At 42.6% G+C, this 57,671-nt stretch carries 51 protein-coding genes and 3 pseudogenes (2 of these 54 cut by a window edge); 25 read left to right on the plus strand and 29 right to left on the minus strand.

Annotation, left to right across the window (positions count from 1 at the left end):
- Nucleotides 1-2,574: the 3' portion of an NB-ARC domain-containing protein gene (locus HC246_RS24215; protein ID WP_169365997.1), read on the plus strand. It extends 1,392 nt beyond the left edge of the window; 2,574 of the gene's 3,966 nt are visible here — the last part of the coding sequence; its start codon lies beyond the left edge, outside the window; it ends in the stop codon at nt 2,572-2,574.
- A 479-nt stretch (nt 2,575-3,053) separates the two neighbouring features.
- Here the strand turns inward: HC246_RS24215 and HC246_RS24220 are convergent, their stop codons facing one another.
- The gene (locus HC246_RS24220) at nt 3,054-4,022 is read right to left on the minus strand and encodes a TauD/TfdA dioxygenase family protein (RefSeq protein WP_211167950.1); all 969 of its coding nucleotides are present in this window, start codon (nt 4,020-4,022) and stop codon (nt 3,054-3,056) included.
- 220 nt (nt 4,023-4,242) lie between these two features.
- On the opposite strand from HC246_RS24220, the gene HC246_RS24225 reads away from it, so the two are divergent.
- Both HC246_RS24225 and HC246_RS24230 read left to right on the plus strand, forming a co-directional pair.
- Nucleotides 4,243-4,905, plus strand: a complete 663-nt coding sequence (locus HC246_RS24225) for a carboxylesterase family protein (protein WP_169365998.1) — start codon at nt 4,243-4,245, stop codon at nt 4,903-4,905.
- Nucleotides 4,906-5,105: 200 nt separating this feature from the next.
- A complete protein-coding gene (locus tag HC246_RS24230; RefSeq protein ID WP_169365999.1) occupies nt 5,106-6,434 on the plus strand; it encodes an LLM class flavin-dependent oxidoreductase in 1,329 nt (442 codons plus the stop codon).
- A 307-nt stretch (nt 6,435-6,741) separates the two neighbouring features.
- On the opposite strand, the gene HC246_RS24235 is transcribed toward HC246_RS24230, so the two are convergent.
- Nucleotides 6,742-7,212, minus strand: a complete 471-nt coding sequence (locus tag HC246_RS24235; RefSeq protein WP_169366000.1) for a helix-turn-helix domain-containing protein — start codon at nt 7,210-7,212, stop codon at nt 6,742-6,744.
- 82 nt (nt 7,213-7,294) lie between these two features.
- Here HC246_RS24235 and HC246_RS26600 point away from each other — a divergent pair, with 82 nt between their 5' ends.
- From HC246_RS26600 to HC246_RS24250, 4 genes and pseudogenes are all read left to right on the plus strand, one after another.
- Nucleotides 7,295-7,801 carry a tyrosine-type recombinase/integrase gene (locus HC246_RS26600; RefSeq protein ID WP_263972571.1) on the plus strand — a complete coding sequence of 169 codons (507 nt, stop codon included), beginning with the start codon at nt 7,295-7,297 and terminating at the stop codon, nt 7,799-7,801.
- Nucleotides 7,802-7,816: 15 nt separating this feature from the next.
- Nucleotides 7,817-8,206, plus strand: a pseudogene (locus HC246_RS26605) (tyrosine-type recombinase/integrase); the annotation flags it as partial.
- Between the two features lie 132 nt (nt 8,207-8,338).
- Nucleotides 8,339-11,311, plus strand: coding sequence for a Tn3 family transposase (locus tag HC246_RS24245; protein WP_169366001.1), 2,973 nt, complete (start codon nt 8,339-8,341; stop codon nt 11,309-11,311).
- Nucleotides 11,312-11,436: 125 nt separating this feature from the next.
- A complete protein-coding gene (locus tag HC246_RS24250) occupies nt 11,437-12,588 on the plus strand; it encodes a hypothetical protein (protein ID WP_169366002.1) in 1,152 nt (383 codons plus the stop codon).
- 336 nt (nt 12,589-12,924) lie between these two features.
- On the opposite strand, the gene HC246_RS24255 is transcribed toward HC246_RS24250, so the two are convergent.
- The 3 genes from HC246_RS24255 to HC246_RS24265 are packed head-to-tail and all read right to left on the minus strand — an operon-like array spanning nt 12,925 to nt 14,936.
- Nucleotides 12,925-13,611, minus strand: coding sequence for a DUF6753 family protein (locus HC246_RS24255; RefSeq protein ID WP_169366003.1), 687 nt, complete (start codon nt 13,609-13,611; stop codon nt 12,925-12,927).
- A 1-nt stretch (nt 13,612) separates the two neighbouring features.
- Nucleotides 13,613-14,332 (minus strand): P-loop NTPase family protein, encoded by a 720-nt coding sequence (locus tag HC246_RS24260; protein ID WP_169366004.1) that lies wholly within the window; start codon nt 14,330-14,332, stop codon nt 13,613-13,615.
- 10 nt (nt 14,333-14,342) lie between these two features.
- The gene (locus HC246_RS24265; RefSeq protein WP_169366005.1) at nt 14,343-14,936 is read right to left on the minus strand and encodes a hypothetical protein; all 594 of its coding nucleotides are present in this window, start codon (nt 14,934-14,936) and stop codon (nt 14,343-14,345) included.
- A 791-nt stretch (nt 14,937-15,727) separates the two neighbouring features.
- Between HC246_RS24265 and HC246_RS24270 the strand changes: the two genes are divergently transcribed.
- Together HC246_RS24270 and HC246_RS24275 are read left to right on the plus strand one after the other, a co-directional pair.
- Nucleotides 15,728-16,138, plus strand: a complete 411-nt coding sequence (locus tag HC246_RS24270; RefSeq protein WP_169366006.1) for a plasmid mobilization protein — start codon at nt 15,728-15,730, stop codon at nt 16,136-16,138.
- A complete protein-coding gene (locus tag HC246_RS24275; RefSeq protein ID WP_169366007.1) occupies nt 16,128-17,651 on the plus strand; it encodes a relaxase/mobilization nuclease domain-containing protein in 1,524 nt (507 codons plus the stop codon). The genes HC246_RS24270 and HC246_RS24275 overlap by 11 nt, the downstream gene beginning before the upstream one ends.
- A 49-nt stretch (nt 17,652-17,700) precedes the next feature.
- Here the strand turns inward: HC246_RS24275 and HC246_RS24280 are convergent, their stop codons facing one another.
- The gene (locus HC246_RS24280) at nt 17,701-18,912 is read right to left on the minus strand and encodes an IS256 family transposase (RefSeq protein ID WP_169365611.1); all 1,212 of its coding nucleotides are present in this window, start codon (nt 18,910-18,912) and stop codon (nt 17,701-17,703) included.
- A gap of 160 nt (nt 18,913-19,072) precedes the next feature.
- Between HC246_RS24280 and HC246_RS26610 the strand changes: the two genes are divergently transcribed.
- Genes HC246_RS26610 through HC246_RS24295 form a run of 4 tightly spaced genes read left to right on the plus strand, consistent with a single transcriptional unit; the run spans nt 19,073 to nt 21,533 of the window.
- The gene (locus HC246_RS26610; protein WP_263972572.1) at nt 19,073-19,225 is read left to right on the plus strand and encodes a hypothetical protein; all 153 of its coding nucleotides are present in this window, start codon (nt 19,073-19,075) and stop codon (nt 19,223-19,225) included.
- Nucleotides 19,191-19,700 carry a flavin reductase family protein gene (locus HC246_RS24285; protein WP_263972573.1) on the plus strand — a complete coding sequence of 170 codons (510 nt, stop codon included), beginning with the start codon at nt 19,191-19,193 and terminating at the stop codon, nt 19,698-19,700. Before HC246_RS26610 ends, HC246_RS24285 begins: the two co-directional genes overlap by 35 nt.
- A 30-nt stretch (nt 19,701-19,730) precedes the next feature.
- Nucleotides 19,731-20,717, plus strand: coding sequence for an aldo/keto reductase (locus HC246_RS24290; protein ID WP_169366008.1), 987 nt, complete (start codon nt 19,731-19,733; stop codon nt 20,715-20,717).
- A 39-nt stretch (nt 20,718-20,756) separates the two neighbouring features.
- Nucleotides 20,757-21,533 (plus strand): DODA-type extradiol aromatic ring-opening family dioxygenase, encoded by a 777-nt coding sequence (locus tag HC246_RS24295; protein ID WP_169366009.1) that lies wholly within the window; start codon nt 20,757-20,759, stop codon nt 21,531-21,533.
- Between the two features lie 159 nt (nt 21,534-21,692).
- On the opposite strand, the gene HC246_RS24300 is transcribed toward HC246_RS24295, so the two are convergent.
- From HC246_RS24300 to HC246_RS26140, 10 genes and pseudogenes are all read right to left on the minus strand, one after another.
- Nucleotides 21,693-22,985, minus strand: a complete 1,293-nt coding sequence (locus HC246_RS24300) for an NF041680 family putative transposase (RefSeq protein ID WP_169364407.1) — start codon at nt 22,983-22,985, stop codon at nt 21,693-21,695.
- A 96-nt stretch (nt 22,986-23,081) separates the two neighbouring features.
- Nucleotides 23,082-25,280, minus strand: coding sequence for an SF1B family DNA helicase RecD2 (gene recD2 / locus HC246_RS24305; RefSeq protein ID WP_169366010.1), 2,199 nt, complete (start codon nt 25,278-25,280; stop codon nt 23,082-23,084).
- Nucleotides 25,281-25,300: 20 nt separating this feature from the next.
- A complete protein-coding gene (locus HC246_RS24310) occupies nt 25,301-25,720 on the minus strand; it encodes a type II toxin-antitoxin system VapC family toxin (protein WP_169366011.1) in 420 nt (139 codons plus the stop codon).
- 6 nt (nt 25,721-25,726) lie between these two features.
- The gene (locus tag HC246_RS24315; RefSeq protein WP_009628510.1) at nt 25,727-25,939 is read right to left on the minus strand and encodes a hypothetical protein; all 213 of its coding nucleotides are present in this window, start codon (nt 25,937-25,939) and stop codon (nt 25,727-25,729) included.
- An 89-nt stretch (nt 25,940-26,028) separates the two neighbouring features.
- The gene (locus tag HC246_RS24320; RefSeq protein WP_169366012.1) at nt 26,029-27,198 is read right to left on the minus strand and encodes an McrC family protein; all 1,170 of its coding nucleotides are present in this window, start codon (nt 27,196-27,198) and stop codon (nt 26,029-26,031) included.
- A 22-nt stretch (nt 27,199-27,220) separates the two neighbouring features.
- Nucleotides 27,221-28,615 (minus strand): McrB family protein, encoded by a 1,395-nt coding sequence (locus HC246_RS24325; protein ID WP_169366013.1) that lies wholly within the window; start codon nt 28,613-28,615, stop codon nt 27,221-27,223.
- 235 nt (nt 28,616-28,850) lie between these two features.
- Nucleotides 28,851-28,985, minus strand: a complete 135-nt coding sequence (locus HC246_RS26135; protein WP_263972574.1) for a hypothetical protein — start codon at nt 28,983-28,985, stop codon at nt 28,851-28,853.
- Between the two features lie 71 nt (nt 28,986-29,056).
- Nucleotides 29,057-29,464, minus strand: coding sequence for a type II toxin-antitoxin system VapC family toxin (locus HC246_RS24335; RefSeq protein WP_169366014.1), 408 nt, complete (start codon nt 29,462-29,464; stop codon nt 29,057-29,059).
- Between the two features lie 9 nt (nt 29,465-29,473).
- Nucleotides 29,474-29,728 (minus strand): hypothetical protein, encoded by a 255-nt coding sequence (locus HC246_RS24340; protein WP_169366056.1) that lies wholly within the window; start codon nt 29,726-29,728, stop codon nt 29,474-29,476.
- 126 nt (nt 29,729-29,854) lie between these two features.
- Nucleotides 29,855-29,990, minus strand: a pseudogene (locus HC246_RS26140) (helix-turn-helix domain-containing protein); the annotation flags it as partial.
- Nucleotides 29,991-30,004: 14 nt separating this feature from the next.
- Between HC246_RS26140 and HC246_RS24350 the strand changes: the two are divergent.
- From HC246_RS24350 to HC246_RS24370, 5 genes are all read left to right on the plus strand, one after another.
- Nucleotides 30,005-30,346, plus strand: coding sequence for a hypothetical protein (locus HC246_RS24350; RefSeq protein WP_169366015.1), 342 nt, complete (start codon nt 30,005-30,007; stop codon nt 30,344-30,346).
- Nucleotides 30,333-30,683, plus strand: coding sequence for a type II toxin-antitoxin system PemK/MazF family toxin (locus HC246_RS24355; protein WP_169366016.1), 351 nt, complete (start codon nt 30,333-30,335; stop codon nt 30,681-30,683). The genes HC246_RS24350 and HC246_RS24355 overlap by 14 nt, the downstream gene beginning before the upstream one ends.
- A gap of 40 nt (nt 30,684-30,723) precedes the next feature.
- Nucleotides 30,724-31,071: a XisI protein gene (locus HC246_RS24360; RefSeq protein ID WP_169366017.1), complete on the plus strand. Its 348-nt coding sequence runs from the start codon at nt 30,724-30,726 to the stop codon at nt 31,069-31,071.
- An 87-nt stretch (nt 31,072-31,158) separates the two neighbouring features.
- The gene (locus HC246_RS24365) at nt 31,159-31,512 is read left to right on the plus strand and encodes a hypothetical protein (protein WP_169366018.1); all 354 of its coding nucleotides are present in this window, start codon (nt 31,159-31,161) and stop codon (nt 31,510-31,512) included.
- Nucleotides 31,509-31,961 carry a type II toxin-antitoxin system VapC family toxin gene (locus HC246_RS24370; protein ID WP_169366019.1) on the plus strand — a complete coding sequence of 151 codons (453 nt, stop codon included), beginning with the start codon at nt 31,509-31,511 and terminating at the stop codon, nt 31,959-31,961. The genes HC246_RS24365 and HC246_RS24370 overlap by 4 nt, the downstream gene beginning before the upstream one ends.
- A gap of 21 nt (nt 31,962-31,982) precedes the next feature.
- Here HC246_RS24370 and mfd read toward each other — a convergent pair whose 3' ends face one another.
- Both mfd and HC246_RS24380 read right to left on the minus strand, forming a co-directional pair.
- The gene (gene mfd, locus HC246_RS24375; RefSeq protein ID WP_169366020.1) at nt 31,983-35,321 is read right to left on the minus strand and encodes a transcription-repair coupling factor; all 3,339 of its coding nucleotides are present in this window, start codon (nt 35,319-35,321) and stop codon (nt 31,983-31,985) included.
- 94 nt (nt 35,322-35,415) lie between these two features.
- Nucleotides 35,416-35,763 (minus strand): hypothetical protein, encoded by a 348-nt coding sequence (locus HC246_RS24380; protein WP_169366021.1) that lies wholly within the window; start codon nt 35,761-35,763, stop codon nt 35,416-35,418.
- A 355-nt stretch (nt 35,764-36,118) separates the two neighbouring features.
- Between HC246_RS24380 and HC246_RS24385 the strand changes: the two genes are divergently transcribed.
- On the plus strand, nt 36,119-39,784 hold the full coding sequence (locus HC246_RS24385; RefSeq protein ID WP_169366022.1) for a UvrD-helicase domain-containing protein: 3,666 nt from the start codon (nt 36,119-36,121) through the stop codon (nt 39,782-39,784).
- A gap of 31 nt (nt 39,785-39,815) precedes the next feature.
- On the opposite strand, the gene HC246_RS24390 is transcribed toward HC246_RS24385, so the two are convergent.
- The 6 genes from HC246_RS24390 to HC246_RS24415 all read right to left on the minus strand — a co-directional run bounded on the left by HC246_RS24390 (nt 39,816) and on the right by HC246_RS24415 (nt 45,502).
- Complete coding sequence (locus HC246_RS24390) at nt 39,816-40,139, minus strand: type II toxin-antitoxin system RelE/ParE family toxin (protein WP_169366023.1); 324 nt, start codon at nt 40,137-40,139, stop codon at nt 39,816-39,818.
- On the minus strand, nt 40,139-40,390 hold the full coding sequence (locus HC246_RS24395) for a type II toxin-antitoxin system ParD family antitoxin (RefSeq protein WP_169366024.1): 252 nt from the start codon (nt 40,388-40,390) through the stop codon (nt 40,139-40,141). Before HC246_RS24395 ends, HC246_RS24390 begins: the two co-directional genes overlap by 1 nt.
- Before the next feature lie 71 nt (nt 40,391-40,461).
- Nucleotides 40,462-42,729 (minus strand): type I DNA topoisomerase, encoded by a 2,268-nt coding sequence (topA, locus tag HC246_RS24400; protein WP_169366025.1) that lies wholly within the window; start codon nt 42,727-42,729, stop codon nt 40,462-40,464.
- Nucleotides 42,730-42,766: 37 nt separating this feature from the next.
- The gene (locus HC246_RS24405; protein WP_169366026.1) at nt 42,767-43,468 is read right to left on the minus strand and encodes a hypothetical protein; all 702 of its coding nucleotides are present in this window, start codon (nt 43,466-43,468) and stop codon (nt 42,767-42,769) included.
- Nucleotides 43,469-43,477: 9 nt separating this feature from the next.
- Nucleotides 43,478-44,716, minus strand: a complete 1,239-nt coding sequence (locus tag HC246_RS24410) for a hypothetical protein (RefSeq protein WP_169366027.1) — start codon at nt 44,714-44,716, stop codon at nt 43,478-43,480.
- 9 nt (nt 44,717-44,725) lie between these two features.
- Nucleotides 44,726-45,502 (minus strand): type IV secretory system conjugative DNA transfer family protein, encoded by a 777-nt coding sequence (locus HC246_RS24415; protein ID WP_225903110.1) that lies wholly within the window; start codon nt 45,500-45,502, stop codon nt 44,726-44,728.
- A 166-nt stretch (nt 45,503-45,668) separates the two neighbouring features.
- Between HC246_RS24415 and HC246_RS24420 the strand changes: the two genes are divergently transcribed.
- Nucleotides 45,669-47,297, plus strand: a complete 1,629-nt coding sequence (locus HC246_RS24420; protein ID WP_169366028.1) for a type I restriction-modification system subunit M — start codon at nt 45,669-45,671, stop codon at nt 47,295-47,297.
- Nucleotides 47,294-47,602 carry a hypothetical protein gene (locus tag HC246_RS24425; protein ID WP_169366029.1) on the plus strand — a complete coding sequence of 103 codons (309 nt, stop codon included), beginning with the start codon at nt 47,294-47,296 and terminating at the stop codon, nt 47,600-47,602. The genes HC246_RS24420 and HC246_RS24425 overlap by 4 nt, the downstream gene beginning before the upstream one ends.
- Here HC246_RS24425 and HC246_RS24430 read toward each other — a convergent pair.
- Nucleotides 47,558-48,246, minus strand: a protein-coding gene (locus tag HC246_RS24430) for an IS1 family transposase (RefSeq protein ID WP_169366030.1) whose coding sequence is annotated in 2 segments (ribosomal slippage) — nt 47,558-47,911 and nt 47,914-48,246 — 687 coding nt in all. Because the reading frame shifts where the segments join, the coding sequence is not laid out codon by codon here. The genes HC246_RS24425 and HC246_RS24430 overlap by 45 nt on opposite strands.
- 56 nt (nt 48,247-48,302) lie before the next feature.
- Here HC246_RS24430 and HC246_RS24435 point away from each other — a divergent pair.
- From HC246_RS24435 to HC246_RS24445, 3 genes are read left to right on the plus strand one after another with little or no spacing between them, the layout of a single operon-like run.
- The gene (locus tag HC246_RS24435; RefSeq protein WP_169366031.1) at nt 48,303-49,322 is read left to right on the plus strand and encodes a restriction endonuclease subunit S; all 1,020 of its coding nucleotides are present in this window, start codon (nt 48,303-48,305) and stop codon (nt 49,320-49,322) included.
- A gap of 9 nt (nt 49,323-49,331) precedes the next feature.
- Complete coding sequence (locus HC246_RS24440) at nt 49,332-50,009, plus strand: hypothetical protein (RefSeq protein WP_169366032.1); 678 nt, start codon at nt 49,332-49,334, stop codon at nt 50,007-50,009.
- Between the two features lie 6 nt (nt 50,010-50,015).
- Nucleotides 50,016-52,907, plus strand: a complete 2,892-nt coding sequence (locus tag HC246_RS24445) for a type I restriction endonuclease subunit R (RefSeq protein WP_169366033.1) — start codon at nt 50,016-50,018, stop codon at nt 52,905-52,907.
- Here HC246_RS24445 and HC246_RS24450 read toward each other — a convergent pair.
- The 4 genes from HC246_RS24450 to HC246_RS24465 all read right to left on the minus strand — a co-directional run bounded on the left by HC246_RS24450 (nt 52,904) and on the right by HC246_RS24465 (nt 56,815).
- Nucleotides 52,904-55,525 (minus strand): hypothetical protein, encoded by a 2,622-nt coding sequence (locus tag HC246_RS24450; RefSeq protein ID WP_211167951.1) that lies wholly within the window; start codon nt 55,523-55,525, stop codon nt 52,904-52,906. The two genes, HC246_RS24445 and HC246_RS24450, sit on opposite strands and share 4 nt — an antisense overlap.
- Nucleotides 55,512-55,832, minus strand: coding sequence for a hypothetical protein (locus tag HC246_RS24455; RefSeq protein ID WP_169366034.1), 321 nt, complete (start codon nt 55,830-55,832; stop codon nt 55,512-55,514). Before HC246_RS24455 ends, HC246_RS24450 begins: the two co-directional genes overlap by 14 nt.
- A gap of 4 nt (nt 55,833-55,836) precedes the next feature.
- Nucleotides 55,837-56,418 carry a hypothetical protein gene (locus HC246_RS24460; protein ID WP_169366035.1) on the minus strand — a complete coding sequence of 194 codons (582 nt, stop codon included), beginning with the start codon at nt 56,416-56,418 and terminating at the stop codon, nt 55,837-55,839.
- Nucleotides 56,419-56,566: 148 nt separating this feature from the next.
- On the minus strand, nt 56,567-56,815 hold the full coding sequence (locus tag HC246_RS24465) for a helix-turn-helix domain-containing protein (protein ID WP_169366036.1): 249 nt from the start codon (nt 56,813-56,815) through the stop codon (nt 56,567-56,569).
- 424 nt (nt 56,816-57,239) lie between these two features.
- On the opposite strand from HC246_RS24465, the pseudogene HC246_RS26145 reads away from it, so the two are divergent.
- Nucleotides 57,240-57,671, plus strand: a pseudogene (locus HC246_RS26145) (SDR family NAD(P)-dependent oxidoreductase) (it continues 551 nt past the right edge of the window).

Consider the following 57,671-nt stretch of genomic DNA (forward strand, 5'->3'; position numbering starts at 1 on the left):
CATCAAAGATTGTTAGAAGCTTATGAAGCTCGATGTTATGGCAAGTGGGCAACAGGCCCAAATGACAGCTATTTCTTTGAGCATTTAGCGTATCACTTGAAGCAAGCGGGACGTGAGAGGGAACTCTATCAACTGCTAACCACATGCCCAGAGTGGATGGAAGCAAAGTTTATTGCTTGTAAAGGAGATACAGCATATGCTGCTGATCTTGAGCTTGCATTGGCAAACTTTGCTGATCCTTTGGATATGGATCAAGTTGTAACAGTGGTTCAACTTCATACATCTCGACAAATTGTGCATGAGCGCGTTAGCCGTTGTATTGATGATTATTTAGAAACTTTAGTTTGGTTAGATCGAGAAACTGAGGCTTTAAATCATGCACGTTTGCGAGCTAATGCAAACTCAAAGTTCGAGAGTCTTATGAAAGTATATAGAGTACTCCAAGCAAAGAACAAAGTAACCTCCGACGTTCTAGATGAAATAAAAGTTGTAGCCAGAGCAATTGAATCTGATGAATATCGAGCCAGAGCATTGAGTGAACTTGCAGTTTTGCTGAGTAACTTAGGACAGGAATCTCAAGCACAAGCAACCTTTGTTGAGTCTGAAAAAACTGTAAGAGCAATCAACGATGATTGGCACCGAGATATGACACTACAATATCTTGCCAACGCCTTTATTCAAGCAAAGCGTTTTGACGATGCTGAAAGGATAGTTCGAGAAATTAGAAGAGAAGAATACCAGGCAGAAGTAATGAGTAATTTAGCTTCTGCTTTGGCAAGAAACAAAGATTTTACTGAGGCTGAACGTAAATCTAATAAGATTAAAGAATCGCGATCTCGTGTAGAAGCTCTGAGTAGTTTGGCAGAAGCTTTATATAGAGATGGAGAGGAAAGAAAAGCCGATACCTTCTTCTCAGAAGCTGAACAAATAGGTCAAAAAATTGACTACAGCCCATTCCAAGGATTGGCTTTTCTAGCACTAACCATTTCCTTGGCAAATATTGGACAATTTGAGAAGGCTGAACATATAGCTCGATCTATAAAAGAGGATAGCAGTTGGCGACCTGTGGCTCTATCTCAATTGGCAGGAATCTTAGCCAAAGCTGAGAGATTTGATGAGGCTGAACGAATAGCAAGAGGAATTGAGAACCAAGTTAGTGACTCAAAAGCAGAAGCCTTGACTCAGATAGCAGTTTCACTAGTACAGTCAGGAAAATTTAGTGAAGCTGAACAAATAGTGGTAACAATAGAAGCTGACATAAGAGAACAGATAAAATCTTTGACCCAGTTAGCGACTGCATTAGCTCAAGTGGGTCAAATCGATAGGGCAAGAATAATTTTTGAACAGGCTGAAGGGTTAACTCGAATAATTGAGCCTAGCACGAAGCAGATACAGGCAGTAAGGGCAGTAAGTATTGCTTTGTATTATTTAAAGCACCAAGCTCAAGCTTATACGGTTCTCAATCAAGCTGAGAAACTAACCCGATCTCTTCAACCTAATTGGAAACGCCTAGAGCATCTTATAATTTTAGCTAATATTCTAACTTTATTAAAACAGGAGGAAAGGGCGAAAAAGATATTAGTTGAAGTAGAAGATGAGTCGAGAATAATTGATTCACAAAGCACTCCCAGTAATACGTTAAGCGCTGCACATCACTGGGCTGCTCGGAAAAATGGTTGGGAACCTTTACTTTTGCAATTAGTTGAAGCCTTGACACTTGCAGAAAACTTTGGCGAAGCTGAACGAGTAGCACGAACAATTGAGTTTCCCTTGCATCGTGCAGAAGCTCTAGCTACTCTCATAGAAGCTTTAATTAAGGAAAAGTGTGTAGATAAAGCCAGTGCACTTATTTTGGAAGTAGAAGAAATTGCCCAAATGATTGAAAGTAAATGGGGTTCTTCTTGGGTACGCAGAGCATTAGCTAACAGCTTGACAGAAGCAGGAGATTTTGATAATGCAAGACAGATTGCCGAAAAAATCATAGAAGGTCAGGAACGAGTAAACGCTTTTTGCAAGTTAGCCGTTGCTTTTCATGAAGCAGGACAAGAAATACAATCTAAGACAATTTTTGATGAAACAAAGCAAATGCTGAAATACATAGGTCGAGGTAGAGATGGCATTGAAGCAATTGAACATTTAGCAGTTTCTCTTGCTCAATCAGGGCACTTTTCTGAGTCTGAAAAGTTTGCAAGAATCTCGGAAGGTATCTCAAATGGAGCAAGTGCATTAAACGTGTTGGTCAATGAAATGTCCAAATCTGGAAACCTAACTGAAGCTGAGCGATTGATCCACATGATTGACAATCCCTTTAATAAATCTGAAGCTTTGAGAGAATTGTCAAGTTGCCAGTTACAAGCTCAACGATTTACAGATGCACTCACTAAATTTGGCTTGCGAGGAATAGATGAATTTATATATACCATAGCTAGTCAAGATAAAGCTTTTGAAGGAATCAAACCAGGATTATCAATAAAAGTCCTTTTAGAAGTTATTCGTATTGCAGGCTGGGTACGCTCAGATTGGGAAGAGATGGATAATATTCTCAAGAGATCCCTCAAAGAAAGTAATAATTGAGAATTCAGAACGATGCAAAGGTTGTACTGGAGGCTATTGGTGAGCCTGAAAACATCGAGGAGATTGTTTGTTGTGCAGCAGTCTGTGGTAGCCCAAGATGACTCAAAGCCTCCAAGAAAAGTTGGTGAGGATAATAACGAGAGGGTATCTGTGGGAGACGTAGGGTTGAGTAGATGGGGGCGATCAGCGGCGAAATCCAGCTAACACTGCATGGCAGCGGACGGGCGAAAGCTGTTGGTGAGGTCGCTAAGGTTGCCTGCCGCCGCTGCATTTTGCCGTTATGCCAACCCGCGAAGTCAATTAGAGTTGTCTATTTTCATCTGAGATTAGGCGAGCAAAAATGAATTGCTTCGTTGATGAGTTACGATAAATTACTGGCGATCGCAAAGTCAATAAACTTATATGTCTGATGTTACATGGAACAATTTGGCTAGATATAGGAATCTATAGACTTCCACGTAACATCAGTTAGTTAGATTCTAAGCAAGAACTGGTTCTGCTTTCAACTCTTCAGCTTTTTGCTTCAAAACGCTAGGCAAATTGCTGTTAAATACTTCACCTTCAACGATTTCTGAACGGAAGCCATCGGGACCGACGGGAATATCTCCAGTGATCGTAGTGCGATAGAGAACACGCTCAACATCTAGATGATCGAGATCTTGAGGTGCGAGGTGAGCAGTGGCGCGGTTATCCCAGAAGGCAATATCGCCATTGTTCCAACGGAAGCGAGTGGTGTAGGCGGGCTTCTTGATTTGGTTGAAGAACAACTCCAGCAAGAGCTTACTTTCTTTGCGAGAGAGTCCAATAATATGAGAAGTGAATCCAGGATTGACAAATAGAGCCTTTTCGCCAGTTTCAGGATGCACGCGCACCACAGGATGGATCGAAACAAGAGGATTAGCGGCAATGCGTTGAGCATATTTGCTACTGGGGGGAAGTTGCAAACCTGCATTGAAATGATGTTGCGCCTTCAGCTTATCAGCGAGTTCACGAATAGGTTCAGACAAACCTTCGTAGGCTGCAACCAAGTTTGTCCAAGTGGTATCTCCACCGACACTAGGAACATTCACAGCCCGCAAAATCGAACCTGCGGGAGGATTAACGGCGGCAGTAACATCTGTGTGCCAACGACTTTCATAGCTGGATTTTTGCAGTCCATTACGGCGTTCAAAACGGCTGCGATCAATAGGAAGGATTTCAGGATGATCAGCGATCGGTTCATCTTCGTGGGGATGCGCGTAGGTCACTTCGCCAAAGCGTGAAGTGAAAGCAACCTGACCTGCATGATCAAGATTTTGATTGCGGAAGAATACAACTTTCCATTTTAAAAGCGCATTACGAATATCTTTGATGATTTCATCGGATAGAGGCTGAGACAAATCTACACCTTCAATTTCTGCACCAGTGAAGGTAGAAGTTGGCTTAACGACAATGGACTGATTACTCATGTAAATTCTCCAGAGTTATGTCTCTAAATTTGGTCGATGATTAAAAATACTACTGTAAATCTATCGACAAGCCGTAGTATAGAGTTATCATATTTTTAGAGTCAAGTAATTAGTGATACTAAATATTTGTATTCCATAAAATTAGGTAAACAAAGCAATGGGCTTAAGCCCATTGTTCGCAATATCTGTAATCAACAGCAAACCTATAGGAGTTAAGAATATGACCGTCGAACAACGCTCTTTTGATACTGCCAATGGAACTTTTCCCTACTTGTTTTCACCTGCAACAGCCAGTGAATCTGCACCCTTGGTACTATTCCTGCATGGCGCACGCGATCGCGGTAATGATTTGAATGTTTTGCTGAAGTGGGGCTTACCACTGTTTGTGAATGAATCGCAGTCATTGCCCTACTTTTTTGCTGCTCCTCAACTGCCTGCGGATCAAACTTGGGTCGAACGGGCTGAGGATGTGATTGCATTTCTCGATCATTTGCTAGCGAACAATTCGATCAATCCAGCACAGGTGATCATCGCAGGGTTTAGCCTCGGTACAGCAGGTACATGGCATATCGCGACAACCTATAGTGATCGCTTTGCGGGTGTGGTTGCAGTATCAGGTCGTGTACCTCAAGTGATCGCGGAGAAAGATCTCGCCAAACTCAAGGATATTCCTGTACAGGTATTCCAAGGTGGACAAGACGCGAATATTCCCATTGCCGATGTGGAAAAGTTTGTGGAGACTTTGCGTGGTCTTGGCATATCTGTAAATCTAACGGTGTTTCCTGAAGGTGATCACTTTATTGCCGATCAGGTATATAGCGCTCCAGATTTACAGCAATGGTTTATTTCGCAAACTCGCCGTGAATTAGCGATCTCTGCTTAAGAAAACAAGTCAACTTGACAAAAATAAATTTTGGGAAAGTTCCACTTTGCAGAACTTTCCCAAAATTTACAGCGCGTTGCGCTGAATTAAAAGCCAGAGAAATTTTTGAAAGCGCGGCTTAGCCGCGCTTTCAAAAATTTCTCTGTACTACTTCAAACTTCAACAGGCTGTATCGAATATTAGCCAGCAAAAAAGAAATAATGAGCAAAACAAAACAATTAAAATTAGGCGCATTTATGCGTCCCATCAGCATCCATACAGGAGCATGGCGCTATCCCAATGCTTTGCCCGATGCTAATTTCAACTTTCCTGCAATTAAAAAACTTATTCAAAAATTAGAACAGGGAAAGTTCGATGCGTTTTTTATGGCGGATCACTTGGCTTTATTGAATATGCCAATTTCCGCACTGCAACGCAGTCACACCGTTACCTCCTTTGAACCCTTCACCTTACTCTCAGCCCTTGCTAATGCTACGGAACATATTGGCTTAGTTGCCACAGCTTCGACAACCTATGATGCACCTTTCCATATTGCCCGTCGTTTTGCTTCCCTTGACCATATTAGTGAAGGGCGTGCAGGATGGAATATTGTCACTACTGCTAATCCTGATGCGGCGCTAAACTTTGGATTAGAAGAAGAGTTAGAACATGATGAACGCTATCGCAGGGCGCGAGAATTCTATGATGTGGTGACGGGGCTTTGGGATTCCTTTGCCGATGATGCTTTCATTCGTGATGTGGAATCAGGTATTTATTTCGATCCTGATAAACTCCATGTGCTTAGTCATAAGGGTAAATATCTCTCCGTAAGAGGTCCTTTAAATATTGCTCGACCTGTGCAGGGCTATCCAGTAATCGTTCAGGCAGGCGCATCGGATGCGGGAAGACAGTTGGCGGCGGAAACTGCGGAAGTTGTATTTGCTCCTGCTAGTAATTTGGAAGCTGGTAAGGCGCTTTTTGCGGATATTAAGGGAAGGGCTAAGGCGATCGGACGCGATCCTGATTCAATCAAAATTCTGCCAGGGGTTTTGGTAATTGTCGGTGAAACTACTGAAGACGCGATCGCTAAACGTGCCCATTTAGATAGTCTTGTCCATTACGATAGTGGCATTGCCAGCCTAAATAGCGCCCTTGGTTATGATGTTTCAGGTTTCGATCCCGATGGAGCTTTACCCGAAATTCCCCAGTCTAATGCCAGTCGTAGCGCACGCGATCGCATCGTCTCCCTTGCCCAACGCGAAAATCTCACCATTCGTCAGTTAGCGCAACGGGTTGGAAGTTATGGCGGTTTAGCCTTTGTCGGTACTGCCTCAGCGATCGCCGATCAAATGGAGCAATGGCTATTTGAAGAGGGTTCGGATGGTTTTAATATCATGTTTCCGTTTGTGCCTGAAGGACTCAATGATTTTGTGGAAAAGGTAGTTCCAGAAATGCAACGACGGGGAATTTTTCGGAAGGAGTACGAGGGCAAAACCCTCCGCGAAAATCTAGGACTTTCCCGACCTCCTAACCAATTTTTTCAGGGCTAATAGAAGAGATTTTTTGTGGATTTTCTTGTTCTCCCCTTCCAAAAAGGGAGAGAGGCTAGGGATGATGGGCTTAAATCATTGATTTTGGAGTCGTGGAATACCAATTTTTTGGGTTACTTCATGAGATAGTTTTGCCTATGCACAAAACTACTAAAAACCCATCGAGTTACCGTAGATTAGATTTACTTTTTCTCTTGCTCATCAATTTAGGAGCCATTTAGGAGATATTTATGTGGGGTATAGTCAGGATACGTGTAAAACAGTGCCACGAAGCCCTGAAACCCTGACTGTGATATGCTTTCAGCTATTAAACTTTTAAAGATGAAGAAGATTGATAAGATGTCCCACAAAAAGGGCAGAAACGATGCTTCAGGGAAGTAATCGGCTCCTGACAGCCCACACAGCGATGACGTAACTCCATCCCGCAGAGAAAACAACACTTCGCTCTTAAATCCAACCACATCGACTCAGGAGCCGTTCCTACAGTCCAGCAACTCGGACAAAACTTGAGCGCAGATGGGACATCCACGGCAACACCTCTGCCAACCGATTCGAGATACTCTTTCGGAACATTAAGAGCATAAGCCAACCCACTACAAGTTTTGTGATTGAGTTTAAGCGTTCTCCCTCGTTCGATTTTACCCAAGCTTTGCAAATGAATACCTGCAAGCTCGACCACATCGGCTTGACTCAAACCTCTGTGTAGTCTGAGCCGTCGAAGATATTGACCGAGTGATTCATCAGCTTTAGGCGCAAGTAAAGAATCAAGAAGCTGCATATAAGTCTAGATTAAAGTATCAATAAAGAAATATACTTTTAAAATAATCTTATCCTTAAGTTTAGACTGATGGAGGTAGTATATGTCGCTGACTTTAGCAACAGTTACTACTCAATTTTTAGAGCGTCCTGGACTGAGTATCGCCACCCAAAAGTCTTACGAACTGACACTGATTCCGCTACTACAAAAGTATGGACGATATCCAATTGAGATTCTGGGTCGTGCAGTAATAGAAGAGTATCTCAACGGCTTGAACCATCTAGCCTATACAACTCACCACCGACATCAATCCATCGTTCAAGCCCTCCTAAACTTTGCTGTCGAACAAGGATATATCAGAGTCAATCCAATAGCTCATTTACGACGGCGTAAGCCAGATTTTAGTAAAGGCGAACATGCCTCAGATTGCGTCATCCGCTATCTGAGTACCCCCCAACTCCAGCAAATGTATGAGGCGATTACACCCGATTGTCGCCTGAATGCTGTAGTTCGACTTTTACACCGCAGTGGAGCAAGAATTGCCGAACTCTTAGCTTTAAATCTAGAAGATCTAGATCTGCAAGGGCAGAGGTTTCAGGTCGTTGGGTAAGGCAATAAGACCCGCTGGTGCTTCTACAGTGAGGATGCAGCACTATTGCTAGAGAAATACCTCAAATACTACCGACACCAAGGGCATCCAGATCTGTGGACAGCTCAACACCGACTCAGTAAGAAAGTGGTGCGATTGAGTTATCCAAATATTCATCAGCGATGGCGAGACTTGACAGATCCTTTCCCCTTAATAGCAGGTATTCGCCTTCACGATCTGCGGCATACTTTTGCGACAGAAAGAGTCGGATTAATCGGGATTGAAGAACTAAGAGCATTGATGGGACACCAAAATATTCAGACCACTTTGCGATATCAAAAAGTTACTTCCGAGCGGGCCGAACTTGCTGCTCAAACAGCTTTAAATAAGTTACTAAAATTGGATGATGAATTTCGAGCGTTCTGAGAATTATCAAGCACCTTATCAATCCATAAGTGGTTTGAGCTAGGAGTATAATTAATACTCTCAACTAGGAAAATGAGCCTAACGCTAATTACCGTTGGTGTGACCGAAAATCGGCGGTAATCGCCTAATTTAATGACCGCAATCGAACGCACCGCCTATCCTCGTTTTAAATCTCTCCCGAATCTCAAAGAATTAGCCGAACTCTATACCCCAACTGAATCCGAGCTAGCTTTTGCTCGTGTCCAAACTGCCAGTAAAGAAGGTCGATTTCGCTTGTTGATATCTCTGAAAGCTTTTCAGCGTCTAGGGTACTTTCCAGATGCGGCATCAATTCCAACCGCACTCATTGAGCATTTACGGAAGCTATTGAATTTAAACAGTTCAGTTGATGCCATTGCCCCCCTGCGGTCACTACGTCGCTATGAAAGAGCGATTCGGACTTTTCTAAAAGTTAAAATCTTTGATGCTGGCGCACGTCAACATATCGCTATTGCTATCGCAACGGCGGCGACAACTATGGATCGTAACGCCGATTTAATTAATGTGGCGATTGAGGAATTGGTCAAAGAAAGTTATGAGTTACCAGCGTTTAGTACCTTAGATCGCCTAGCTGGCAATGTACGTTCGATTACCAATCACAGATTATTTCAACAGGTGGCATCAAAGTTAACTCCTGCGGAGCAGACCTTTTTAGACGAGCTACTCTTATCTCAACCCGTCGAAGGTCAGGTCACGCTCAATTTACTCAAATCTCCGCCCAAGAGTGTTAGACTTTCCCACATCATTCAGTTGCAATCTAAATTTGACAAGCTGATGTCTTTTGGCAATGCCCAACGGTTGTTAGCGGGGATTGCTAAGAGTAAGATTCAATCTTTTGCTGCTCAAGCTAAAGCGCTGGACATTTCGGATTTTCGAGATATCAAAACTAATAAACGAAACGCTTTACTGGTGTGTTTGCTCTATCGGGCGCAAGTTAAAACCAGAGATTATTTGGTCGATCTGTTTCTCAAGCGGATGCGGAAAATTCACTACCTTGCCCGCCAACGATTGGTGGAACTCAGAGAACAACATCTCAAGCAAACTGAAGTGATGCTAGGGGTGTTAGCAGAGATTTTAGAGGTATCTGTCGATCATCCTGACGAACAAACTTTCGGAAATCAAGTGCAAGCCCTACTACAGTCTCATGGTGGTTCCGCCGAGCTACTCGAACGCTGTCAGGCAATTACGACTTACAACAGCGATAATTATTTACCATTAATTCGGCATTTCTTCGGTCGTTATCGTCCGTTGCTATTTGAATTGGTCAGATCTTTGGAACTTCAATCGACCTCTCAAGATCAATCGTTACCTGTAGCTTTGGCGTTTGTGTTGAAGCACGAACAGCGGCGCAGTAAATATTTACCCAGCGACGATCTCGATTTGAGTTTCATTAGCGAGCGGTGGCGACGATTGGTGGTGGAACAGCGTGGGGAAGAGCAAGTACTGTCGAGAGTTCATCTCGAAGTATGCATCTTCACCTATTTAGCGGCTGAGTTGAAAACAGGAGATATCTCTGTCGCTGGTTCCGAGCAATACGCCGACTTTCGCGAACAGTTACTTTCATGGGAAGAATGTGAACACGACTTGGCAAGTTATGGAATACAAAGCGGTTTACCAGTAACCGCTGAGTCCTTTGTGGCTGCTTTAAAACAGCAATTAACAGAGGTGGCACAGACAGTTGACCAGATCTGTCAAGATGGTAGTCAAATTACCATTAACGAAGTTGGAGCACCCGTCCTCAAACGTTTGGTAGCAGAAGTGAAACCGTCTGGTGCCGATGAACTCGAAGCTAAGATTTGGGAACGTTTGCCAGAGCGGAGCGTATTGGACATCCTGTGCAATGTGGAATATTGGCTCAACTGGACGCGGCATTTTGGATTAGCTTCAGGCTCTGAGGCTAAAATAGACCAACCCACTGAGCGGTATATTCTGGCTGTGTTTGGTTATGGGTGTAACCTTGGTCCCTATCAAACAGCACGTCATACACGCGGACTGATCAATGGACAGATGTTGTCGCGCATCAATCGGCTACATATTCAAACCAGCCAAATCGAAGCAGCAATCCGGGAGCTGATTAATGCTTACAATTTACTCCCATTGCCCAAGTGTTGGGGAACGGGGAAACGCGCAGCCGCTGATGGAAGCAAGTTTCAGATTCATGAAAACAGTTTGATGTCAGAGTACCATATCCGCTATGGCGGTTATGGTGGGATTGCTTACCATCATGTCTCAGATACTTACATTGCGCTGTTCACCCACTTTATTACCTGTGGAGTATGGGAGGCAGTGTATATCTTGGATGGGTTACTGAAGAACAGTTCGGATATTCAACCAGATACCTTACATGCGGATACTCAAGGTCAATCATTGCCTGTCTTTGCTTTGTCCTATCTATTGGGAATCAAGCTGATGCCTCGGATTCGGAACTGGCAGGATTATACGTTCTTTCGTCCGAGTCCAGAGGCTGTGTATAAATACATCGATCCGTTATTTACGGATGTGGTGGATTGGAAGTTGATTCAAACTCATTGGCAGGATTTAATTCGTGTAACTTTGTCTATTCAGGCGGGTAAGTTGATGCCTTCAACGATCTTGCGAAGATTAGGGAGTAATAGTCGCAAGAATCGCCTGTACCAAACTTTTCAAGCCTTGGGACAGGTTGTTAGAACGTTGTTTTTGCTGCAATATATTTCCGACCGCGCTTTACGTCAGGAGATTACAGCTTGCACCAATATTGTTGAAGGCTATCACAATTTTCTGGACTGGTTATTTTTTGGTAAGCAGGGGGTACTTACAGACCACGATCCTGAAGAGCAAGAGAAGCGGCTCAAGTATCTCGACTTAGTTGCCAGCGCGGTGATTTTTCAGAATACTGTGGATATTTCTGCTGCGGTACGCAGTTTGGTTGAGGATGGTCATAAGATTGACCGCGAGTTACTCTCTACTTTGAGTCCTTATCTGACTAGACATTTAAAGCGGTATGGCGACTATGTTGTCGATCTGACGACTATTCCCGAACCGTTGGATCTGGCAGTTAGCTTGCCAATTGAGATCGTTCAAGAGTAATCTCAGTAAATGTTTCAGCGTTTCGTGGCACTGTTTTACACGTATCCTGATTACATCCCCATATGCCGTAGATATGGTCAAACAACAAAAAACGTACTTGAATCTTGAATATTGAGAGTCAGTTTATGAAAAAGCAAAAAGCAGACAAAAAGAAAAGCTCCAAAGCGAAGACTGGCAAGGTGAAGACACCCAAAGTTATGCCTGATGTGTCGGAATATATCAGGCTATATAAAGAACAAAACTACCCGATTCGAGATATTGCCAAGCACTTTCAGGTAGCAATTTCGACGGTATATAACGCGATGGTGGCGGCAGGGTTTAATGAATTTAGACCCAAACACTCGCGACTAAGCCATACAAGAATGTCCAAAGAAGAACAGGCGATCGCCCTATACCAAACAGGAGTGACAAGGACAGCCGTAGTCCAGAAGCTCAATATCTCAGCTAAGACCCTCAATAAAGTATTAGAAAAGCACGGCATCCCCATCCGCCAAGGAATTGATTTAGTAACTTCCGCCAATCGCGCCGCTCAGTATCACAAAGCCTATAACGATTACCACTTAAGCTTGAGAGAAACCGCAGAACTATTTGGAGTATCCCATCCAATTATCCTGCGGGAACTCAAGCGCAATGGTTACCCAATCAGACAAAGCGTAGACTCCAAAAATCGTCCCACCTTTAAGCTAAAACATAAGCTCGGAGGCATCGCAGGCTTACCCACACCAAAGCTTACGCCAAAGCAAAAAGAACGTCGTCAGATCTTGATGCGAATCAGGCAGAGACGCGAAGATAACCAAAAGCTCAAGCGCCTCAAAAACTACAACCGCGCCAAAGAATATTGGCAACTGGTAAATGAAGGCGGATTAGACTTTGAGGAAGTGGGTAAGTTATTTGACCTGTCAGGCAAAACCATCGAACGGGTAATCGTCCAAGCAGGGATCGACATTTCCGAAATAGCCCGCAGAGCAAAAGCCGCCGCCTTCAAAGAAGAACAAGCGATCGCCCAGAAATACTGGGAGCTATATAGCAAACCAATGAGCCTAGACGAAGTGGGCGCAGTCTTTGGACTGAGCGATTCGACGATCCGAGCCGTATTATTGAGACATGGATATGAAATCAGGAAGCGAGGCAGGATTGAGAACAGCGATCGCAACCAGATGAAACCAAGGCAGCCGAAACCGAAAAAGAATAGGCAGCCAGCCATCATTCCAGCCGAAAATATAGACGCAACGGAAAAGGCATTAGATCTATTAATTTCAAATACAAAGGTTAAGTAATCTGCACTATAACTCAGCTTGATAGTAAATGTTACTTGTTGCCAAAAACAAAATAATCAATTTGTTGGATATAGTGTTTTTTCGATTAGTGATATGCGTAACCAAAATCAACGCTGATCTGTATATACCCTCTGGGTTTTAGCACCATACCCAGAGAGGTCACTAACATTTAGGGTATCTCTATACTATTGACAATGATAACGATAAATCAAGGATCTCAACCTTGCATTATTGAGAATGCAGCTATTTTTCGAGAGGCACTTCCTCTGATAAAAAAACACTATAAACAATTCATTGGCTATAGTGTTTTTTCGATTAATGATCAGCGTAGTACAATCAACGCCGATCTTCATATACTCTCTGGCTTTCAGGTAAAACCCAGAGAGCGCACAAACCTTTAGTAACGTACTTACCCTTGAGAATAATCAAAGCGTCCTTAAGGTTCTGCTGGTCTTGCAGACAGGTGTTCAAAATGTCCCTATTCCAGTCCACAAGATTCATGGCAAGTTTGACCTCATCACTGGCTAACCATTTCAAATCCTTTTCGGTCTGGGGATTGAGATTAGCTTGAGGAGATACAACCTTAGCGATCGCCAAACCCGAAACCAGACCTGCCGCTAAGCCAATCATCAACATCCCCGCACAGAAACCAATGAAGGGCAAGCTAATCGTCCGCCAATAACCTTGAGATTCCTGATGCTGTTTGTTTTTGATGATATTCGCGATCGCCTGACTAATCGCCACCTCCTGCTCCTTAACCGCAGTCTCGCGCAGAGTCGCCAGAAAGTCACGAAACTTTTGGATACCAACATCGAAGCCCTTGGCTAAGGCACTTTGGAGCAGGTTGGGGGCAGTGGCAACCGTGGCGGCAACTTGAGCATTGGACAGAAAAATCGCAATGTAAGGATCGTTCTGGGGAATGCCAGACTTAGCCACAATCTCGTAAATCTTGGCTTTGACCGTGGGATCGTAGTCATGGATGGCAATATCCAGATAGGTTTTGGGTTGAGGATCGCTATTCATACTAGGATTTGGCTTCTTTCTTCTGGACGTTTTGAGGTAAGAGATTCGTGGACTCAAAGGCTTTGTAAGCATCTCTGAGGAAGGTTTTGATTTGATTCCTGCCAATGATGCCAAACTCAGAGTAGTTAGAAGCCTCCTCAAAAGTGAGGCGTTTAGCATTGATTTCAATGCGCCTGCCATCTCCCAACTTCGGAAAATCGATTACGGCTACACCATATTCGGCGATCGCCTTCTGGATTGCTTCGTGCTCTTGGAAATAGCCCCATTCATCACAGCGACCCCAGTTTTTGATAAACACATGGGTGATGTAGCCTTGGTAATGTTCCAGAGACTCAATGAATAGCTCAATTGAATCACTTTCACCATCACTGACAAACCACTTGATGAAAGACACACCATGCTCCTTGCCCAAGTCTAGTAAACCTTTGGTGTGAATCCATTGGGATACAGCACGATGGGCTTGAGCAGGTAAATTGACCACGACTGTTTTTTTGAGTGCATAGTCAAAAATAGAATCAGGGACATCTGCCATTTTTTCATTTTCAGAGAAAAAAGCAGCCTTACTATCCTTATAAATATTGAGGACGGTAGGATTGCTGCGATCCGCCTCAATGCCAGTCAATGGGATGGCATGATCCTTGAGATATTGGAGCATGGCTCGAGCAACCCAACTTTTACCCACACCACCTTTTTCACCATCGATCAGGTTAATAATTGCCATAATTTGCCTCCTAATAACGATTGTAGTGTTTCAAGATTTTCTGTTGTGCTAAGTAGTCATCATCATCGTCATCATCTACAGGGAGAGACTTTGGGACAATGCTTTTGGGCTTGTCAGACTCAACCTGATTAGTCTGTTTTAAGTCCGAATTCATTCTGGTGGTTGTAGGTTGAATGTCTGTGGTTATGCCAACAACATTCTGATTAATAGGCAATGAACTAGGATAATCATCCGAAAACTTTGCGGGTTCTGACGGCAAAATTGACAGAGTAGGAGTACCCGAGGCTTTTGCGGCTTTAGTAGCATCGCGTTTTGCTTTCGCCACGGCTTTTTTATTTTCTACATCGATCTTCTGTAAATACTTTCGTACTGTCTCACCAGAGATAGCAATGTGTAGTTCACTTGTCAGTTTGTAGCTGACTTCTTCATAGGTATATCCCAAAGCAATTAAAGCTCTAATCCCACTTTCCAAGGTTCGGATGATGTCGAGTTTGGTTTTGAGGCTTTTTGTCTTCTGAGGTTCATTGACCCATTGCTCTGATAAAGCTACCAATTTATCCGTATCTAAGTCCGCTAACGATAAACGTGAGGGATCTCTAGTCATTTTTTTAGCTGTTGTTTAGTGGATATAAATTCCTAAACTGTTGTCAAAAAATCCCCCAACATGGAAATCTTTGACCCAGATTAATTCTTATATTGGATTGAGTACCTCCTAATTTATTGCTTTTTTCAATCATACCCATTGCTAAAGAAGATTGGGTTATTTTGCTCGATGAGATTTTTTACAATTTGTTAACAGTCGTATAATTCCTGTCAATATTCACAATCTAAGAACTTCACTTACCAAGAAAGTATTCAGTAAATCCTTGTCTTAGATTATTTTTATATGCGGTCAGTAATTTCTATGTCTTAGGTATTATATTTTGCGTGATAAATTTATACCAATTGAGTGAAAAATACATACAATTTGTGTCCCAAAATCGTACCTAGTATTGTCCCAAAGTTATCCCAAAATCGTATCTAGTATTATCCTAAATTTGTGCGGATCGATGCGGATCTGCAACGATTTTCCGTGCTTTGAGGTATGTCCAAAACTAGTCGCAAGCTATGTTGCTCGTCGGACAAGAAATCGCGCTATCGCTTGATTTTTGTTCGACGGCAACATTACGCTTGCCAAAGGGGAGGAACCCCTTTGGAATCCCCCTCAGCCAAATGACAAAATGCAAAGAAATTTAGAAAAAACAAACTAGATATAGAATTAACACTTTAAAATCTAAGTGTGTGTAGGAGGATAGGAATTGCAAAAATAACTGATAGCTACGGCTTATCAGACTCTTTGTAATTTGCAGATATTTTGACAACAAGTAAGCAGGATAAACTTTAGGAATAACAGCAATGACTTTATCCGTTAGATTTACAGTGCGAATGACCGAAGAGGAGAAAGTAATCCTAGATGAGAAAGCAAGTCAACTGAATGTTAAAGCCAGTGAAATTGTGAGATGTGCAACGTTTAAGTACGATCTGCCGATATCTAAAGTACAAGTTGCAAACGTGGATTGGGATCTTTATCATCTGTTGGGAGAAGTCAAGTATGAATTGAATAAAATCGGTACAAATATCAACCAACTAGCCCATGATGCCAACTTGAGTCTAATGATGGGTAGCCCAATGCAACTACAACTGGAAGAACTCAATGAGATATCGCGTCGTATCGATCAATCAATTGGTTCAATATCTGAACTAAGAACTCTGATTACGGAAAGTACAGGTATAAAGCCCAAATTAGGAGAAGAGGATGATCGGTAAAATTATTAAGGGCAAGAGCTTTCAAGGCTGCTTATCTTATGTCATGAGGAAAACTGGTGCGGCAGTCATAGATATGAATATGGATGGCAAAGATCCATATAGCCTAGCGAATGAATTTTCTTTGTCTTGGCAATTGCGCCCTAAATTAAGTTACAAAGTTTGCCATGTAATTCTCAGCCTTAGTCCTGAAGAGCATCTTAACAATGACGCTTGGCAGATAGCGATCGCCCAATATCTCAAGGAAATGGGATTTACCAATAATCAGTATGTGGCTGTAAAGCATACTGACAAAGAAAATCACGAACACATTCATCTCGTGATCAGTCGGGTGCGGATGGATGGCTCAGTGGTCTCTGATAGTTGGGATTGGACGCGCAGCCAAGATGTAATCCGCAAACTAGAGCAGGATTTTGGACTAGCGGCTGTACCATCAAGTTGGGAGAGCGATCGCCAAGAGCAAACTAAAAGTCAGATTGACAAGGAATTAGAAACGGGTAAAGCCACTGTAAAGCGGCAACTTGCGGACAAAATAGATGCAACTTTGGTAAGTACCATGTCACTACCAGACTTTATTGAGCAGTTAAATCTTGAAGGGATTGAAGTCAGGGTTGACCGAGATCGCAAGGGAAAACCCAAAGGGATTGCTTACAAATTTGATGGAGTGAGCATGGCAGGCTCCAGTGTGGGCAAGGCTTATTCCTTACCGCGTATCTTGAAGCGGATAGAAAGCACCTCTGAGCAGGGGATACATTCTAATATTTCCTCTATTTCCTCTCACATATCACAAGTCATTAGAGAGCAAGTAAAAGTAGGGATAACCATGCCCCAGTTGATTGAGCAATTGAAACATTCAGGAGTAGCGGCTCATGTCAAATACACCCGCACTAAGAAGATTAAAGGTATTTCCTATAGTTTGGGAAGTAACAGCATTCAAGGTAATGAGCTAGGCAAAGAGTATAGCTGGGGAGGACTTCAGAAATATTTACAGGTCAGTTACGATCCAGCACGAGATCGCTCAATTATTTTAGAGATGCAAAGCGCTAACCTAAAGGCGATAAGTCAGCCTATAGAGTCGCTTCATCAAACTGAGCAGGGCTTATCAGATAGTTTTTTAAACGAGCTTGTGGTTGAGTTAGAAAAACAGCGATCGCTAAAAGCACTCAAACCAACACAATCTGAAAATATTACTAATCTAGAAATCTCCATTAATCTAGAGCAGAGCCGAAACGATCTTGCTCAGATGGTTGCAGCAATCTGCCATCAACTCCTCAATGAGCTAGGCGTTGATAGATTTGGAGAAATGGGCAAGAATGCTTACGGTATCCAACGAAGCGGAGATACTCTGACAGTTGAGAGATTACGAGGAGATCGCCAGATCGTTTTGCAGTTCAAGGGACAAGAAGTTAAATTTGAACAATTGAGTGAATTGGATATCCAACAATTTGAACAAGCTTGGCAGCATCGATCTCAAGTACAGCAAAAAAGTATTGACGGACAAGCCAAAATTGGATGAGCTACGATGAGACAGGAGATTGTCAAGCAAAGTGTGTAAAGTCTAGAAACTAGAAGTGGAGACGATCCTCGAAAAGGATAGCAAAGCGATTGAGTGCAGGTTTCCAGTCACGAATGGGCATCGTCCATTTCTTAGAAATATTCCGCATTGCCAAATAAACCAGCTTGAAAGCAGCTTCGTCGGTCGGAAAAATCTGTTGAGACTTAATCACCTTCCGCAAACTGCTATTCATCGACTCAATGGCATTGGTGGTATAAATCGCCCTACGAATCTCAGTGGAGAAAGCAAAGAAGGGGATAATGTTCGCCCAATGACTACGCCAAGACTTGGAGATTGATGGATATTGCTTGTCCCACTTTTCAGCAAACAACTCAAGGTTAAACTCAGCCTCCGACTCCGTTGCAGCGCTATAAATAGCCTTGAGGTCAGCACAAACTTGCTTGCGCTGTTGCCAAGGTACAAAAGCGACTGAATTCCTGACCATGTGGACAATGCATAACTGCACCTGAGTTTTCGGAAATACCGTCTCAATGGCATTAGGGAAACCAGTCAAGCCATCGACACATGCAATCAAAATATCTTTGATGCCACGGTTGTGAATTTCGGTCAGTACTGACAGCCAGAATTTCGCACCTTCATTGGGAGAAATCCACATACCCAGTAATTCCTTGTACCCATCCATATTCACCGCCAAGGCAAAGTACAGGGACTTATTAATTACCCTGCCATTGTCTCGGACTTTAATGACCAGACAGTCCAGAAATACGATTGGATAGACCGCATCAAGGGGACGATTTTGCCATTGCTTTACCTCATCAATCACGGCATCAGTGACATTGGAGATTAATGTCGGTGATACTTCGACTCCATACATTTCCTGCAACTGGGCTTGAATATCCCTGACACTCATGCCTCGTGCGTAGAGAGCAATGATTTTTTCATCTAGTCCTGACAAGCGGCTTTGTCCTTTCTTCACCAGATGTGGTTCAAACTCACCACTGCGATCTCGCGGTACTGCAATTTCTGCTACGCCAAAGTCCCCTTGGACTTTTTTCTGGCTATAACCATTGCGACTGTTGGTTTGTCCTTCTGGTCTGGGTTCATGTTTGCCGTAGCCAAGATGGTTTGATAGCTCTGCTTCCAACGCCCGTTCCACCAACGCGGTCGTCAGTTGCTTCAGGATTCCTCCTTCTCCGAATAGGTCAGGTGGAGTTTTACATTCTTGCAACAATTCGTTTAGCAATTCTTTGCGTATATTCATCTTTTGGGTGTTAGTTATTGTGTGTCTTGATTATCTCTCTGTATACTTCCTAGACTTTACACAGATTACTTTACACTCTCTGAGACAGTTTTATATCTTGCCAAATCACGGTACAAAATAGAGATTACCCATTCCCACATCCGATGACCAAAAATTCACTATGCATATAGATCCCAGCACAACATCCTCGCAAGACAACTACAAACTATTAACCAATCTGGTAGTCCCGCGCCCGATCGCATGGGTAACCACTCAAAATAGCGAAGGAGTGATTAACCTTGCCCCCTTCAGTTTCTTTAAACGCGATCGGTAGCAATCCCCTATATCTCGTCATCAGCATCGGCAACAAAGACGATGGCAGCCCCAAAGATACCGCCGCCAACATTATCGCTAATCGAGAATTTGTCGTGAATCTCGTCACAGAAGATTTGTTAAGCGCGATGAATATCTCCGCCGCCAACTTCCCTGCCGAAGAGAGCGAACTCACCGCCGTTGGACTCCATGGAGCCGAATCGAAACGAGTCAAAGTTCCCCGCATCGCCGAAGCGAAAGCAAGTTTAGAATGTGTACTGCATAGCCAACAACCATTAGGAGCGTATAACCTCATCATTGGTGAAGTCGTGATGTTTCATGTGGATGACAGCATCATTGGCGATCACTACCATATAGAAGGATTTGCACCCATCGGTAGAATGGGATCACCTGCCTACTATTGTCGGACAACCGATAAGTTTGACCTCCCACGCATTTCCTACGATCAATGGCAACAAGAGAATCAAATCGGTTAACGTAGAGCATTAGCAAACAGGAAACCAACCATGAAAACCAGAAAACTAGGCAATCAAGGACTAGAAGTATCCGCACTGGGACTCGGCTGTATGGGAATGTCCGAGTTTTATGGCAGTGGAGATGAACAAGAAGCGATCGCCACAATTCACCATGCTCTAGACCTCGGTGTGAACTTTCTCGATACTGCCGATATGTACGGACCCTTCATCAACGAAAGGCTAGTCGGCAGAGCCATCAAAGATCGCCGAGATCGCGTCATCATTGCCACTAAATTTGGTAATGTTCGCAGTGCTGAAGGTGGGTGGCTCGGTATCAATGGTAAACCAGAATATGTGAGACAGTCTTGTGATGCGTCACTACAGCGCTTAGGAGTAGATGTCATCGACCTCTACTATCAACACCGCGTTGACATAACCGTACCCATTGAAGAAACCGTTGGCGCAATGGCAGAACTAGTCCAACAAGGGAAAGTCAGATATCTCGGCTTATCCGAAGCTGCCCCCGCCACGATCCGTCGCGCTCAATCGATCCATCCCATTTCTGCCCTACAAACAGAATATTCCCTATGGAGTCGAGATCCTGAAGATGTGATCCTACCAACATTGCGAGAATTAGGAATTGGCTTTGTACCCTACAGTCCCTTGGGTAGAGGATTCCTAACAGGTGCGATCGCTAGTCCCGATGATTTTGCCCCCGATGACTTTCGGCGGAGATCGCCACGCTTTCAAGGCGAAAACTTTGCCAAGAATCTAGAATTAGTAGAACAGGTAAAAGCAATTGCCGATGAAAAAGGAATCACCGCAGGACAGTTAGCTCTAGCATGGCTCTTAGCTCAAGGCGATGATATCGTACCAATCCCTGGAACAAAACGCCGTAAATATCTCGAAGAAAATATCGGGGCGGCTACAGTCACTTTGACTGCCGAAGATATCCATCGCATTAATGCAGTAGCACCTCAAGGCATTGCCGCAGGCGATCGCTATCCTGCTCAAAATATGAGTGCGCTCAATCGTTAAGTCTACTTGCTTGAAACATAGCAATATATCACCGACATTATGGACAGCTTACCGACAATTTTTTTATCCCATGGTGCGCCAGATTTAGCAATTCGGGATGGTGCTGTTAGTGATTTTTTGCGATCGCTGCATCAGCAATTTCCGAAGCCCAAAGCGATTTTGGTGATCTCGGCGCATTGGAATTCTGATCCTCCGACGGTGAGCGCTGCGACTAATCCTAGAACTATCTATGACTTTTCAGGATTTCCCAATCAACTGTATGAATTGAGCTATCCTGCATTGGGAGCGCCAGAACTTAGTGATCGCGTAGCTGAATTACTGACACAAGCAGGTATGACCTGTGAAACGCATCCCACAAAAGGCTTGGATCATGGAGCTTGGACTCCCTTGTTGCTTGCCTATCCAGTCGCCGATATTCCAGTGACGCAGCTATCGATTCAGTCCCACCGCGATCCTCTACATCATTGGGAAATAGGAAAAGCCTTAGAACCTTTACGCCATGAGGGTGTATTGATTATCGGCAGTGGTAGTGCCACCCACAATATGTATGCTTTTAATGAATCCTACAATGCTGAAACTCCCGATTGGGTGCGCGTTTTTGATCGATGGCTTGCCCAAAATATTGCTGAAGGAAATCAGGAAGCATTACTGCAATACCGACAACGCGCTCCCTATGCCAAAGAGAATCACCCGACAGATGAGCATCTAATGCCTTTATTTGTGGCTATGGGGGCAGGAGGTGCGAAAGGGAAGCAATTGCATAGTAGCTATACCTATGGTGTTTTCAGTATGGCAGCTTACGCATTTATGAATTGAAGTGGTTTTTCTCGTATTTTTTAGTTAAACCACGTTTGTTTAAAATCACTGGAATTTAGACTAAGTTGATTAAGAGAATCAGAAAAAGAGCAGGAAAAAGTGACCCAGAAAACGGAGAACTGAGTAAAAGCAAGAGAGAGAAAAAGAGAATATTGAAAGTTAGGAATTAAGGTAGTCTTGATTGACCTTTTTCGAGCGAGAAGCTCGTTTTTTGACGACAGGAAAGCGAGAAAAAGGAGAACGCTTGCGTCCAGATTTCCAACCGAGAGACTTACCACGAGGTTGGGGAGAACAAGCAGGAGAGCCAATCCTGACCAAAAGTGCGGCAAAGCCCTGAGCGACTCGACCAAAATTAAGATTGGTTTGAGGTTTCTGCCAAGGCAAAGGAGTATCAATAACCAGTTGACGAGCCAACCACAATTGCCAAGAGAGTAAAGGCATAAGGTCACTCCAACGCAAAGCTTGCTGAGGAGTCAACAAATGGGGAAGAGTCCAATGTAATCTTTGTTTGGCAAAACGATACCAATGGTCGATGGCAAAACGACGTAAGTACAAGCGCCAAAGGGAGTCTAAAGTCGGCATCTGTTCACCCACCCAAGCTAACCACAAACCAGAGCAATGAGAATGTGTAACTCGAATAACTTGAATATGTCGTTGGGCTGCTTGCCGAAAGTGTAAGTTAGACCATTGCTGGATTTGCACCTGTCCAACCGTCTCATCTTCTAAGCTAAAAGTTGCCGATGGCTCTCCCCAACTATCAGCATTGGCAAGTTGGAATTTATCCCCATGCTTACGAGGACGACCATAACCACTGTAGGGCGCAGGGGCTTTGTATAAGCATCGGTTAGGACGTAGACGTATTAGTAAATCGGCAGGGATATCCTCAGTCAAATTCATAAAGACGGCACTGCCATATTCACTGTCGTAAGTAGCGATTGGTCTTACCGTTAAATCTCGACATACTTGACTCAGTTGGAATGCGGCTCTTTGCCCTGCTGTCTCAAAACTACTGATCCGCTCGTGACATAACGGGATTGCCCAACTCCCTGTCATCTCTGGTATCCATGCCAAGGTGCTGTAGTCATGCCCTAACACGATCGGTTTGTTCCCTTCTACCAAATTCGGTTGATGCACAAAACTCCTGTCTTTTAGCGTTTTGGCATGGGGTCTTCCCCATCCTGTATGGTCTCCTGCTAGCAAAGGGCGGATGTCTTTGGGTATTTGTTCCACACATAACCGTCTTATCCTGCCTCGGTTGGGGCGACTGTCTTTTAATGATTCATACAGACTTGACCATTTTCTTCGATACACTGCGGATAACGATAATTCTACAAATGATTTCACTCTCGGACTGGTCAATACTGCATCCATCAAGTCAAATATTGCATCCCGTCCGTTCCCTAAAAATCTATATACCTGTTGACGAAAGTCTTGTAGTTTATCAATAATCATGACTGTAGATGTCTCTTTACTTTTCATCTACTTTAGGCAGTTTGTATCTCTTTTACTCTGCCTTTTTTACCTTTTTTAGTCTAAACTCCAGTAAAATCAGTGAGTTGCCAATTTAGCTAACCGTTCTGCTAGATAAGTATATCTATGGCGATCGCTAATCTGTTTAACCGCCAGCCCGATCGCCTTCGACTCACCGACGATAATGGCAAACTTTCGCGCACGAGTCAGTCCAGTGTAGAAAAGATTCCGAGAAAGCATCAGAAAATGTTGCATGAACAGAGGCATGATTACCACAGGATATTCGCTGCCCTGTGCCTTATGGATTGTCGTCGCTCTAGCAAGCGCAATCTCATTAAGATCGGCATAATCATAGACCACTTGCCGATCGCCAAATATAACCGTGACTTCCCGCTCCTCCAAATCTACACCTGTAATCATGCCAATATCCCCATTAAAAACCTCACGGTTATAGTCATTCACCTGCTGCATAATGCGATCGCCTAAACGAAAGATCGTATTCCCATACTTAATTTCGGGCTTCATGGCATCAGGAGGATTGAGAAGTTGTTGCAAGACAGCATTGAGATTGCGCGTGCCGACATCCCCTCTAGTCATCGGACAGAGAACCTGCATATCTTGCTGAGGGTCAAAACCCAGACTGGGTAACAACTCCGTAATAATGTCGCAAATACCCTGCTGACCCGCTTCAGCATTCGGCATTTCTAACCAGAGGCAATCGGATTGAGGCTGATTAGAGACTTTTTCCATATTCGGAAACTTACCCGTATTGATACGGTGAGCATTCTGGATAATTTGACTTGCCTGAGCTTGACGAAATACCTCAGTGAGCGTGATTACAGGGACTTGCTGAGAATCAATTAAATCTTGGAGAACATTGCCCGCACCGACACTGGGAAGTTGATCGGTATCGCCGACAAGCAGCAATTGAGCACCCAAGGGAATCGCCTTAACTAGAGAAAAGGCAAGAAATAGATCCAGCATCGATGCTTCATCAATACCGATCGCTTGAGCGGTCAGAGGATATTCCTGATTGCGTTTAAAGCCCATTGACTTCGGGTCAAACTCTAGAAAACGGTGAATTGTCTTAGCTTCACAGCCCGTGACTTCCTGTAATCGTTGAGCCGCCCGACCCGTCGGCGAAGCCAGAGCAATTTCCTTACCCATCGCTTTCCAGAGTGCGACAATCGTGCGGGTGGTGGTAGTTTTACCTGTCCCTGGTCCACCTGTGAGAATTAACACCGACGAATTTGCCGCCATCTCTACGGCTTCGCGTTGTTTAGGAGAGAGTTGGATATTTCTTTGGGTGGTGTAGCGATCAATCCAAGCCTTGACTCGTTCAGCATCTGGATGATGTTTGTATTGCAATAGTTGATAAACCCGTTCGGCAAGATTTTGTTCAGTATGGAAATAAGTAGGCTTGTAGCAGATGAACTCTCCTTCTAATCCCTGCATCACTAAGCGATCGTTGATGGAGAGATGGAGAACAATTTTAGAGATAGTTTCAGGATCTGGTTGATAGTCTTCGAGAGCAAGCAGTTTGATGGCTTTCTCTTCTAGTTCAGGGCGCGGTAAATAGCAATGACCATCTTCAGCAGCTTCCCCTAAACAATGGAATATACCCGCAATACTGCGAAACTCTGAGCTAACCTCAATACCAATATTCCGAGCGATCTGATCGGCAGTAAAGAAACCAATGCCATAGATATCTGTCGCCAGTTGATAAGGATTTTCGGAAACGGTCTGAATGGAATCATTACCATAACGCTTAAAAATCTTGACCGCATAGGTGGTGGATACTCCATGTCCTTGTAGAAATACCATGACCTCTTTAATCGCCTTTTGAGTTTCCCAAGCAGTTTTGATCATCTTCACCCGTTTCTTGGCAATGCCAGGAACTTCAATCAGACGGTCAATCTCATTTTCAATGATGTCAAGGGTATCTAAGCCAAAATGAGTGACGATGCGTTTAGCGGTGACTGGTCCCACGCCTTTAATCAGTCCACTGCCCAGATATTTCTCAATTCCTGTAATCGTGGCGGGTTTAGTTTCACGGTATTGAGTGACTTGGAACTGGTCGCCAAACTTGGGATGCGATCGCCATGTGCCTTCTAGGGCAAGTGTCTGTCCTGCTTGGATATTAGCAAAGTTACCGACTACGGTGATTAGGTCTTGAGCCTTGGGTACTTTTAGCCGCGCCACGGTATAGCCTGTCTCTTCGGAGTGAAAGGTGAGGCGTTCGATGATGCCTTGGAGGTAGTCGGTGTTGTCAGGCATAAGCCATAAGGATGGATAAATTATGACCAGTTATCTATGGATAACTCTACAATTTGTCCAAAATCTGATTTGTTACGGGTGACTAAAGTTGCATTGTTTGTTAAGGCGATCGCGGCAATTTTGAGATCCATATTTCCTAGACGGGGATAGGCTTTGCGTAAGCGTTGATGCTCTAGGGCAGATGCACGGCTAAAAGGGATAATGGCGATCGCTTGGTAGTTGATTGCTAGTTGCTGTAATCCTTGATAGGCAAAGATTTGTTCGTCTAATGTTTTTGCTTTAGCTAAAAAAGCGAGTCTTCCTCTAATCTGCTCTTCGTAGGTAATAACGGTAACAGCAACTTCAGGATCTTCTATCTCTGCAAGTTTGGCTAAGATTCGCTTTCCTTCTTGTCCATTGCGCTGAATGAGGCTGAGATGATCGGTATCAAAAATATACATGATGCTCTATTCAGCAGATTTGCGCCATTCTTGACCGAGGCGATTTGCTTCGTCAAAGGTGGGATCGTTTTCAAAGCTACCTGCGACTTTTAACCACCAAGGTGTTTTTTTCTGAACAAATACAGATAGCATCTGTCGCATTTGCGCGAGTTCTGTTTCTAATGCGGCTACTCTAGTTTCTAGATGTTGAGATTTGTCTTCAAGCTGTTGAGAGAGCATAGAAGTTTTTGGTGAGCTAAGGTTATGCGGCTATTATAGCAAGATGCTTGCAATTGTAAATTTACGCGATCGCCTCTAATCCCAGCACATCATAAATCACTGCGAATATTAGCTAAAAACCTCTGTCCACATTGATCTAGATCATTATCTAAAGCAAAGGTTAAACTACGGGTATGGATTGCATCAGGTTTATGATCAAGCGCTTTTGTTAAATCCTGCGGATAGATTAGAATTGCTTCGGGACATTGCATGGCGATCGCGTAGCTCCGCACTTGATGTAAGTCTTGACTGCTAACGGTTTCCTTGATTTTATATTTGGCATCAAGAATAAATTTACATTCTTCTGACTGGATATCTTTGATTACAAGGTCAATGGCACAGGTTAAACCAATTTGAATGGAATATTGTTTATATAGTCGCAAATGCGGTGGTAAATGCCTTTTTAGCCATGCTGCGACAAAATTTTCATAGAGAGATGCCATATCAATCAAAAAGCTAAAGGACGATAGCTGTCCTTGCTTATGGGTTGGGGCTGTACGATCCAGAAAAAATTGACAGAGGAGATGTAGATAGCGATAGTCTTGATTGAGTCGAGAATAATGGCGATCGCGGCAGTCAGCAGCAGTAAATGGATATAAATTTACATAGCCTTGTAATGCGTGAAATGCTTTATGCACTTTGGTTTGGGTGTTTTCTGTGCAAAGCTGCGATCGCAAAATCCGATGCAACGTATAGAAAATTATTTGATTGTCTTCGTTGTCGTGGGTATTTTCTTGATATTGACAGGGAATCTTTATTTGCCAAGGCTTTTGGATGGCTTTAGGAATATCAATGCGTCCGCGCACATATTCCAAATTCGCATTTTGAGAAATATAGCTGCGATAGAGTCCGCGCCGACATTTTTCGAGAACTTGATTAGCCAGTAATGCAGCTAGGCTATTGAGAAAGTCTTGAAGCGTATCACAATTTACAAGTTCTGGAAATTTAAAGCCATTAAATTCGGGTGTATATTCCAACATTGCCAAGACATTTTTAATCGGTGTTTTCGGCTCAATAAAGATTGCTAAATCTGGGGAGACTTGGATATAGCCAACATAGCCCTGTGCGTTAATGCGCCAGCGATCGCCTTTTTTATCAGCAATTAAATTAATCTCAATTTGCTTGCTGTATTCACGATATAGCTTCTCTTTCAAATCATAACTAATTGATTCTCTAGGAATTTCCTGTGATTGATACTCTTTAAGCGTAATGATTAGCATTTATTAAGCTTACTCAATTTGATTAATAAATCAGTTTCTGCACATTGATCCAGCGAAAGGATTCAATAATTTCTTTGCTTTGATTGTCAAAGAAATACTCCTCTAAATATGGCTCTACTTCCATTTGCCAAATATCCTCTATTTCCTCTGACAAGTTATCAGTCATGAAGAAAGAAGTCCCTAGTTCATAGTCATTGCTGCCCATTGCCTCACAAATTTTTTGGTTTAAACCTTCTAAAACTGCAATCAATTTCTCTATGGGAAAACCTGAATCTTGAAGTTTATTCCTTAAACTTTGATAGTTAGGTGTGATTTTGATAAAGGCAAAACGGCGGCGCAGGGCATGATCGATTAGGGCGATTGAGCGATCAGCAGTGTTCATTGTGCCAATAATCAACACGTTGTCAGGTATTGTGAAAGTCTTACCTGAAGATAGGGTGATTTCTGCGTTGCGATATTCCAATAAATACATCAGTTCGCCGAATACCTGTGAAATATTGGCGCGATTGATTTCATCAATGATAAAAACACAGGGAAGATCTTGATATTTCGTTTGTGCCTTTTCGCAAAATTGAATAAATCGACCTTCTGCATAGTTATAGGTCAAACTGCCATCTTTGATTTCTGGCTTCAGTCCTCGCATGAAGTCTTCGTAAGTATAGGATGGATGAAACTGCACTAGATCCACATAACCATTTTGAACCGAAGTTAAGTATTTAGCAAATTTCTGAGCAATAAATGTTTTACCCGTGCCAGGGGATCCAGCAAGAATAATTTGCTTTTTCCGTTTAATTGTCTTTTCGTATCTATCTAGCTCTTCTGGAGTAATTGAAGTGTCTTGTAAAAATTGTTTAGCTATATAAACAGCAAAATTGTCAATGAAAGGTTGGGTTTCAGTCTCTAACTCATCTGAGACTATGTACGAATTATCGCTTGAATCTTCTGTATCATCTACTTCTTCCAAATCATCAGGAGATTTTTGCTTTGAATTTTTAGAGTCATTAAGTCTTTTGTCCTTCTTATCTTGAGCATGTTTAGCTCTCATTTCTTTTGCCTTTTCAGTTTTCTCGTCTTCATCAAGACTGAAAAGTTCATTACGGTTAGACCTAAATTGCGAAGTTAAAGCCCAGTATCCCATACGAGGATTTTCAATTAATCCGTAATGCCGTAAATATGTTCTAGCCCAATCCGCCCTGTATTCAGCTTCACTTCTATCTTCAACATAATATATAGTTCCATCTTTATTTTTTCTCTTGCTAGGATGTTTTATACTTAAATCCCGTTCAGATAAGTTCATCAAAGTTTTTACCTTGCCAAAGATTTCATCGTTTGTGCCAGAGCCTCCCAAATCTTCTAAAGCCTCAAGTATGGGAAATATATAGTCAAAATTCTGGGGTAATTCTTCTGTTTGATTCATACTTTACCGATGATTACCCTGCTCAATGAGAATTCAACACTATTTGATGATTTTACGCCATCATTTGTCTAAACAAGCGAAATTAAGGCTAAATTTTAACTTAAAAACAGGATCATACGGCTTTTTAAGTTTTGATAAGAGTAAACGTCGCTGTCAAACCTAGACTTAGTATTGATTGGAAATAGACGATCGCCCTTAATATACTCAAAAAAACAGCGACTACACGAAACTTGTCTCAAGAAGCGATCGCTGAAAACTTAATCTCAACTTTTTGATTGAGAGCGCCAGCAATTTTCTGTAACATTGACAGCGAATGCCCATCATAATCAGCATCCTCAAGCAAGAGCGATCGCCGATTACTTAGTACCAACGCGATTATTGGGGTTTGTTTCGTTTTGATGAGAGGCGATCACGGTTAGATAGTGAAGATTGAGGCGATCGCTAGAAAAGAATTGCAAATCCTTCTTGATGAAAGTGGCGATCGGCAGTCAGGACTTCAAGAATATTATTTTCCCGCATGACTACCATTGAGATACAATCAGTTAAACTATAACCCTTATCTGGTCGGTTTTCGTAGAGTGCAAATCCTAACTTTCGTAATTCGGGAGTATAACTAACAACTTGGATACTTGGCTCTCGCAACATTTGCGTACACATCGCCAGAGATTTCTGTCTCATCAAACTACCCCGAATAGAAGCATAGTTTAGAACTTCATCAATTACGCCATCCGTTGTTACGATTTTGTCATCCGCGTATATTTGCGAACATATCATCGCTTTCTTATGCCATTGGTCTTTTGAGAAAAGCAAAGCTATCCAATAGCAGGTATCACCAAAGATTATTTTCATAATTTGTGTTTATGATTCGTAAGAACGCTTAGGAGAACCATAAAGATAATGATCGTGCTGTTCTGCTCCATCCGTAGGCATAGTATTCAACACCTCTTGAGGGATGTCCGAAATTAGCTCCTCAATAAACATCCAAAATGGCTTACGGGTTTCTTGTTGGCGATGATGCTTAATTCTAGTTAGTAACAAAAAATCAAAAAGTTCCTCTACAACGAGGTCTGGCGATCGCTCTATTTCTTGGATTAGCTTTTCTTTGGTGGTCATCATAGCTTGACTCCTTTACTTGCTAATATTTTGACATATTTTCTTGCTTTTTCTGTTGGATATGCACAAGAGAATAAGCGATCGCCCTTATTTTGCTGAAAAAACAGCGCTTGCACCAAACTTGACTCAAGACGCGATCGCTGAAAACTTAATCTCAACTTTTTGATTGAGAGCGCCAGCAATTTTCTGTAACATTGACAGCGAATGCCCATCATAATCAGCATCCTCAAGCAAGAGCGATCGCCGATTGTTTAGTACCAACGCGATTATTGGGGTTTGACGAGAGGCGATCGCATTGTAGATTTAGCGATCGGCGGTATAAAATACAACTACGATAAGAGGATGATCAACATGGCGATCGCAACACCAAACGCACTAACAGATAACCGTATCCGCTACGTCACCAACATCGAAGGCAAAACAATCGATGTAATTGTCCCCGTTGAACTTTGGCAACAAATCATTAATTCCATCAACATTGATAGCAACCTATCTCAACAAGAAGATAATCTGGAATCCTTCTCTTTACAGAATTTAGAACAATGCTATGGAGAAGATGAACCTGAGTACCCATTAGAGCTAATCAAGGAACACAACAGCGATTATGCAAGAAAGTAAAATTATTCTTACCCCTATTCCACAATCCAATGGAGCCATCAAAAATCGTCCTGCATTAATTCTCAGGAAAATGCCAAAATATCAAGACCTTTTAGTTTGTGGAATAAGCACCCAGCTAAAGCAATATATTCCCAATTTTGACGAAATCATTTCTCCTAATGATGCTGACTTTGAATTAAGCGGCTTAACTAGTCCTTCCGTTATCCGATTAAGCTTTCTAACCGTCATCCCTAATAAAAACGTAATTGGAGCGATCGGCAATATTTCAATAGAGAGGTATCAGCGCCTTATCGCAAACCTAGCCCACTATTTGACCCAAAATGAACACAACTTATAAGCAACTGTAACGCCCTCATCAAAGAAGGTTAGATAATTCAATGGCAACCACAGATAACACCCTAGACTCATGGCGCAAAACCCTAGAAACTTTGCTCCAGTACTATGCCGATCTTCCCTATCGCTATGGCAACGTGAGTGCTTACGTTGTTGTTAGTCGCGATCGCAACCACTTCATGCTGATGCGCGAAGGATGGGAAAATAGTCGGAGAGTACATGGATGTGTTGTTCATGCCGAAATTCGTAACGACAAAATCTGGATTCACTATGATGGTATTGAAGATGGCATTACTGATGAACTAGTTGCAGCAGGAGTTCCCAAGGATCATATTGTCTTAGCTTTTCATCCGCCTCAAGTGAGAGAGCATACTGGATATGCTTTGGCATAAGCTCTGAGATGATCGCATCGTAAAACAGCGATTTATATAGGGTAATATATAGCTAGTAAACGCTTGAGATCCCTATGGAGGTGCAAAATGAACCAAAAACTAATTACAGATCTGACCATAGAAGATCTCAAAACCGTGATTACTGAAGTCGTAGTTACGCAGCTACGGCAATGGTTTGGCAAACCAAACTCATCAATTACCACAGTCAAACCAGAGCCAACTATCCCTACCAATCAGCCCTACGTTAATGCTGAAGGCGTTTACATATTGCCAACAAGGACACCAGAAGAAATTGCAGCAAGGGCAAAAGCATTGAGTGATCTTTTCAGTGAATGGGATCTCCGAGAAGATGCTGATGAACAACGAGAGACATGGGAATATTTGCAACAGGCTCTAGACGAAGAATTGGTAACTGAACGTCCACTCTCACTCACCGCATGATTGTTTTACTTGACTCAGCCCCCCTCGGCATCCTATCAAACCCCAACTCCACCCCCGCTACCCTAGAATGCCGCTATTGGTCAGAGAGATTAGTTGCCAAGGGTTATAGATTAATTGTTCCTGAAATTACCGACTACGAAGTTAGGCGCGAATTACTAAGAGCCAACAAACTAGCAGGTATCAGGCGTTTAGATCAGCTAAAAAATCGCTTAGAGTATTTACCCCTGACCACAGCAACGATGCAAAAAGCTGCTGAATTTTGGGCAGAAGCGAGACAGACAGGTAAACCAACCGCCAGTCCAGACGCACTAGATGGCGATGTCATACTTGCCGCTCAAGCATCACTAATTGCAGAATCACAGGGTGATCGCATTGTCGTAGTAGCCACAACAAACGTAGGACATTTGGAAAGATTTGTAAACGCCAAATACTGGCAAGCGATCGCCTAAGTTACAGAAACAAACATAGATTCAATTTAAAAAACAGCCCAACCACTCAATCAAGAAATGCACCTGCTTATCCCCAGGAAGGAGAGCCAGACTCGTAATCTTGATTCTCCCCTTCTCGAAAGAGAAACGATAATAGAACTCAATCGGGATCTTTGCGTGAAGCAACTCCCAAAGCGAATCCGTCAGCTTCGAGTCCAGAAACAGATCGCGCCCATCCTCTGACGCATAAATGCGAAACACTCCAACCTTTCGCGCCACCAACTTCAATTCCATAACCCTAAGCAACACCTGAGTTTCTTCAGGCAAAGCCCCATACAGACTCTCCCAAACCGCAGCCAACTTGAGAATCTCCTCCTTCGACTTCACCTTCGCCAAAGTCAAATAAGCATTAATCTTCGTCTCATTGTCCTCTATGTAAGTGTCAGGAATAAAAGCCACCAAACGCGGCAACTGAAGCTCAGTATCCGCAACTTCAGGCAAAATCTTCCCCCGTAACTCATTAATATATTCCTGAAGCAAATCCATGTACAGCGCAAAGCCAATCACATCCGCCTGACCCGACTGCTCCTCACCCAAGAGATCCCCAAACCCACGAATCTCCATATCGCGCATGGCAAGTTGATAACCCGAACCAAGCTGACTAAATTCCTGAATCGCATCCAATTTCCTCTTCGCTGAATCTGTCAATTCAAGATTAGGCGGATATAGCAAATAGGCATGAGCCTGAATCCCCGCCCGACCAACGCGACCTCGCAATTGATAAAGTTGCGCCAAACCCAACCTATGCGCATCCTCAATCACAATCGTATTCACACGCGGAATATCCAAACCCGACTCAATAATCGTGGTACAGAGCAAGATATCCGCCTCATTGTTATTAAAAGCAACCATCGCCGCCTCTAACTCCGACTCCTGCATCTGTCCATGGGCGATCGCTAATCTCACATTTGGCAACATCGCTTGCAAAGAATCAGCGATCGCCTCAATGCCCTCAATGCGCGGCACAACATAAAATACCTGACCACCACGGTCTAACTCATGCCGAATTGCTGTTTTCACCAGTGACGCATCGTAAGTAGACAAATGGGTTTGAATCGATCGCCTTGAGGGAGGAGGAGTGGCAATCACACTCATTTCCCGCACCCCAGAAAGCGCTGCATAGAGAGTACGCGGAATTGGCGTAGCACTCAAAGTCAATAAATCCACATTCCCCTTCATCGCCTTGATTTTCTCCTTCTGCAAAGTCCCAAAGCGTTGTTCCTCATCAATCACCAGCAAGCTCAAATCGTGAAACTCCACATCCTTAGACAACAGTTGATGCGTACCGACAATGACTTGAACCTTACCATCCGCAACCTGTTGCAAAACCTGTTTGCGCTCCTTAGTAGGGCGAAACCGATTCACGATATCCACTGTGAAAGGATAAGCCGCAAACCGAGTTTGGAGCGTATGAAAATGCTGTTGCGCCAGAATCGTCGTCGGAGCTAACAGAGCCACTTGCTTACCCGCACAAACCGCCTTAAAAATTGCTCTTACCGCCACCTCTGTTTTGCCAAAGCCGACATCACCGCAAACCAGCCGATCCATAGGGCGATCGCTTTCCATATCTTGCTTCACATCTTGAACAGCTTTGACTTGATCGGGCGTAAGTTGATAGGGAAAAGAATCCTCCATTTCCTGTTGCCAATCGGTATCAGGTGGAAAAGCATAGCCGACTAAATTGGCGCGGCGGACATAGAGTTGCAGTAAATCACTTGCTAACTTGTAAATCTCCTTTTGGCATTTGCTGAGAGCGTTATCCCACACCTTTGTATTGGCGATGCTGTTTAATTTAGGCGGCTTATTAGAAGCACTGCGATAGCGGGAGAGGATCTTCTCATTCTCCTGCGCGATCGCCACCGCAGTCTTACCATCAGCAAATTCAACGATGTAATGCGGTTGCTTTTCTCCCTTCACTTCGATGGTTTCAAAGCGCGTAAATTTGCCAATCCCATATTTACGATGCACGACATAATCGCCAACATTTAGCTCGTCGGGATTAACCGACTTAGCCGTATTCATCCGTGAGGGATGGACAAAAGTTGGTGAGGCTAATAATTGCTGTCCGAATAATTCGCGATCGGTCAAGAGCGCAAGCTTACAACTAGGCAAAACAAAGCCTTGCATCTCCATCAGTCCCGAATATTTTAAAATCACTGGTTTACCAGCTTTCTGAATTCGTGCAATTGACTGTAAATCATCAGGATCACTGACAAAGTTAGCAATACAGTCATACTCTTTGAGTAAAGTTGCCACGCGCAAAGGTTGCGCTGAAATCAGCGTGACTTGATATTCCGATTTGAGATATTCACGAATGAGAGAAGCAATCTGGTCAAACTGATGGGGAACTATGGGAATAGGAGTACTCGCAAAATCAAAAATATTGGCTTTGGGTTTAAGCGATCGCTCGGTAAGTTGAAGCATTTGAAACTTCTTTGCCTCAGTCACGCACTTATCAAAGTCCCAATGCAGTTTCGGTGTATCGGCTTGCGATTGATTTTGATAAAGTTCATCGGCTGCTTCATACCAGCGATCGCTATAGCTCTGACATTGTTCGGGTTCATCAATGGCGACAATAAAGTTCTTGGGTAAGTAATGCAGCAATGTGGCTTTGTGAGCAGTAACAAACTCATGCAAATCGATAGGGGCGATCGCTATGCTGGATAGGTCAGTGAAGCTTTTGGGATTAGTGGGATCAAACTCTCTGATTTTCTCGACAGTACCGCGATTACAGCTTAGACGAACGGGAAGATTTCGATTAATTGGAAACACTTCAAAACTAAATCCTTTGCGACTCCATTGTTTTGATTCCTTTACTTCTTTGACTTCCACATATCCTAATCTTGCCAGAGCCGAAGCTAGTAATTTAACCGATTGCGAATCGCCGATATTGAGATAGAGGCTATGTTTTTGGAAGACTTGAGTGGATGGTAGATGGGGCTGTAGCGCGTTAATGGTGGTAGCGATCGCTAAGTTATGCTGTGGTTTGGCAAGCAATTCTGCTAATATCTCAATCCTTGTCCAAACTGTTTCTAAATCGATTTGCGCTGATTCGTAGGGAAATGTATCAAGGGGTTGATATAGATAGACGCGCCATGACATTGATTGGAGTTGTAAAGCCCATCGGGTGGCTTCTTCGACGGTGGCGGTGACGATGAGTAATGGTTTGGTTTGTTGTTGACATAGATGGGTGCTAATCAGTCCTTTGCCTAAGCGGGATAGTCCTGACAGGGATATGCTTTTGGCTGTTTTGAGTTTCTCGCCTATTTTTGTGGCGATTTGCGATCGGGCGATATTCTCTAGGACTGCTGTAAAGGTCATGGGTTGGGATTAATCATAGAAAGTGAATCTTCAAAACCCACAAATGGTTGCGCCGTAATTTTATTGCACAACAATCATGCAAGTTAAATGCACATCAGCTTAACCAACGTCCATTAACAAGCTTTTTAAAATTACTGGCTACAGAGTTATCATATTCCCTCGCTATATCCTCTTCAATAATTTTAAAAACATCCGTCTCAGACATGTTAGGGTAAATTTTCATATAAGCATCTTTAAAATTATATATTTCAGTCAAATCACCTATTTCAGTTTCTGATTCAACTTTAAAAAAAGACAGGTAAAAAAACTCTTCTGATAAATCAGTCTCTAGTCCAGCATCTCCTAAAATTGACCTACGGGTTTGAATGGTCTTCTTCAAATTACCATCATCAGTCCAACCAGTAAGAACAGTCCAATTAGTATCAATGCGGTTATTATCCATATCTAGAGTCTCTAAATTTGACTTCCATTGTAAAGCAAGCTATCTCGTAGAAACTTTGAATTTAAAGATTTTCTTGTCTCTAAGGCGATTTTCACTTAGCGACATAAAGATTAAAATAAAATATAGCGCTTCGCCAATTAATATTTGCTAAAACAACAGTCAAACCTAAATATTTGCCGATATCATGTTAGTTATTCAGCTTCAATAGGCTATGTACATTAGCAGATTAATCTTATTTGTCATTATGGAGTTCTTCTAGGGGGGCATTATGTCAAAAGCTATGATAGACAGTCTGATCGATGAAATAAACTCACTACTTAGTCGCCCAATCGGATCAGTAACGGAGAGAGTATCTGTGGATATAGCTCCCCCTAGAGATAAGCTAAAGCGTTTGAGATATCATCTCGAAAAACTTACTGAGGATAACCAATTAAATAATTTAGATCAGCAATATCAGGGTTTGGTAGCACATTTACAAGAAAAAATTTCCATAAATCGCCAGACATCCCATGACATTAGTACAGAATCAAAAAAATTAGAAATATTGCCATCTACGGCGGTTAAATTAGAAGCTAGTAAATTATTTGGCGATAAATCTGACTTGAGAATGGAAGCTGGCACATTTGCCCCATCTGAAGAACATTCCACGTTTTTGAATGATTGCATGATTGCTTCGCGCCAGCAGTTAAAGGATAGAGTTGGAGAAAAACAAATTAGAAACGTTCGAGAATGTATAGATGTTTTTGGTGATGTCAGCGAACTTTGGCAATTGCTCAAAAACAGGGAGGTATCCACTTACCAAGATGATTATAGAAATATAATCTTTATTGATTCAAATAACCAAAGAGTCCGAAAAGCTTATGGCAAAATAGTTGAAATTCACAATGAAAATTATTTGGATGTAAAAATCGAAGTCAATTTCTATCCAAATTATAGATTACTAAATCGCAATACAGGTTCTAGTCGATCCTATAAATTATATGCAAAATCCGACTTTATTTATAAATTTCAAGAAATAAATCCTCCACTATCTCTTCAAGAAGTTAAGACACTTCAAGAAGTTAAAGATAGGAAAGATAAATTGGAAGCTTACAAAAAACAAAGAGAAATTGAATCTCATAAAAAGCAAGAATTAAGAATAAAAACAAATATTCTGTTGGAAGATTTAGAGAATATTTTTGAGCAGGATTTTGATAGTTCTGATTTCTTTTACAATCTCAAATGCTCACAATACATCTCATTTGAAAGTTACAAAACACAAAAATTAGATTTTTTAAAAAGAAAAAAGAAAGAAGAGTTGCTAGGAAATCTAGAAAAACTACTCATAAAGTATCTTTTTATTGAAGCTGATGAATTGTATCAATCACAATGCAAGAATTATATCAATTTGCATGAGTATGAAACAAAAAAACAGCCTTTTTTAAAGGAAAAGAAAAATTTATTGCTTTTAGAACTAGATAGAATTTTTATATCCTCTTTTAGAGAAGCAGATATTTTTTATTCTCACAGATGTGAAAAGTATATCTGTCAAGAAGATTATGATATAAGGAAGCAAAAATTTGTGCAATCTTGGATAGAGAATAATCTAGATAATAAACCTGATTTAGAACAAACTACAGCTATTGGAAAGGTTAGTAGCCATGTTCAAGTAATTGCAAGGGCAGGAAGTGGCAAAACTTCTACATTGGTTAATCGCGCCATATTTTTGCAGAAACACTGTGGTGTCAAGCCATCTGAAATTTTAATACTAGCCTTCAACAAAAAAGCTGCCCAAGAAATTAGGAATAGGCTGCAACAAAAGTTACAGAATGATACTCCATATGCAATGACTTTTCATGCACTGGCTTATGCTTTAGTACGTCCTAGTAGAACATTAATTTATGACGAAACAGGTGGACAGCAACTACAAAGCCATCTTATACAGTCTGTGATTCACGATCACTTGAGAAATCGAGTATATCAGAATCGAATGAGGTCTTTAATGATCAAAAAATTTAAAGCGGCGTGGAAACAAATTGTCAAAGGGGAATACACTCTAACGCCACAAGAAAGACTTACTTACAGACGGACTAATCCTCAAACTGGTGTTGATGGAGTTACCTATAAATCGGGTGGGGAGAAAATCATAGCTGATTTTCTATTTGAGCATGACATTCCATTTATATATGAGCGTAACTTTTGGTGGGGAGTCGGAGAAAATCGTATTAATTATCATCCCGATTTTACTATCATTAAAAAAGTAAGCAATAGAAAAGGAATTGTGATTGAATATTTTGGAATGCAAGGCGATCCTAACTATGACGCACAATCTGAGCGCAAGCGTCAATATTGGCAAGATCAGTCTAATTATTTTTTCCTTGAAATCAATCCATCGATTCTTAAATATGGGCGAAAGGCACTAGAAACTCATTTACAGGAATCTCTTAGAAAAATAGGTCTTCAGTTTACCCGACTTAGTGAAGAACAACTATGGGCAAAAATTGAAAAAAGAGCTAAAAATAGATTTGATCAGGCAATGACTAACTTTATTGGTCGTTGTCGCAAAAAATGCTGGAGTCCAGATCGGCTAAGTGCTGAAATTGCTAAACGAGATTTCAATCCTAATTCGGACATTGATAATATTGAACGTGAATTTTTACATCTTGCTGAAGATTTTTATGTTGCTTACTTAGAATCACTTCGACAAAGAAATGAAGAAGATTTTGACGGATTAATGCAAGAAAGTTCGCAAACAGTAAATGATGGTAAAACTGTATTTGCTAATAAAGATATGCATGGTGATTTACGAGATATAAAATACATAATGATTGATGAGTATCAAGATTTTTCAATGTTGTTTGATAATCTAATGACGGCGATTAGAAATCAAAATCCTGAGGCACTATTTTTCTGTGTGGGTGACGATTGGCAAGCGATTAATAGATTTGCTGGATCTGACTTGTACTACTATTCAAACTTTACAAACATATTTAAAGAATCACACAAACTTTCCGTTACCACTAATTACCGATCAGCTTCTCAAATTGTCGAAATCGGCAATAAATTGATGATAAATAAAGGAGTTACAGCTAAGTCATTTATTGAATTAAAAGGCAAAATACAATTAGTTGATACTGCTAAATTTAAAATGACAACAATTGAAGAGAGAGATCATAAATTCAACTTAAATGCAATTGCCATTAGACTCTTATATAAACTAATTAAACAAGGAAAAGAAATAATCTTACTCAGTCACTATAATGACTTACAAAATGCAGGTTATAGAATTAGAATTAAAGATGGTGTCGAATACTTAGATAAACGCACTGAGATTGAAGAATTTCGTAAATCTATATTAGATAAATTGAAACTTACTGATGAAGAGAAAAAACGAGTAGATATCTCTACAACTCATAAATACAAAGGTAAAGAAAAGCAAGTAGTTATAGTTTTAGATGCTGATAGATATGGAAACATACACCCTGATTTTATCTTTAACCGTATCTTTGGTGACGATGTAGATGACATTTTTGAAGATGAAAGACGCTTATTTTATGTTGCACTTACCAGAGCTAAAGAAGAGTTATTTATAATTACTGATAGTTTTAATCTGTCACCTTTCATTACAGGACTAAACGAAACAATGTGCTTAAAGGAAATAAGCTGGGAAGATTATCCTGTTCCTGAAAGTGAAGATCGTTATGTCATTGTCAAAGTTGAAAATCAGCAAGGAAAGGGAACAAATGGAACATATAACATAAGTGAATCACTCAATGCTTATAGTTATGAGTATAGAAGTGATTCAGTATGCTGGGTTAAGATTGAAACTAGTAAAAGATTTCTAGCTAAAGATTCAAGATTACAGTTTATTCTCCAATCTGATTGGTCTTGTCAAGCAAATGGAATAGAGGTTAATTTTTATAATGAGCAAGAAAAAATTCTAGCTTCATATTTAGCTAACAATGGCAGGTGGACTTGTAACTTTGATCACTTTAACCAATCAAATCCCGATGAGTATGACTATACCGATGTTCCATTTTGATAAATTGTTGCAGTCAAGAGAGGTGACTGCTTTATAAATCTTCTTCTGCTAAAACCTGCAAAACATCCCTTGCAGCATGAATAATCCTAACAATTTCAACGCAATCATTCCGATCTAAATAGAAAATGAGATGCTTATTAAAACCCTTCACTGACCACTTTCGCAAACCAACCAGACGCGGATTTTTAACATCGTAAATACTCCCAATGCTAGGTAATTGCGCCAACTGTGAAAAAGTCTGTCTCGCAGCATCGAAAAAATTCAAAGCAGCATCAAAATTATCCTCAGCGATATAAGCAAACTGCTCATCAAGGTCAACACTAGCCATCGGTCTAATTAAAATCCTTCTAGTCATTACTTTTTGCGAAGTCTCTCTAGAAGTTGAATCCGTTTCTGTTGCCACCAATCATCATTAATCTCGATCGCCTCACCACTATCCAAACCCTCTAACAGCAAAGTTTCCAAACGTGCTTGAGCAACCCTCTCCGCCTCTTGACGCAGCAACTGCCGAATATATTCACTCGTAGTACTGTAGCCACCCTTAGCAACCTGCTCATCTATAAAAGCCTTCATAGAATCAGGAACAGAGATATTTACTGTAGTCATAGCTAGTAGTTATGTATATTTCTGACAATTCAATTATGGCAAATATTGCCAATTTTTGTCAAACATTATAATCAAGATAACTTTTTAGGACTAGGCTTAGCTACTTTACCCGCCTGTTTAGGCTTTCCCTGAGCAGCTTTCTTCTCCTTCCCCGTTGAAACCTTACCCAAATTCGGCTTAGCCGCCTCATCCAAATCACCAAACTTCTTCGACCACCACTTCTCCTGAGAAGACCAGAAAAAGACCACATCCGCATGATCCTTGCGTTGCCGCGCCTGCACATCCGCACACTTCAACATCACCTTATCCACACCATCCTTACTGTAGGGAAACTTAGCCAAAGGCTTACCACAAACAGGACAAGCAAAACTAGTCGCCTCCGCCGTTACTGCATTCTCACCCTTCGGTTGAGGAATCTCCCACTGATTACAGCGATCGCTCCAAAACATCACCAGATTCTCACAGCCATGCTCACACTTGAGAAAATGCCCACCACTCACCTTCTTAGAAGGAATCTTACTGAGCGGATGACTACAATCAGGACAAGCCACATCTGAAAGCTCATTTTTACGATTACTTGGCTGTAAATCCGCACCGAGATTCGTATAAGCTCGCGCCAACATCGGCTGAAAATAGGACTGATGCCAACCAATCAAATAGCTTTGCCACTCCAACTTACCCACCGAGATTTCATCCAAAGTCGTCTCCATGCCTGCGGTAAAATCGGCTCTGAGCAGATCAGGGAAAGTTTTATGCAACACATCATCCGTAGACATTCCCAAAGCCGTAGGTTCGAGAACCTTCCCTTTGAGTAACACATAGGTTCTATCCTTAAGCGTCTTGACGATCGCCGCAAACGTACTCGGTCTACCCACACCCTGACGTTCTAGCACTTGTACTAGCTTCGCCTCGCTATACCTAGCAGGAGGTTGAGTTTGCTTCTGCGTAAACCCCGCATTTGCCAAAGCCAAGGTCTGACCGCTCGTTAACGCAGGAATATGTTTATCTTTACTCAAATCATTCCAATAGCGCGTATAACCTGCAAAGGTGAGAATACTGCCCCTAGTTTGCCAGAGCGTCGAACCTGCCTGAATAATCACCCGACTTTTTTGAATCAAAGCATTCGCACATTGAGAAGCAACGGCTCTGCGCCAGATTAACTCATAGAGTTGATGCTGTGTCGCACTGAGATGGTCTCTCACCGTTTTTGGAGTAATACTCAAATAGGTAGGACGAATCGCTTCATGGGCGGATTGAGCATTAGCTTGTTCACGATAACGAGTAGTTTTTTTAGGCACATTATCAGGATCGTGTTTCGACAGCCATTCCTTCACCTCAGCACAAAACTCAGGCGCAAGACTGGTGCTATCAGTGCGGTGATAGGTAATCAAACCCTTACGACCTTGAGGCAAATCGACACCCTCAAACAACTCTTGAGCCACCTTCATTGTCTCTTCAGGTGATAGCCCTAATCTCACGGAAGCTGCTTGCTGGAGCGAACTGGTAATGAAAGGCGGCAACGGTGATTTCTGAGCAGTGACACCCGTAGCCTCGCGAACGACATGGGGATGATTACGCGCAACTTGAATAATTCTGGCTGCTTCCGCTTCCGACAATACCCGTTTTGATTCAACCGTAGATTCCGTATTCACTTCCGCCGCATCATCGGTAACATCCTGATCGTCAAGCACAGGCTCTATCTCACTACTACCCGCATAGAAAGCCGTGAAGCCTTCAGCATATTCCGTCCATACAGACCAGTAAGTAATCGGCACAAAGGCACTAATCTCCCGTTCACGCTGACAGACAATGTGCAAAGCCACCGACTGCACCCGACCAGCCGAGCTACCGCCACTTGTCCGCCGTACTAAAGGCGAAACCTTAAACCCAATCAACCGATCCAAACATTGTCTAGCGCGTTGCGCCGAAATCAAGTTCAAATCTAACTGATGAGCATTGGCGATCGCGGCTTTAACCGCCGTAGGCGTAATCTGGTTATAGACCGCACGTTTAGGATTACGCAACTTGAGTTGCTGTTGTAAATGCCAAGCAATCCCCTCACCCTCGCGATCGCCATCGGTAGCCAGCACCACTTCTGAAGCATTCTTCACAACTTCACGTAGTTTAGCGACTACCTGTTGACCTTTGCCTTCAGTCAATTGGTAGCGACATTCAATTTTGTTGGTATCTTTGTGCATCGTAAAGCCCAAGCTATCTTCACCATCTTTGGCAAGTTCCGTAAAGTGACCAAAGGAAGCTTCTACTTGCCATTCACTGCCAAGGATGGCTTGAATGGTTTTGCACTTGGATGGAGATTCAACGAGTAACAGCTTTTTCATGTTTTTGTACCTGTGTAAACTTTACCACCAAACAGACTTACTTATGATTTTCAATAGGTTTAGATTGTTGTACGTTTAACATCTCCACAGCCCTAGCAATATTTGCCGCATCAAGATCGGTAACATGGGATTCTACGACCATACCCTGCGACTCAACCAGAATTGGATTAACAGGACGATCCTTTGCGTTTAAAGTCATTGTATCCGAGTCTTTTTCGAGATTGAACTTGTAATTCCCCTTACCATCAGGACGCTCAAAGACAAGATTATTACCATCATCTCTGCCTTTTACTTGCAACAGTTCGCGACAATCACGCGCCAGTTTCAGATCTCGTTCTGCATCAGTAATTTGATTAGGAGAACTGGAAATCGCAGCAGTTTTAACATCTTCAGTTTTACGCTCGGAATTATCCTTACGCAGATTACTCAACCCATCAAACATTGACAGAGCCAGATTCTGAATTTGCGTTGCATAATTGCTCTGGTTCTGTTCTGTAGTAATAGCATTCACCTGCGGAGTATCGGCAGCACCCGAATTAGGATCGCTACCTTTGCTTCGCACCTGAGATGGTTGCCATGCTTCGTCAAATACATCATCTTTATCGATCATTGTTAAATCCGTCAAAGTACTAGAAGTCATTTCTCGTTCAGCGATCGCTAAAATATGGACGCTATGCAGTTCCACAACTTGGTTAAACACAGCCATGAACTTAGTCAGATCTGGGTTCGCAGTAATCATTGACTTTACCTAACGCTCTAAATCTGGACTAACTGGACTAGATTGCTCTAACGCTGGCTGAGGCAAATTCATCCGTTGGAATGCTTGCTGGAAGTTGTTTAAATCAGTCGGGGTCATCGCATTAAGAGAGATTTTCCCTTGAGTAGTCCGCAAAATATCTTCGCCAGTATGGTTATTGACAATGGCGATATCACCATCTTTATTCCTTTGGAAATTGTAATACTCGCCCTTGAAAGACTCCTGACCAGTTTCATTAAGGACATTTTCCACAACCACCACACCCCTAGCACCAGCAGGAGCCAGATCGCCTAGTTTATCTACTGCCGCCAGATAACCCTGATTTGGAGTCAAACTTGCCATATCCACAGTGGTTGTTTTGAAAGCTGTTTTCGTAAAGTCAATTTGCTGATTAACAGTAGTCCTATCCACCGTAAACACAGCCCGATCGCTTTGCAGTTCAAACTTAGCGATCGCCTCACCCTCAAGATTAGAAATCTCATAGAAATTGTCCTGAGACTGAATGCAATAGTTTTCCGCTTCATACTTGCCATCGACACCTAATTTCGCAACTAGGGCAACTGAAACTGCCGCCATCACCTGTTGTCGGAAGTCGTCAAACAATAGAGGATTAGACCGTCCTAACTCATCGCGATCGCTGATACCATCGCCATCAGTATCAATGCTGCGAGGATTGAGTCCCATCCGCAGTTCATCTATATCAGTAATCCCATCCCCATCCAAATCGCGCCGCAGTAACTCTGCTAATTCTATTTTGGGGAAATCTCGCCAATCCAGATTGATATAGTTCTGTTCCACAAGAACTGGCAAGGTTGCCTGCGATGATTGAGGAAGTGACGGCAGATTACTACCAGATAGCGGTGACGGCTGAATGGGCGAGTTGGGTAACATCGCCAAATCTGGATCGTCCTTATCGCGAGGACTATGCAAAGTTACAGCCAAAGCCTGTGAAGTCTCAGAATTAGCTGAGCGATCTGGTGCAGCCTGATATCTGCGCCACCAATCATCCATAATGTCTCGATCCCATTGCTGAGATACCCGATCCCACTCCGTATCACTGAATCCCGAAGACTCAGGCTGTTGCTTGTTTCCATCTTTCTCTTGCAATTGCTCTTCCTGCTTGGCTAACAATTGTCTCAGCAGTTCCGCTAAAGCTTCAATCGTAGTTTGCGCGATCGCCAATTGCTGAACATTAGCCTGAGACGCTTCCGATGCTTGTATAAAAACCATAATTTACCTCTATAAACCTTCAGCCCAAGCAGGGACAGTGGACTTGGGCGCATTAATTGCATCTTTGGCAGGTAAAGGAAAATACACTTGAAAGTAATCCTTACGCAAAGTGATCGCCGCATCCGTAATTGGTACTTGATGTCCTTTTTGCACTAACTTAAGCTTCAGCGCCTCCCATTTAGACTTGCTCTTATCAGCCCTCTCTGCATCAACTTTGGGGATTTTAATATGGCAACGCCGAGGCACATTTGCTTCCTTCTTAGAGCTATAGCCGGGGGAGATGAGAATACAATTACCTTGCGGTAACTTGAGAAAATCCTCTGGAGCAAATAGTTTGCGTGTACGTTCCTGATCCGATGTACTGCTGCTAGTCCTACCACCACCCGAACTACGGGACTTGGATTTGTATTTCAAATGCTCATCCCCTAAATAATCAGAGAAAATCTTCGCTGATTCAGGCTCAAGGGGATTGAAAATCGCCTTGGTTGCACAGCCACCAAAGATTGCTCTTGATACTTCCTTGCCATAGGTTTCTTCTAACTGAACGAGATTTTGGAAACCCAACATACAGGACAAGCCATCCTCACGGTGAACGTTCAGCCATTGGACAAGGCTCGGTAAATACAAAGTTGGCAACTCATCGATCGCTACTAGTAAAGGATCTTCGCGTTTAGTGGACACCACATTACGGGTAACAATCATATGCAAAACTGTTGCCAGCAATGGTGCAACTACATCCTGCTTTTCCCGCTTCATGCCGATAATCAGCAATTGCTTACCTTTCAAAGACCAATAATTATTAAGCGATCGCCTAAAAATCACGACTCACAGGAATAACGATCGCTTTGAGGAAATAGATTGTTGATGCGAGGTTTAGACGCTGGTTAGAGGCTATACTCTAATCTGACAATATTTTTTGGCTGTACTAGCGATCGCCTAGTACGAAGGATCAATGACGAACGGACAAAACAGAACCAACGGACAAAAGAAAAAATTAGATAAACAACTCTGGGATATTGCCGATACGCTGCGGGGCAAGATGAATCCCGATGAGTTTCGGGATTATTGCTTGGGGTTTATTTTTTATAAGTACCTGTCGGAGCGTCAGTATCTTTTTGCTAATGGTATTTTGGCGGAGGATAAGATTGATTTTTTGGGGCTTGATGAGTCGTCAGCAGAGGGTCAGGAATATTTAGAGGCTATTAAAGAGGAGTCGATCGCGGGGTTAGGTTATTTTCTGAAGCCGTCGGAGTTGTTTGGGGCTTTGGCAAAACGATCGCTGGGCAATAAGCAGACTGAGGAGATTGATAAGCTGACGGATGAGGATTTTGAAAAGAGTTCGGTATTCATTCTGGACGATCTAACTCAGGTGCTGAATAACATCGAGCGATCGACGATGGGAAAAGAGAGTGAGGAGGATTTCGATCATTTGTTTGAAGATTTGGATCTGACTTCGACGAAGTTGGGGCGGACTCCAAAGGCGAAGAATGCACTGATTGCCAAGATTTTGGTTCATTTGAATAAGATTGATTTTCGGTTGGAGGATAGCGAGAGTGATGTGCTGGGGGATGCCTATGAGTATTTGATTGGACAGTTTGCCAGTGGAGCAGGGAAGAAGGCGGGAGAGTTTTATACGCCGCAACAAGTTTCTAAGGTGTTGGCGAAAATTGTAACGACGGGAAAACGGCGGCTAAAGTCAGTATATGACCCGACTTGTGGATCGGGTTCGTTGTTGTTGCGGGTGGCGCGAGAGGTGGATGAAGTTGGGGATTATTACGGACAGGAGATGAACCGCACGACTTACAACCTTGCCAGAATGAATATGATTTTGCATGGAGTGCATTATCGGAATTTTGATTTGCGGCAAGAGGATACGCTGGAGCATCCGCAGCATGAGGGTATGCGGTTTGAGGCTGTGGTGGCGAATCCGCCTTTTTCGGCGCATTGGACTGCGAATAAGCTGTTTGAGTCAGACGATCGCTTTAGTCAGTATGGGAGGTTAGCGCCGAGTTCTAAGGCGGATTTTGCGTTTGTGCAGCATATGTTGCATCATTTGGATGAGAATGGAACGATGGCGGTGGTGTTGCCGCATGGGGTTTTGTTTCGGGGTGCGGCGGAGGGGGAGATCCGCAAGTATTTGATCAATGAGCGTAATTGGTTAGATGCGGTGATTGGTTTACCTGCGAATATTTTTTATGGGACGAGTATTCCAACTTGTGTGTTGGTGTTTAAGAAGTGTCGGGAGCATCCGCAGGATATTTTGTTTATTGATGCGAGCGCACATTTTGAGAAGGCGAAGAATCAGAATTTTTTGCGGGATGATGATGTGGAGAAAATTATTTCTACCTATCGGCAACGCTTACAGGAAGAAAAATATAGCTATTGTGCGCCGTTGGCGGAGATTGAAGAGAATGACTTTAATTTGAATATTCCGCGTTATGTGGATACGTTTGAGGAGGAGGAGGAGATTGATTTGGCGGCGATCGCTTTGGAGTTGAGATCGATGGATCGGGAGATGGAGGAAAATGATCGGGTGATTCGCGGGTTTTGTGAGGAGTTGGGGATTGAGGTTCCGTTATGAGTGAGCAAACACATCAAAAATATCCGCCATCGGTTCAGCATGGGATACCTCGTCTATCACCTGCTCAGAATGGATGGAAAAGCGTTGCAATCGGCAAGCTAGTGACGGAGATTGTTAGACCTGTAGAAATGGATGATAATGAAACATATACATTAGTCACGGCGAAACGATCGCGGGGTGGAATTGTTAAACGAGAAGAACTTAAAGGACGAGAAATTGCTGTAAAGAAACAGTTTGGCGTTGCACAAATGAAGGATGAATCAAGAAAAGGTGGGAATCGATTTGTACTTGAGATAATGAATTAACAGACGAATTGAATACCGCAACATTTGTTCAGATTTTGAATAACATAAAGTTTTGCGATGCAATCTGGCAAGATAATGTCTCAGTCTCGTATTTTCACCCTCAACTCTGGTCATGTAGGTTTTGCTAATAATTTGATCTTCCGAGTTGATAAACATTTTGTAGACACAGTAGCCATCGGTAACCCAGAAATAGCATTGCCAAACCTTAATCAATGTCCATAGAGGTTCAAAGGTTTTGCTACTCCTATCCCCTAATACCCAAGCCAAGATACCTTGGCTAAAATGATTCACCGCAGTCCATAGCCAAATCAAGTTTTTTTTGACCCAACAAAAGTCTGGAGTTCATCCAGTTCACCAACATCAGGAATAGTCTCAATCGGTGGATGTTCTGGTAATTGCTTGGCTGCTTCCTTAACCCAGTTGATGACTGAGTTGTGACTAACATCGGTACATCTCTCAATTTGTCTAAATCCCATGCCGTTGCAGTACATTTTTAGGCATATTTTTTTGACATCTTGGGAATATCCCAGCACTGAGTAATGATCAATGAACTGACGACCGCAATCAGCGCAAATATGATTTTGTTTGTCTCCTCGTTTCCCATTTTTACGAATATGTGTTAAACCACACTTTGGACATTTCATTGTTTTTCATTGCTTAAACTCGTTATCTTTAATATTTACTCATTCATCCCTCATTTATGCAACGCCAACAGTTTTATATCCAAGCGGGTGACTTCGTGATATCGAAGCGCCAAATAGTACATGGAGCTTGTGGATTTGTGCCTAAAGAGCTAGAAGGCTCAATAGTTTCTAATGAATATTTGGTTCTTAATTTTACAGATAAGATTATTCCTCAATTCTGGGATTTTCTCACACATACTATATATTTTCAACAAGTTTGCTTTCATTCTAGTATCGGCGTTCATGTTGAAAAAATGCTTTTTAACGTTTCACGGTGGTATCAGTGGAAAGTCAATATTCCTACCTTGAAAGAACAGGAAAAGATAGCGAGTTTTCTGGGGGCAGTAGATACCCGCCTCGCCCAACTGCGCCGCAAGCACGAACTCCTGCAAACCTATAAACGCGGCGTAATGCAGGAAATATTTTCTCAACAAATTCGATTTAAAGGCGACGACGGGAAGCCTTTTCCCAATTGGGAGGAAAAAAAGTTAGGAGAAGTAGCAACTTTTTCTAAGGGTAAAGGTATATCAAAAGAAAACTTGGATAATACAGGTAAATTAAAGTGTATTAGATATGCAGAACTGTATACCATGTATGGCGAAATAATAAATTATGTTTTTTCTAGGACTAATTTAGAGCCTGATGACTTGATTCTGAGCAAGGTAAATGATGTAATTATTCCGTCTTCTGGAGAAACAGCGATTGATATAGCAAAAGCTGCTTGTGTTTGCGTAGAAGGAGTCATACTAGGAGGTGATATAAACATTCTCAGAAGTAAGATGGATGGAAGATTTTTGGCGCATTATTTGAACCATTATAAAAAATATGAAATAGCTAGTGCAGCACAAGGGAATACCGTTGTTCATTTATATAGTTCTCACTTAAAAAATATTGAAATTGAAGTTCCAGACGAGAAAGAGCAGGGAAAAATAGCTGACTTTCTAATAGCAATTGACCAAAAAATTGAAGCCGTTGCCAAGCAAATTAATTTAACCGAACAATTCAAAAAAGGCTTGTTACAAAAAATGTTTGTATAGTGGAGTGTTATGGATAGCTTAGAAGCATTAGTAAAAAGACATATTAAAGAATTTCCTGATTTTCAATACTATGGTGCATTTGGTGAATTCATTAGTGCAATTGAAAGCTATCACCAAGATTTAAATATGGGAGTCAGCTCAGATTGCTGTAACTCCCTTCTTCAAAGCATTTGCAGAACCATTATCACCCAAATTGATTCAGTTGAAATAGACAAGCTAAACTCTATGAGAACTGACGAACTCATAAGGAAGGCTGTGAAGCTACTTCAAAAAAATGATGATGTCTATGAAAGGGACTTTGTGGTTCAGCTTGGAAAAACAGGAATATCCATTAATGGCATACGAAATAGCCGAGGCGAATTATCACATGGGAGGCATATACCAAAAGAACTAATTAACGATCAAGATTTATCTCGACTCTTAAGAGAAATTACCGAAAGCATATCCCGTTATCTAATCTCCTCATTGTTTAGTTTTAAATTAGAACAGATTAAAGAAGAACCTGAGATAGAAAAAGATTTAATTAGATATGAAGACAATCCAGAGTTTAACGAATTTCTAGATGAAGATTATCCCTATGAAGGAAAACTACTATATAGCCAAGCTTTATACACACTATACTATGAAGACTATACGATCAAGCTTCAAACCTTCTTGGATGAACAAGAACTATTAGACGAAGAGTAGGAACCCATGACTGAATCTGAGGCACAACTAGAACAAAACTTGATCGATCGCCTAACGGGACTCGGCTACGAACCCGTCACCATCCGCAATGCCGAAGATTTGCGAAACAACCTCAAAACCCAACTCGAAAAACATAATAAAACCCAACTCAGTCACGAAGAATTTAAGCGAGTCCTCAATCACCTCGACAAAGGCAATGTTTTCGATCGCGCCGAACGCCTCCGCGACAAAATGGAACTCATCCGCGATGATGGCACAGCCACTTATTTAGAATTTTTAAATATTGAACATTGGTGTCAAAACCAATACCAAGTCACCAACCAGATCGCCCAACAAGGCAAATACAAAAACCGCTACGACGTAACTTTATTAATCAACGGGCTTCCCCTAGTCCAAATCGAACTCAAACGCCGAGGACTCGATCTCAAAGAAGCCTTCAACCAAATCAACCGCTACCAACGCCACTCCTACGGCGCAGACTTTGGACTATTTCAATATGTGCAAATATTTGTCATCTCCAACGGTGTAGATACTCGCTACTACGCCAACAACCGCAAACAAGAATACAAACAAACCTTCTACTGGGCAGATGTAAAAAATAACCCAATCACCCAACTCGACGACTTTGCCACCGCCTTTCTGGAGAAATGCCACCTCTCCAAAATGATCTGCAAATACATCGTCCTGCACCAATCCGACAAAGTGCTGATGGTGCTGCGTCCCTACCAATATTACGCCGTCGAAGCGATCATTGAGCGTGTCAAAAACACCGACAAAAACGGCTACATCTGGCACACCACAGGCTCAGGCAAAACCCTCACCAGCTTCAAAGCAGCCCAAATCCTCACCGCACTCCCCAAAGTCCATAAAGTGCTGTTCGTAGTCGATCGCGCCGATCTCGATTACCAAACCAGCAAAGAATTCAACCACTTCAGCCCCGACTGCGTAGACACCACCGATAGCACCAGAGAACTCGTCAATCAGATGACAGGCGATAGCAATCTCATCGTCACCACCATCCAAAAACTGAATAACGCCATCCGTAACCCGCGCCATGAATCCGTCATGTCACTCCTACGAGATCAACGTATCGTCTTCATTTTCGATGAATGTCATCGCTCCCAATTTGGCGAAACCCACAAAAATATTGTCAAATTTTTCCCCAACGCCCAAATGTTCGGCTTCACTGGTACACCCATTTTCGCTGACAACTCCGCCAGCAATGCTTATGGCAAACGCACCACTAAAGATTTATTTGAAGAATGCTTGCATAGGTATGTGATCACCAATGCGATCGCCGATGAAAACGTGCTTAAATTCTCCGTTGAATATTGGGGGAAAATTAAGCGCAAAGACGGCAGCCTCATCACCGAACCCAAACTCGATCGCGAATTTTTTGAAAACCCTGATCGCATTTCCCTAATCGTTGATTGGATCATCGCCAACCATAACCGCAAAACCCACAATAAAAAATTCTCTGCGATCCTTTGCGTCAGTAATATTGATAGCTTACTAACTTATTACGAAACCTTTAAAAACAAACAAAAACAGGGTTTACATGACTTGCGAATCGTGACGATCTTCACCCCCAGCATTAACGAAGAGGACGACGACGCAAACGGCTTAATTGGTGAACCCGACTTTGATTTAAAAACTGATTTAAAAGCCAATTCCCACAGTCGCGACAAACTCACCGAATTTATCACCGATTACAATGCCCTCTATCAAACTCAACATTCTGCCAGAGACAGCAAAGCCTTTTATACCTACTACAAAGACATCTCTAAACGGATGAAAGACCGTGATCGGGAAAATGCTCAAGATAGCGAACGTGCTGATATTTTGTTAGTCGTCAATATGTTTCTCACGGGCTTCGATGTCAAAAAGCTCAACACACTTTATGTCGATAAAAATCTCCAGTATCACGGACTAATTCAAGCCTATTCCCGCACCAATCGCATTTTAGGCGAACTCAAATCCCAAGGCAATATCGTCTGCTTCCGCAACCTCAAAGACAACACCGATCAAGCCGTCGCTCTCTTTTCCGATCCTAACGCCAATGAAGAGATCTTTATCGAACCCTACGAACATTACATCGAAGAGTTTAACAAAGGCGTGCAGGAATTAAGAGCGATCGCCTCTATCCCCAACGATGTTAACAAACTCATCAGCGAAGACGACCAAGTTAAATTTGTCAAAGCCTTTCGTAATCTCATCCGTTTACTAAACGTTAGTAAATCCTTCACCGAGTTTGATTTTACTGCCCTCAACATGAACGAACAGACCTTTGATGATTATAAGAGCAAGTATCTCGACATCCACGACAAAACGCGATCGCGCAAAGAGGAAGAAGATAAATCTCTCATTGAAGAAGTTGATTTTGAACTAGAACTCATACAGCGCGATGAAATCAACGTCTCCTACATTCTCAAACTCCTAGCTGAACTCCGTCAAAACACCAAAACCACTGAAGAAGACTATCAGAAGAGAAAAGAGGCTATTCTCGAACTTGTTGGGCAAGAAGTCCAGTTACGCAGCAAACGCGATCTCATTGAAAAATTCATTGATGAGCGAATGCCCACAATTAAGCCAGAAGATGCGATCGCCACCGTATTTCAGAACTTCTGGAATCAAGAACGTATGGTCGCGATTCAGCAACTCTGCTCTAAGGAAAATTTAAAACCTGAAGCCGTCAACCAAATGATCGCCGACTACAAATTTACTGGCAAAGAACCGTTACGCGATACAGTTCTAAACGCCTGTAACGAAAAGCCCAAACTATTAGAGCGCAAAAAAATCTTTGATCGCGTTGTATCGCAATTCCTCGACATTATCAACAAATTCGATGACGCTCTTGGCGCATTTGAAGAGGAAGATAATAATAGCGATCGCCTTTAGCAGATAGGATTGTTTGCCACTACGCCCAGTTGGATATAGCTAGGGAAAAAGCGCACGAAGGTATAAATACCCGCGTCATCCAGCAGCCATTGCGAATAGATCGCCTCACGTTTCGGGAAGAACCGCTCCTCCGCATTCTGGGCAATCACCTCTCTGGGATATTTGAGGATGCTGACAAAGCTATCCACTGCCGAAGGTTGGATGCGACCGATTAATCTGGTGGATAGATTTTGCAGGATTTTTGGCGCAGAGGGAGATCTAGCGATCGTGTCGGGGTCTTGTGCGGAAATAATTACCTTGATTCCTGCTTTGGCTCCATTGGCACAGAGCCGCGCCACCATTTCTGAGATCGTGGGATATTCAAATAAAATTGGTGCTTCATCAATGAATAGGATGCTGGCAGGTGAGGATAAAGCGCGTCTTAGGGCGGCGGAATATGCTGATAAAGCTAAAATCGCCGCATCCTCTGCTTCCGATAGGTTTCGTAGGGCAAACACCAACAATCTCGCATCACTACGAAAAGTGGATGGACGGGAAATGGCGCGACCGATTCGGGAATTAAGCCAAAATCGCAGTTGAATCACAATTTGATTCGTCGCCTGATCGATCTGTTCGCTATCGGCAACATCGGAGGTAATATTCGCTTTGCCCTCTGTCAGAAAGTAATCGAGAAAATCCGACAGTGTGGGCATATTGCTCCATGCTTCTGTACCGAATCCATCAGCGATCGCTTTGTCATATCGAGCTTTAATTTGCAGATCGTCAAAAAAAGCATTGACCACAGGCACTAACAAAGCCCTGATCAATTGCCGCAGTTGCCTTTCCGATGAGGAGAGGTCATGCTGACTTGCCCCGAACACCATTGTCATCAGCGCCGATTCCACAAAGGATTTGAAATCTCGCAGCCGTTCCTCTGCTTGTTCAGTATCGAAAGCACGTAGATCTGGTAATTCCAGCAAATTCGATGACTCTTTACTAATGTCGAAATAGGCTCCCAATTCGCCAATGAAATGGGTATAGTCCGTAAACGTACTCGTGCCATCAGGTTTTGGGAAATCGAGAGCCACAATTTGCTGTTCTTGGCATAGGGCTTGAGACAAAATCGCCGATACCAATACCGACTTACCTGCACGGGTGGTTGCAAAAATACCAATATTGCGATGCTTTCGCACGTCGATATATAAAGGCATTCCACCTTCTTCGGTAATCAGTTCAAAGCCAGTCTCATCGACCGATCTGGGCATCACACAACCAGTAAAAGCAACTGCCTCATCAGACAAATAAACATGACGACGGGGGAAGGGTTGAGCTAGCAAATTACCCACAGTCACTGGTAGAGTTTGTTTCCACATTAGCCATGCATATTCAGTTTCGCGTTCTACCCATGCAGGACGTTGGAAGCAACTGCAAAAATAGCGACAAGCATCATCAAGAGCAATCAAATTAGGACGACGAATTAAGACAGCTACCGCCACGTTAATGGGCATGGCTCCCTCATAAAGAGCTTCTTGAGCCTTGACTGCTTTTTGCTGTTTTAGCGACGCATTGACGTTGATGTTATTCAAGGAAGCAGACTGCTCTTGCGAGACAATGCTTTGCTTCGTAACCCGTTGCATATTCGCTTTGACAATGGTTTCATTGGCTCTTGTGAACTGACAAAATACTTCCGTATTTGCCACTGAGTCACGGGCGATCGCCTCCCAGAGATAGCGCATCTGTTTACCCTTGGATACCCAACCCCCTGGTTTATCCATGAAGGTGAGTACGCCGATATATTCACCCTTGAGATGCACGAAACCATTGTCGGCAAAGGGAATCGAATCGGGACGCTCTAGCAATAATGTTTTCAGATGCACCTGCGTATTGATGCGCTCTTCCACACCACGCTCAGACATCACCAACAATTGGGGAATCGCAGGTGGGTTGCTGCTGTTAAATTGCCGCCAGAGATGCTCCCAGAGTTCATGCTCAGTCAAGGGACGCAGGTCTAAACCCATGCGATTAACCAGAATTTGTTCCCAGTTCAAGAAGCCATCGGTAAATGCCTTGGCAAAGGCAATCTCATGACGCTCCTGCTCGATTTCCTTTTCTTGACCCATCAATTGCTGCGATAGCCTCTGTATCCAAGCCAGTGCTTTTTCCAGCACATCATTACCTCCAGTCGTGGAACCACGTAGGGTATAAGTGGCATAGAGTCTCAAGAACTTTGGTTTGCGTAGTCCTGACTTTGCTAACTCCTGTACCCTTTGCTTTTCACCCATCACTAGAAACTTGAGCTGCGGCGTATCCGCTTGTTCGTAGAGTTCTTGCAATTGATTTTGGCGATCGCTGTCGGAGCTAACCGAACCAAAATGTACCGTCAGCTTTTCGCCGTCAGGAATATCTTTTAACCCTGACTGAATCGCTTCAAAGAGCGATTCCTCCTGCTCAGTTGATAGCGTTGTGTGAATCCCCTTCGACTCCCAGCCAAATACAAACTGCAATGACTCTAATGACGATTGACCTTGCTTGAGCAAAAAGCAACTGACAGCACGACCGCGTAGCTCGAACTTGAGCAGACATTCTACGGCTAGCTCTTTTTCAAAATGGCGATATCTTTTCTGCTTAACGCTCTGCATATTTCTTTGCCTCCTGCTTACGCATCCCCCTGTACTGATAAACGCCTCGCGTCCATCGCGGCACAGGGATAAACTTTGATAAAAATCGATAGGGTTTTGAACCTGTCAAGATCCACCATGTCGCATCACCCCAAGCCACAATTAGCAATACCCACAACCAAGGCAGATTCAGCACCACATAGCAAATCATGAATATGGTAAAACTGATGATTGCCCAAGGAATAATTAACTCAGTGGGAAAAGGACCAATCTTAGGACTTGCACCCAGAATGGCATTGACCTTACGGAATTTGTACTCTTCTGCCATAGCTTTAGGCTGCACCTGTGATAATGCCTGCCAAAATGTCGCCCATCGTCACCGTCACTACCAAAATCAACGGAGTTCTCGCCATTTGCTGCCAATCATCATCATTTCTGGCTGATTGAATCACCTTCACCAGTCCAATGCCTAGATAGATCACAAACAAGGCTCGCAACACGTTGAAGATTAGGGCAACCAGTCCTGTGTTTATTCCAGGAATTGCACTGGTCATCCATGTCTGGGTTTTATTAAAAAACTGGGCTTGGGCTGGCTCCACTGTAAAAATCAACAGTAAACCAATCAGGAAGCCAATGGCTATGCCCAGTAATAAAACGGGACTGTATTTGTAATGCCGAATCAGTTGCTCGAATTTGCCATAGAGCATCAGCAATACTTTCGGGAAGGCTAACAGTAAGCCAATCAAGGCAAGTAGTGCCGTGAGATACATCCCTTTAGAGCAAGTAAAGGTGATGACAATTCCCACAATCGCAGCCGTTAAAGCGGCTAATTGGGGATTTTGGATTTGGTTGAGGAAGTTGCTGCGGTGGGGACTATGGGTAATTCTCATAGGATGACTTAGATAGGTTTTCATAGTGTTTCGCTACAGGAGCTATAGGTAAGTAACAAGGTAATCTCCTTGCCTTTGGAGCTCTGCTTTTAAGAGCATTCTGATCTCTAATTCTTTTTCCGTCAAGAATCGAATCCTATATCCACAGTCAATTTAGGCTGTATTTGAAACATCATGATCGCCGCCGCCGATCTGCTAAGGCATCGTTTAAGCCACCTTGCAGATATTGCTTCCGCAATCGCCAGAGACGAGTTCTTTTAACCCGCAGCACTCGCATTACTTCGGAGATATCTACACCGTCATGTAAGGCTAGTAATACCTGTGCGCGATTGATCGTTGAGGCATGGCTATGACCTCTCAAGCAAAGAGCTACACAGTGACGATAATCGGCTATGGTGAGGGTGATTTTTAGTCTTTCCATGTTTCAAATAACATTTTGTAAAGTTTGGCTCAAAGTCTACTTGTTTAGCTGATATCAATGAATCTAAGTTAAGTTTTTAGGTATTCTGGAATACTATTCATTGCTTTGTCGGACAATTATTTGTTAATTTCTTTGACTAAAATGTTTTATGTAATTATGTCCTTTGACAATGAATAAATCATTCTCAAGAGTGTTTGAGAACTTTCACCAATCCATTACTTATCATCTTCTCAATTTCGATTTACATAAGGTTTTCAATTAGATGATTGAAGTATTTCATTGGGACTATTCTGATTTTCCCATAGCTACTAATAGAAATGGGGCTAAGAAAAAGTTAAAAAATTCTAAAAGTTAGTGATGCCGATCACCCATTCATTAGTAAGCGATACTTGTAAAGTAGTTCACACAATAGAGATAATATTTCATGGCAGGAGATTTGAAAGGGAAAGTTGCATTAGTAACAGGCGCATCAAGGGGAATTGGTAAAGGTATTGCCATTGCTTTGGGTGAAGCGGGTGCATTGGTTTATATCACGGGACGTAGTGTTCAAGTTGATGATTCTACAGGTTCTATTTTGGGTAGTTTATTAGAGACGCAATCCGCAGTCGAAAAAGCAGGCGGAACCTGTATTGCTGTTTCCGTTGATCATCGTGATGATGAACAAATTAAGACTCTATTTGAGCAAATCGATCGCGAACAAAATGGACAATTAGATCTCTTGGTGAATAATGCTTATGGTGGTGTGCGATCGCTAATTGCTGCCAATGGTAAACCATTTTGGGAAGCAGATCTCAGTCTTTGGGATGCTTGCAATCAAGTCGGTTTGCGAAGTCATTATGTGGCAAGTCATTTTGCT

This window comes from Pseudanabaena yagii GIHE-NHR1 (assembly GCF_012863495.1).
Taxonomy (GTDB): domain Bacteria; phylum Cyanobacteriota; class Cyanobacteriia; order Pseudanabaenales; family Pseudanabaenaceae; genus Pseudanabaena; species Pseudanabaena yagii.

Bases quoted from the DNA above. Each gene is read 5' to 3' on its own strand.
- HC246_RS24220 (WP_211167950.1), bottom strand. From the start codon at position 4,022: ATGAGTAATCAGTCCATTGTCGTTAAGCCAACTTCTACCTTCACTGGT.
- HC246_RS24225 (WP_169365998.1), top strand. From the start codon at position 4,243: ATGACCGTCGAACAACGCTCTTTTGATACTGCCAATGGAACTTTTCCC.
- HC246_RS24230 (WP_169365999.1), top strand. From the start codon at position 5,106: ATGAGCAAAACAAAACAATTAAAATTAGGCGCATTTATGCGTCCCATC.
- HC246_RS24235 (WP_169366000.1), bottom strand. From the start codon at position 7,212: ATGCAGCTTCTTGATTCTTTACTTGCGCCTAAAGCTGATGAATCACTC.
- HC246_RS26600 (WP_263972571.1), top strand. From the start codon at position 7,295: ATGTCGCTGACTTTAGCAACAGTTACTACTCAATTTTTAGAGCGTCCT.
- HC246_RS24245 (WP_169366001.1), top strand. From the start codon at position 8,339: ATGACCGCAATCGAACGCACCGCCTATCCTCGTTTTAAATCTCTCCCG.
- HC246_RS24250 (WP_169366002.1), top strand. From the start codon at position 11,437: ATGAAAAAGCAAAAAGCAGACAAAAAGAAAAGCTCCAAAGCGAAGACT.
- HC246_RS24255 (WP_169366003.1), bottom strand. From the start codon at position 13,611: ATGAATAGCGATCCTCAACCCAAAACCTATCTGGATATTGCCATCCAT.
- HC246_RS24260 (WP_169366004.1), bottom strand. From the start codon at position 14,332: ATGGCAATTATTAACCTGATCGATGGTGAAAAAGGTGGTGTGGGTAAA.
- HC246_RS24265 (WP_169366005.1), bottom strand. From the start codon at position 14,936: ATGACTAGAGATCCCTCACGTTTATCGTTAGCGGACTTAGATACGGAT.
- HC246_RS24270 (WP_169366006.1), top strand. From the start codon at position 15,728: ATGACTTTATCCGTTAGATTTACAGTGCGAATGACCGAAGAGGAGAAA.
- HC246_RS24275 (WP_169366007.1), top strand. From the start codon at position 16,128: ATGATCGGTAAAATTATTAAGGGCAAGAGCTTTCAAGGCTGCTTATCT.
- HC246_RS24280 (WP_169365611.1), bottom strand. From the start codon at position 18,912: ATGAATATACGCAAAGAATTGCTAAACGAATTGTTGCAAGAATGTAAA.
- HC246_RS26610 (WP_263972572.1), top strand. From the start codon at position 19,073: ATGCATATAGATCCCAGCACAACATCCTCGCAAGACAACTACAAACTA.
- HC246_RS24290 (WP_169366008.1), top strand. From the start codon at position 19,731: ATGAAAACCAGAAAACTAGGCAATCAAGGACTAGAAGTATCCGCACTG.
- HC246_RS24295 (WP_169366009.1), top strand. From the start codon at position 20,757: ATGGACAGCTTACCGACAATTTTTTTATCCCATGGTGCGCCAGATTTA.
- HC246_RS24300 (WP_169364407.1), bottom strand. From the start codon at position 22,985: ATGATTATTGATAAACTACAAGACTTTCGTCAACAGGTATATAGATTT.
- recD2 (WP_169366010.1), bottom strand. From the start codon at position 25,280: ATGCCTGACAACACCGACTACCTCCAAGGCATCATCGAACGCCTCACC.
- HC246_RS24310 (WP_169366011.1), bottom strand. From the start codon at position 25,720: ATGTATATTTTTGATACCGATCATCTCAGCCTCATTCAGCGCAATGGA.
- HC246_RS24315 (WP_009628510.1), bottom strand. From the start codon at position 25,939: ATGCTCTCTCAACAGCTTGAAGACAAATCTCAACATCTAGAAACTAGA.
- HC246_RS24320 (WP_169366012.1), bottom strand. From the start codon at position 27,198: ATGCTAATCATTACGCTTAAAGAGTATCAATCACAGGAAATTCCTAGA.
- HC246_RS24325 (WP_169366013.1), bottom strand. From the start codon at position 28,615: ATGAATCAAACAGAAGAATTACCCCAGAATTTTGACTATATATTTCCC.
- HC246_RS24335 (WP_169366014.1), bottom strand. From the start codon at position 29,464: ATGAAAATAATCTTTGGTGATACCTGCTATTGGATAGCTTTGCTTTTC.
- HC246_RS24340 (WP_169366056.1), bottom strand. From the start codon at position 29,728: ATGACCACCAAAGAAAAGCTAATCCAAGAAATAGAGCGATCGCCAGAC.
- HC246_RS24355 (WP_169366016.1), top strand. From the start codon at position 30,333: ATGCAAGAAAGTAAAATTATTCTTACCCCTATTCCACAATCCAATGGA.
- HC246_RS24360 (WP_169366017.1), top strand. From the start codon at position 30,724: ATGGCAACCACAGATAACACCCTAGACTCATGGCGCAAAACCCTAGAA.
- HC246_RS24365 (WP_169366018.1), top strand. From the start codon at position 31,159: ATGAACCAAAAACTAATTACAGATCTGACCATAGAAGATCTCAAAACC.
- HC246_RS24370 (WP_169366019.1), top strand. From the start codon at position 31,509: ATGATTGTTTTACTTGACTCAGCCCCCCTCGGCATCCTATCAAACCCC.
- mfd (WP_169366020.1), bottom strand. From the start codon at position 35,321: ATGACCTTTACAGCAGTCCTAGAGAATATCGCCCGATCGCAAATCGCC.
- HC246_RS24380 (WP_169366021.1), bottom strand. From the start codon at position 35,763: ATGGATAATAACCGCATTGATACTAATTGGACTGTTCTTACTGGTTGG.
- HC246_RS24390 (WP_169366023.1), bottom strand. From the start codon at position 40,139: ATGACTAGAAGGATTTTAATTAGACCGATGGCTAGTGTTGACCTTGAT.
- HC246_RS24395 (WP_169366024.1), bottom strand. From the start codon at position 40,390: ATGACTACAGTAAATATCTCTGTTCCTGATTCTATGAAGGCTTTTATA.
- topA (WP_169366025.1), bottom strand. From the start codon at position 42,729: ATGAAAAAGCTGTTACTCGTTGAATCTCCATCCAAGTGCAAAACCATT.
- HC246_RS24405 (WP_169366026.1), bottom strand. From the start codon at position 43,468: ATGATTACTGCGAACCCAGATCTGACTAAGTTCATGGCTGTGTTTAAC.
- HC246_RS24410 (WP_169366027.1), bottom strand. From the start codon at position 44,716: ATGGTTTTTATACAAGCATCGGAAGCGTCTCAGGCTAATGTTCAGCAA.
- HC246_RS24420 (WP_169366028.1), top strand. From the start codon at position 45,669: ATGACGAACGGACAAAACAGAACCAACGGACAAAAGAAAAAATTAGAT.
- HC246_RS24425 (WP_169366029.1), top strand. From the start codon at position 47,294: ATGAGTGAGCAAACACATCAAAAATATCCGCCATCGGTTCAGCATGGG.
- HC246_RS24435 (WP_169366031.1), top strand. From the start codon at position 48,303: ATGCAACGCCAACAGTTTTATATCCAAGCGGGTGACTTCGTGATATCG.
- HC246_RS24440 (WP_169366032.1), top strand. From the start codon at position 49,332: ATGGATAGCTTAGAAGCATTAGTAAAAAGACATATTAAAGAATTTCCT.
- HC246_RS24445 (WP_169366033.1), top strand. From the start codon at position 50,016: ATGACTGAATCTGAGGCACAACTAGAACAAAACTTGATCGATCGCCTA.
- HC246_RS24450 (WP_211167951.1), bottom strand. From the start codon at position 55,525: ATGCAGAGCGTTAAGCAGAAAAGATATCGCCATTTTGAAAAAGAGCTA.
- HC246_RS24455 (WP_169366034.1), bottom strand. From the start codon at position 55,832: ATGGCAGAAGAGTACAAATTCCGTAAGGTCAATGCCATTCTGGGTGCA.
- HC246_RS24460 (WP_169366035.1), bottom strand. From the start codon at position 56,418: ATGAAAACCTATCTAAGTCATCCTATGAGAATTACCCATAGTCCCCAC.
- HC246_RS24465 (WP_169366036.1), bottom strand. From the start codon at position 56,815: ATGGAAAGACTAAAAATCACCCTCACCATAGCCGATTATCGTCACTGT.